We start from the raw sequence: 57,671 nt of genomic DNA, 5'->3' as shown, positions 1-57,671 counted from the left end.
TCGGAAATCGCCAAGGTGTTCGTGGTGATTTACCTCGCCGGCTACCTGGTGCGTCAGCAGAAGGAAGTGCGCGACAGCTGGATGGGCTTCTTCAAGCCCTTCATCGTGTTGCTGCCCATGGCCGGTCTGTTGCTGATGGAGCCTGACTTCGGCGCCACCGTCGTAATGATGGGCGCAGCGGCGGCCATGTTGTTCCTCGGCGGTGTGGGCCTGTTCCGCTTCGCGCTGATGGTGGCGTTGGCGGTGGGCGCGGTGTTCGTGCTGGTTCAAGCACAGCCGTACCGGATGGCGCGTCTGATTACCTTTACCGACCCATGGTCCGACCAGTTTGGTTCGGGTTACCAACTCACCCAGGCACTGATCGCGTTCGGTCGCGGCGAGTGGTTCGGGGTGGGCTTGGGCAACAGCGTACAAAAGCAGTTCTACCTGCCCGAAGCGCATACCGACTTCGTGTTCTCGGTATTGGCTGAAGAACTCGGCGTGGTCGGTTCGTTGCTGACCGTGGCGCTGTTCGTGTTCGTCTGTGTGCGCGGCATGTACATCGGCATGTGGGCAGAGCGCGCCAAACAATACTTCTCGGCTTACATGGCGTACGGCTTGTCGTTCCTGTGGATCGGCCAGTTCCTGATCAACATCGGGGTGAACGTCGGTTTGCTGCCTACCAAAGGCCTGACCTTGCCATTCCTCAGTTATGGCGGCAGTTCGTTGGTGATTTGCTGTGTGTGTATGGGTTTGTTGCTGCGCATCGAGTGGGAGAGTCGAACCCACCTGGGCAGCGAAGAGACCGACTTCAAAGAAAGCGACTTCGCAGAGGAGCCGAACCATGGGCGCTAATGTGCTGATCATGGCGGGCGGCACCGGCGGGCATGTGTTCCCGGCGCTGGCTTGCGCGCGTGAGTTTGAAGCGCGTGGCTACACCGTGCACTGGCTCGGAACACCGCGAGGCATCGAAAACGAATTGGTTGAACCGGCAGGCTTTACCCTGCACCGGATCAACGTCACGGGCCTGCGTGGCAAAGGCAAACTGTCGCTGCTCAAAGCACCGTTTGTGTTGCTCAAGGCCTTGTTTCAGGCACGCGCAATCATCCGCCAACTCAAGCCCGTGTGTGTACTCGGCTTTGGCGGCTATGTGACCGGGCCTGGCGGCCTGGCGGCCAAAACCTGCGGCGTGCCGGTGATCATTCACGAGCAGAACGCCGTGGCCGGTACCGCCAACCGTTTGTTGGTGCCGATGACGAGCCGTGTGTGTGAAGCCTTCCCGCAGACGTTTGCCGCCTCGGACAAGCTGCGCACTACCGGCAACCCGGTGCGCCCCGAGCTGTTCACCCTGGCGACCCGCGCTGCACTCGAAGGGCGCAAGGCGCGCTTGCTGGTGCTGGGCGGTAGCCTGGGCGCCGAGCCCCTGAACAAATTACTGCCTGAAGCTTTGGCCAACGTAGCGGCTGAGCTGCGCCCTGAAGTGTTTCATCAGGCGGGCAAACAACACGATGAAATCACCGCCCAGCGTTACACCGCGGCCGGTGTCGAGGCAGATGTTCAGCCCTTCATCAAAGACATGGCCCACGCCTATGGCTGGGCCGACCTGGTGGTTTGTCGCGCAGGCGCGCTGACCGTCAGTGAACTGGCTGCGGCCGGTCTGCCTTCGCTGCTGGTGCCGTTGCCCCACGCGATTGACGACCATCAGAGCCGTAATGCTGACTTTTTGGCACGGGAGGGCGCGGCCTTCCTGATGCCGCAAGCGACAACTGGCGCGGCCGAACTGGCGGCTCGCCTGACAGAGGTATTGATGCAACCGGAACGACTCAACAGCATGGCGGCCAACGCGCGTCGCCTGGCCAAACCTGATGCCACCCGTAACGTTGTCGACATCTGCCTGGAGGTGGCCAATGGTTGAGAATCAAAAAGCCATGCCGCAACCGGAAATGCGCCGTATCCGTCGTATCCACTTCGTCGGTATCGGCGGCGTGGGCATGTGCGGGATCGCTGAGGTATTGCTGAACCTGGGCTATCAGGTGTCGGGCTCTGACCTCAATGCATCGGCTGTCACCGAACGCCTTGAGTCGTTTGGCGCGCACATTTTTATCGGCCACCGCGCCGAGAACGCTGCCAACGCCGATGTGCTGGTGGTGTCCAGCGCTGTAAACACCTCCAACCCGGAAGTCGCCAGTGCGCTTGAGCGCCGCATTCCGGTGGTGCCGCGGGCCGAAATGCTGGCTGAGCTGATGCGCTATCGCCACGGCATCGCCGTTGCCGGCACGCACGGCAAAACCACCACCACCAGCCTGTTGGCCTCGGTGTTCGCGGCCGGTGGCCTGGACCCGACGTTCGTCATCGGTGGCCGTCTGAATGCAGCAGGCACCAATGCCCAGCTGGGCACCAGCCGTTACCTGATCGCTGAAGCTGACGAGAGCGATGCCAGCTTCCTGCACCTGCAGCCGCTGGTTGCGGTCGTCACCAACATCGACGCCGACCACATGGCGACCTACGAAGGTGACTTCAACAAACTGAAGAAAACCTTCGTCGAGTTCCTCCACAACCTGCCGTTCTACGGCTTGGCTGTGCTGTGCCTGGACGATCCGGTGGTGCGTGAAATCCTGCCGCTGGTCAAACGCCCGACCGTGACCTACGGCTTCAGCGAAGCCGCTGACGTGCGCGCAATCAATGTGCGCCAGCAGGGCATGCAAACCTTCTTCACCGTGCTGCGCCCAGACCGCGAGCCGCTGGATGTGTCGGTCAACATGCCGGGCAACCACAACGTACTGAACGCCTTGGCCACCATCTGCATCGCCTCCGATGAAGGCATCAGCGATGAAGCCATCGTTCAGGGCCTGTCGGGCTTCCAGGGCGTGGGTCGCCGCTTCCAGGTCTACGGCGAACTGCCGGTCGACGGCGGTAGCGTGATGCTGGTGGACGACTACGGTCACCACCCGACCGAAGTTGCTGCAGTGATTAAAGCCGTGCGCGGTGGTTGGCCTGAGCGCCGCTTGGTCATGGTCTATCAGCCGCACCGCTTTAGCCGTACCCGCGACCTGTACGACGATTTCGTGCAAGTGCTGGCCGACGCCAACGTGTTGCTGTTGATGGAAGTCTACCCGGCGGGCGAAGAGCCGATTCCGGGCGCGGACAGCCGCCAGCTGTGCCACAGCATCCGTCAGCGCGGCCAGTTGGACCCGATCTACATCGAGCGCGGCGTTGAGCTGGCGCCGATCGTCAAGCCGCTGCTGCGTGCAGGCGACATTCTGTTGTGCCAAGGGGCGGGCGATATCGGCCGTCTGGCACCGCAACTGATTAAAAGTCCGTTGTTCGCCGGTGCTGTGATCGCCGCCAACGAGGGGAAACTGAAATGACTGCTGCCTACGCCACGCTGTTTTCGACCATCGCCCCCGCCGATTTCGGCCGGGTAGCGGTGCTCTTTGGCGGCAAAAGTGCTGAACGTGAAGTGTCCCTGAAATCGGGTAATGCCGTTCTCAAGGCACTGCTGGATGCGGGTGTGAATGCCTTCGGTATTGATGTGGGCGATGACTTCATCAGCCGTATCACCGCTGAAAAAATCGACCGCGCCTTTATCATCCTCCACGGCCGTGGCGGTGAAGACGGCAGCATGCAAGGCCTGCTGGAATGCCTGGGCATCCCTTACACCGGCAGCGGCATTCTGGCGTCGGCGTTGGCCATGGACAAGCTGCGCACCAAGCAGGTGTGGCACAGCCTGGGGATTCCAACCCCGCGTCACGCCGTGTTGAGCAGCGAAGCCGATTGTATTTCTGCGGCGAAGGAACTGAGCTTCCCTTTGATCGTCAAACCGGCCCATGAAGGTTCAAGTATCGGTATGGCCAAAGTGAACAGTGCAGACGAATTGATCGTCGCCTGGACCGAGGCCAGTAAGTACGACTCGCAAGTGCTGGTTGAGCAATGGATCCACGGTCCGGAGTTCACCATCGCCACCCTGCGTGACCAAGTGTTGCCACCTATCGCACTGGGCACGCCGCATACGTTCTACGACTACGACGCCAAATACGTGTCTGAGGATACTCAGTACCGGATTCCGTGCGGCCTTGATAGCGACAAAGAGCAAGAGCTGATGGAACTCACGGCCAAAGCCTGTGAGGCGATCGGGATTGCCGGTTGGGGCCGTCTGGACGTGATGCAAGACGTCGATGGCCAGTTCTGGTTGCTTGAGGTCAACACCGCGCCGGGCATGACGGACCATAGCCTGGTGCCGATGGCAGCCAAGTCGGCGGGTCTGGATTTCCAACAACTGGTGCTGTCGATTCTGGCCGCCAGTGTTGAGCCACGAGGTTAAGACCATGCCAGGCGCATCGCTTCGTCATCAGCAACCTGTCCCCGGCCGCAAGCCGGTGCCACGGGGTGCCAGCCGGATGGTGGCTAAAGAGCCGATGTCGGTGCGTGTGCCAAAAGCCAATTTTGGCTTTTTGAAAGTGCTGTTTTGGCCTGTATTGCTGGTGGCCCTGGGGTTCGGTACGTACGAAGGCGCACAACGCCTGATGCCGTACGCGGACCGCCCGATCACCAACATCAATGTGCAGGGTGACTTGACCTACATCAGTCAGCAGGCCGTGCAACAGCGTATTGCTCCATATGTGGCCGCGAGTTTCTTTACGGTCGATCTGGAAGGCATGCGCACTGAGCTGGAACAAATGCCATGGATTGCTCACGCCGAAGTCCGTCGGGTGTGGCCGGACCAAGTGGTAATTCGCCTTGAAGAGCAACTGCCGGTTGCGCGCTGGGGCGATGAAGCATTGCTGAACAACCAGGGCCAGGCATTCACCCCGCGTGAGCTGGCCAACTACGAACATTTGCCGCAGCTGTTTGGCCCACAACGGGCCCAGCAGCAAGTGATGCAGCAGTATCAGGTGTTGAGCCAGATGCTGCGTCCGATGGGCTTTTCTATTGCCCGGCTGGAATTGCGTGAGCGCGGTAGCTGGTTCCTGACCACCGGAGCCGGCAGTGCAGGGCCTGGGATCGAGCTGCTGTTGGGGCGCGATCACTTGGTAGAAAAAATGCGTCGCTTCATAGCCATCTATGAAAAAACGCTGAAAGAACAGATTACAAACATTGCGCGCATTGATTTGCGTTATGCCAACGGATTGGCCGTCGGCTGGCGGGAACCTGTGGCACCCACGATAGCCCAACCCGCTGTCGCGAAGAATTAAGAAGAGGCAGGACCCATGGCAAATGTGCAAAGCGGCAAAATGATCGTTGGTCTCGATATCGGTACCTCCAAGGTGGTGGCGCTGGTAGGCGAGGTTGGTGAAGACGGCACGATCGAAATCGTCGGTATTGGCACGCATCCGTCCCGGGGCCTGAAGAAGGGCGTGGTGGTCAACATCGAGTCCACCGTGCAGTCGATCCAGCGCGCGATTGAAGAAGCGCAGCTGATGGCCGGTTGCCGGATCCACTCGGCGTTCGTCGGCGTTGCGGGTAACCATATCCGCAGCCTGAACTCCCACGGCATCGTTGCCATCCGTGATCGTGAAGTGAGCACGGCTGACCTTGAGCGCGTGCTTGACGCTGCCCAGGCAGTGGCCATTCCGGCAGACCAGCGTGTGTTGCACACCCTGGCGCAGGACTACGTGATCGACAACCAGGAGGGCGTTCGTGAGCCGCTGGGCATGTCGGGCGTACGTCTGGAAGCCAAAGTGCACGTGGTGACTTGCGCGGTAAATGCTGCGCAGAACATTGAGAAATGCGTGCGTCGCTGTGGCCTTGAGGTGGATGACATCATCCTCGAACAACTGGCGTCGGCTTACTCGGTATTGACCGATGACGAGAAAGAACTGGGCGTATGCCTGGTCGACATCGGCGGTGGCACCACGGATATCGCGATCTTCACTGAAGGCGCTATTCGTCACACCGCGGTGATCCCGATTGCGGGTGATCAGGTCACCAACGACATCGCGATGGCGTTGCGTACCCCGACCCAATACGCCGAAGAAATCAAAATCCGTTACGCCTGCGCACTGGCCAAACTGGCCAGCGCGGGTGAAACCATCAAAGTACCGAGCGTGGGCGACCGTCCTCCGCGCGAATTGTCCCGCCAGGCCCTGGCCGAAGTGGTTGAGCCGCGTTACGACGAATTGTTCACGTTGATCCAGGCAGAGCTGCGTCGCAGCGGCTACGAAGACCTGATCCCGGCCGGCATCGTGCTGACCGGTGGCACTTCGAAAATGGAAGGCGCTGTTGAGCTGGCTGAGGAAATCTTCCACATGCCGGTTCGTCTGGGCGTACCGCACAGCTTCAAAGGCTTGTCCGACGTTGTGCGCAATCCGATTTACTCCACCGCTGTGGGCTTGTTGCTGTACGGGCTGCAAAAGCAGTCGGACGGTATTTCCATATCGGGTATCAGCAACCGCGACAGCTACAGCAGTGAAGAACAAAAAGCCCCTGTGTTCGAGCGCCTCAAGCGCTGGGTTCAGGGCAACTTTTAAAGCTTGAGCAGTAAAAGATTCAAAAGCAGTAGAAGTAGGCGAAATAACTAGAGAATGTAAGGAGAGGGACCATGTTCGAACTCGTAGACAACATCCCGCAGAGCCCGGTAATCAAAGTTATCGGTGTTGGTGGTGGCGGTGGCAATGCTGTTAACCACATGGTTAAGAGCAACATCGAAGGCGTGGAATTCATCTGCGCCAACACTGACGCACAAGCGCTGAAGAACATTGGCGCGCGTACCATCCTGCAATTGGGCACCGGTGTGACCAAAGGCCTGGGTGCTGGCGCCAATCCTGAGGTCGGTCGTCAGGCCGCTCTGGAAGACCGCGAGCGCATCGCTGAAGTGTTGCAGGGCACCAACATGGTGTTCATCACCACGGGCATGGGCGGTGGTACCGGTACCGGTGCTGCGCCGATCATTGCCGAAGTGGCCAAGGAAATGGGCATCCTCACCGTTGCGGTGGTGACACGTCCGTTCCCGTTTGAAGGTCGCAAGCGCATGCAGATCGCTGACGAAGGTATTCGTCTGCTGTCCGAAAGCGTTGACTCGTTGATTACGATTCCGAACGAAAAACTGCTGACCATCCTCGGTAAAGACGCCAGCCTGCTGTCAGCTTTCGCCAAGGCCGATGACGTACTGGCCGGTGCCGTTCGCGGTATCTCCGACATCATCAAGCGTCCGGGCATGATCAACGTCGACTTTGCCGACGTGCGCACCGTGATGAGCGAAATGGGCATGGCAATGATGGGCACTGGCTGCGCCAGCGGTCCTAACCGTGCACGTGAAGCGACCGAAGCGGCCATCCGCAACCCGCTGCTCGAAGACGTGAACCTGGAAGGCGCTCGCGGCATCCTGGTAAACATCACTGCCGGTCCTGACTTGTCTCTGGGTGAATACTCCGACGTGGGCAGCATCATTGAAGCGTTCGCTTCGGAGCACGCAATGGTCAAGGTCGGTACGGTTATCGATCCGGACATGCGCGACGAACTGCACGTGACCGTGGTTGCTACCGGTCTGGGCGCGAAAATCGAGAAGCCGGTCAAGGTTATCGACAACACCGTTCAGGCATCGTACGCAACGGCTTCGGCCCAGCCAGCGCCTTCGCGTCAAGAACCGCGTGTCGAGCGTCAGGAGCTGCCAGCGGTTAACTACCGTGACCTGGACCGCCCAACCGTGATGCGTAATCAGGCTCAGCACGGCGCAACAGCCGCTGCCAAGCTGAATCCGCAAGATGATCTGGACTACCTGGACATCCCGGCATTCCTGCGTCGTCAGGCTGATTAATGAAATCAATCAGGGGGATTCAGGTGATTGGTGTTCAGCAAAGGCTCGGTCTGCTATTATCGCCAGCCTTTGTTGATACCAGTTCGCAATTTGCGCTGAAGCGGCCAATGCCATGATTAAACAACGCACCCTGAAAAATATTATCCGTGCCACAGGTGTCGGCCTGCACTCCGGTGAGAAGGTCTACCTGACCCTCAAGCCTGCGCCTGTGGACACCGGCATCGTGTTTTGTCGTGCAGACCTTGACCCTGTGGTGCAGATTCCTGCTCGCGCGGAAAACGTCGGCGAGACGACGATGTCGACCACGTTGGTCAACGGCGATGTAAAAGTAGACACGGTAGAGCATTTGCTCTCGGCCATGGCTGGCCTTGGGATCGATAACGCCTACGTCGAACTCTCCGCGTCTGAAGTCCCGATTATGGACGGTAGCGCCGGACCTTTCGTGTTTTTGATTCAATCTGCCGGCCTGGAAGAACAGGACGCGCCGAAGAAGTTCATCCGTATCCTGCGTGAAGTGACAGTGGAAGATGGCGACAAGCGCGCTACTTTCGTCCCTTTCGAAGGCTTCAAGGTGAGCTTCGAGATCGATTTCGATCACCCGGTTTTCCGTAACCGCACCCAAAGTGCAAGCGTGGATTTCTCAAGCACTTCGTTTGTAAAAGAAGTCAGCCGCGCGCGTACCTTTGGTTTCATGAGTGACATCGAGTACCTGCGCAAGCACAACCTCGCACTCGGCGGCAGCGTGGAAAACGCGATCGTAGTCGATTCCGATGGTGTACTGAACGAAGACGGCCTTCGCTACGAAGACGAATTCGTGAAGCACAAAATCCTCGACGCCATTGGCGATCTCTACCTGTTGGGCAATAGCCTGATTGGTGAGTTCAAGGGCTTCAAGTCTGGCCATGCCCTGAACAACCAGCTGCTTCGCAAGCTGATTGAACAGACCGATGCATGGGAAGTCGTGACCTTTGAAGACGCCAGCACTGCACCGATCTCGTACATGCGTCCGGTTGCGGCAGTTTAAGTAAAACTTCATTCTCTAGTTTTTGAAGGCCACCCTCGGGTGGTCTTTTTTTTACCCGATGTTTAACGTAAATCTGTAGGAGCGAGCTTGTCTCGCGATCTTTTGATCTTGGCTGGGGCAGCTTCGCCACCCATCGCAGCCTTCGTGCCTCGTCAGCGACTACGCCGGACGTAGCCTCGCAGGGAGGTGCACATTTGTAGGAGCGAGCTTGCTCGCGATCTTTTGATCTCGGGTGGGGCAGCTTCGCCACCCATCGCAGCCTTCGTGCCTCGGCAGCGACTACGCCGGACGTAGCCTCGCAAAGCTCGTCAACTGCTACGGGCGGTGCACATTTGTAGGAGCGATCTTTTGATCTTGGGTGGGACAGCTTCGCTACCCATCGCAGCCTTCGTGCCTCGGCAGCGGTTACAAGCCGGACGTAGCCTCGCAAAGCTCGTCAACTGCTACGGGCGGTGCACATCTGTAGGAGCGAGCTTGTCTCGCGATCTTTTGATCTTAAAGATCGCAACTGCCGTATACAAAGGTCATACCAACGGCGGCTTCACCGCATTCAACCCCGTCTCATTGATGTTCACGACCCGGTTACGCCCGGCTTTCTTGGCTTGATACAGCGCCTTGTCAGCGGCGCTCAACAACGCGTCCTGGGTTTCACCCGGCTTGGCATAACGGGTGCAGGAGCCCAGGCTGATGGTCAGCTTTTTATGCTCCGGCAACACCGGGGGCATTTGCTCGACGGCGAGGCGGATTTTCTCGCACAGCAGGCGCGTATTGGCGGCCTCTGTTTCGGTCAGTACCACCGCAAACTCTTCGCCCCCGTAACGGGCTGCCAAGTCCGAAGGGCGGCGAACATGGGTCTTGATGACGGCGGCGACCTGACGGATGGCTTCATCACCTGCCTGATGGCCGTAGAGATCATTGAAAGCCTTGAAGTGGTCGATATCGATCATCACCAGCGACAGCGGGCAGCCCGTGCGTTGCGCCCGGCGCCATTCCAGATCCAGGGCCCGATCCAGTGTGCGGCGGTTGGCCAGCCCGGTCAGCGGGTCGGTTGACGCCAAGGCGGCGAGATCACGCTCGGCATGAAGGCGCAAATTCAATTCGCGAATCAGCAACCAGGTCAGCCACAGCAGGCCCAGGCATAACAGCAGCGTGACGCTGCCGATCACTAATGCCGTGTGCTGCCAATTACTGAAAATGCTCGAGGCCGCTATCGCCACCACCACGATAATGGGCAGGTCGTGCACCTGAGCGAAGGTGTACAGGCGCTCGTGGTGATAAATGCCGGACATGGCGATAAAACTGCCAAAGCGCTCATTTAAGAACCGCCGGAAGTTGGGCGCCTGGCTGAGGTCTTGGCCGATTGAGATTTTACTGGTCGGCGGGTACTGCAACATCAGCGTGCCATCCGTGTCGAGCAGGCTGATATTGCCGCTGGGGCCAATGTCCAGGCCCCGGAACAGGTTTTGGAAGTACGATATTTTCAGTTTTCCGACAGCCACACCGGCGAAAGTCCCGTCCTCAGCCACCAGTCTGCGACTGAGATAGATGATCCATTCGGGGCTGTCTGAACTGGCGAGATAGGGGTGACTGATGAACAGCTCATCGCGGGTACTGTTTTGCTGCACGCTGAACCAAGGCTGTTGGGCGGCGTTCGGGGGTACGCTGACGACTGGTTTTGAGCGGGCAATCAGTTTGCCCTGAGCATCCAGTACAAAAAAACCGAAAGAAGAGGGCGCTTCGTTGGTTCTGTCGAAAAGCAAGGATTGCCGGGTCTGGGCAGGCAGCGTCGCCAAGGCTTGGGTGTGCAGCAGGTCGATGAGGTTGATCAGTGCGGAATCATAAATAGAGAAGGTGTTGCGAATGTCACGATTGATCAGTTGCACGATGTTCAGGGCGGAACGCCTGGCATCTTCTTCGGTGTTGCGGTATTCCCGGACCAGCAAATAGCTGACGATGCCGAGAATGACCAAGGCTGAAAATGTCGTTGCCCCGATCAGTGTGCGGCGGGTAATGACAGGAGTGCGCGCGGAATACTTAATGGCTTTACCCTCAAGGCTATAAATCGTGCCTGCTCCTAAGGTACAGCCCTTGAGGTTTAAGGCCAGCTAAAAAGCTGGCCTTAAGGTCACGATTTAGAAGATGTTCAGAGGATAGTCAACAATCACGCGGTATTCATCGACATTGTGATCGACTGTTTCATAGGCCGCGTTGCCACGGTTGGTTGCCCAGCGCAGGGTAAAGCCCAAGTCTTTGGCCTTGCCTTCCTGAACCACGTATTTGGCGCTCAGGTCACGTTCCCAGTGGAAGGCGTTTTTGCCGTTGGGGTTGTACCAGTTGCTGTAACCGATGCTGTTCGGGTCTGCCTTGGTCAGGTCCACTTCACCGCGTGAGTACGAGGCGCTGGTGGTCAGGCCAGGGATGCCGAGGCCTGCAAAGTCATACTCGTATTGCAGTTTCCACGAGCGTTCGTTCGGGCCGTTGAAGTCCGAATACTGCTGCGAGTTATCCAGGTAAATACTGTCGCCCTGGTTGATGTAGTCAAACGGCGTGTTGCCGTTGACGCGTTGGTACACCGCGGTGACTTTGTGCCCGTCCATCCCCACTGCAAAGTGCAGGCTGAAGGTGTTGTTGTTGATGGCACCCAGCAGCGCGTTGCCTGTGTCCTGCGTGTGGTAGTAGTGGAAGCCAGGGTTCAGGGTGATGCCGTTGCTCAGCGAATGGGTGTAGTCCAGGTCGTAGTAGTACTGGTTCCAGACGTTTTGCAACTGCGAGGCATACAGGTTGCTGGTAACTCCCGGGATGCCGCTGAACGCTACGCCAGCCCAAGTCAGGTGCTTGGTGGTCTGGTCATTCAGATTGCCGTAGGTGGTGGTCAGGCGGCGCATGCCGCTCTGGTTGTAGGGCTTGTCGTAGGTGACTTGACCGCCTTCCAGCATCCAGCCCGCAAAGCTGTGGTTGGTCAGGCTGATGCCCTGGAACGTCTGCGGCAACATGCGGGTTTCACCGCCTGCGATCACCGGGTTGGTGATGAACAGGTCACCGGCTTTCAGTTCGGTATCAAACGCACGAATTTTCAGCGCTGCACCGCCCGACGAGAAGTCGGTGGGCGCATTACCGTTGCCGCCACCAATCGGCAGGATACTGCTGCCGCTGGTACCACCACCGCCATCGAGCTTGAGGCCGAGCATGGCGTACGCATCCAGACCAAAACCGACCACGCCAGGGGTATAACCTGAAGCAAACTTGGCAATAAAGCCTTGGCCCCACTCCTTGCCGTCATGGGTGTCCGGGCTGTGGATGTCGTGGTTCATGTAGTAGTTGCGTAGATGCAAGTCGAGGGTCGAGCCGTCGATGAACCCCTCTTTTGAGGTGTCGTCATCTGCCTGTGCAATCAGAGGGATCGTTGCAGTCAGTGCGATGAATAGAGGACTGAGCTTTAGCGCTTGTTTCATCAGTCGGTTGCTCCTTTAAAGTGACGGCAGTTTTTATTTTCTTTGAAAATTCAGTTCTTATTTGTAGGCGCTTCACGGTCTATGCGCCTTTTTTTAAAACAAAAAAAAGCCGCTATCATAGCGGCTTTTGAAACAATCAGTCACATACGTGTCATCAGACTGACTGGGTCGGGAAATATTTGCACGTGAAATCAGCTGTCTTTTGGTTCATCTGCCGGGCTGACTTTGACCTGTGTTTGCTGGGATTTGACATCATTTTGATGGCTGGCTGCGAGTTCGGTTTGACGCTGTTCAAAGGCCGCTGCACGGGCCTCGTTCTTGGCGATGAACGCAGGGGATTCTTCTGCCATGGCCAGAGGCGACAACATCATAGAAGACAAAACGAAAACGCTAGCCATACCCATACTGGTGGACATTTCAGGACCTTCTTGCAGAGCAAGTGTTGTGTGATGGGCTAAATCTATAGTGCCGACGGGGATTGAAACAGCGTCATTCCGTACAAGGACTGTTGCGATTTAAGTAACAAACCGGCGTGAATTGACAGCCGGGCAACACCCGGCTGCCTCAAGACCTCATGGTGTTAAGTGGTCGGCATAAAGAATTGTTTGGTGGTGGATTCGCCCGCCACACCATAGCTGTTTGTGCCATATAGCTCGATGATGTACTCCTTGCGAGGCACGAGATTCGGGACCGAAGCTTTGGTGGTTGTGCCGCTCACTCGTACATGTTGCTTGGTGGTTGCGCCCGGCTCCCCAATGATTAAATTTATGATCTCTGAGGTATGTATGAACTCCCAGGTAAACGTTGCAATACCGAGTTGCGCGTAGGTAAACCCAATTGACTCTTTGGTCGGGCGATAAGAAAGCGTGTCCTTGTTGGAGGTGTCTCCGTAGTACGCGGCTGTTCTGGATCGGTTGCCACTGGTATCAACAGCATAAACATGCACTTGATAGTTGATATCTTTAGCCAGTGAGACAGTTAATTGAAAAGCGCCCAGGACGGGAGGATCCAGTACCTTGTAGAGTTGGTTGTTAATGATGACTTCGTAGTGTGATATTCCACGATTGTCCAAAGAGGCGTTCCAAAAAACGTTGAGTACACCTTCCCGGTAGCGATAGCGGCTCAGCAGGTTAGAAGGCACGGTTGGGTATTCCTGATCCCAGGCAGGGTCACCATGCAGATAGGTATAGTTGGAATTGTAGGCTCTTTCTCCCACGGTTCCGTAGGCATTAATGCCCCACACGAACACATGATATTTTTTGAGAGGGATTAAGTTGTTAAACGTGTAGGTGAGTTCGCTGCCTGAGTAAAACTCTTCTCGAAGCGGTAGTCCGATAATTTTGCCGTCCACACCACTTTCACCCCCTTGAACATCTTTGGAGTCGTAAAGGTGGATTTTGTATTTGACAATGTTGTGACTGCCCTTCCAGGTAGTAACGCCAGTTGTTAGTTCCTGGCGAAGCACTGTTTGCCCATTGATAGGTGTTGCTGCGTGGCTGCTGGTTTCTTTTGTACTGCCGGTATAGGTGATTGAAGTGGACGGGTTGCCATCTTGGTTTACGGCGAACAGCGTCAGGGTAAAGTCCAGCGAAAGGCTTACGGATATAGCGTTACCGCTATAGAAAGATTTGTAGGTTTTTTCGGTATCCGTCTTAATGGTCAATGTGTGGGTAAGGTTCATACCGCCACCGTCGAAATTAACCGTTAATTGCTGGGTGACCGAATTGTATGAGGTGGTCAGATTGGACGGCGGGGAGGGAGGCGTCACTCTGGGGTGATAGGCGTCAATGCGCTTGATGGCGTAATCGCTAGTCAGGCCGAAACTGTTCACTGCATGCGCGGTTATCCAGCAGGCGTCATAGTTGGGGAGGTTGGTAAACATAACGCCTAATGCCCAGCGAGAGGCAATATTCCATAGGATAGGCTCACCTACGGGCTTGCCGTCTACGATGTCCTTCTCTGCATAAATTTCAAAAATATAATGATCGGCGTTATAGATGGAATGCTTGATAAGCATTGAGCACGCATACTTGCCGTCACGCTTGGAATAAACAATGTCAGGGGGTAAAGGTTTATCACTCCCTGTTGGTGGATCAATCCCTTTAAGGGCTTTGACCAACGGTGTTGAACAGTTACCGGCCAAGTCGACGGCATACAGTTTTAATTCGTACTCTTGTCCTTCACGAACCTCGAACTCCAGCTGTTGACGCGGAGTGTGTTGACTGTTTACTTTGATTTTCTCACCATCATTGAGTGAATAGAGGTAGTGGTCGACACCAAAGTTGTCAATGGAGGCATTGAAAGTTATGAAATAGGTGCTCCACCCTCTATGCCAGAGTTCATCATGTACGGTGGGCTGAGACGGGGGGTCTTTATCGATCAGTTGACCAGCTTTATACAGACTGGCTCTAATGCAGTAAGGGACGATGGAAGAGTTTTCAATAAAATCCACATTAATAATATTGCTGTTAATTAATGCTTGGGCATCAGGTTCAAATTTTTTGTCGATGTAGTCGGAGATATCCATGGCGCCATAGAGTATTTTGTACCTGACGACTTGCAGTGACCAAAGATTGGATTTGCTGTACTCCCGAGTTTTCTGATCAATGAAAATATCAAGTTCTTGTTCTGAGGGAATGTCATAGCCTATCCATTCGTGGGTAATGTCATTCCAGACGTCGGAGTGTGATCCGAATTTATCCGATGCGATGATGATGTTGTGGCCTGCGTACTGGCTGCGAATATCCCCAATCGTTAAGTCGGAGGCTGCCCTGGGCACTATTTTTGTTGAGCTGCCAGTCCCTGAAAACCCTTGAGTCAGTTGTGTAAGCAAACGCTCATAGTCGCTGGGTCGAAAATTTTTAAATTCTTGGAACTGTAAAATAATGAGTTCGTGTTTTTTTGAGTTGTAGTCGTTTTTGAAAAAAGCATTGCAGTCCTTAATGAGCCCCAGTACAGATCGGTTAGATGAAAAGGGACCATGGAAAAAATCGAAGCCATATAACGTTCCATTGTAAACTCTTGCGTTGACGCGTAAATCGAACACGCGTGCGCCCTGCGCGATCTGGAAAGGAAAAGTATCATTTTGGCAAGTTAGCCAACCCTCTGCAGGACCTCCCATCCCTTTTTTATCCATCCCGGCATTATGTGTTGAGGGGAGGGTGAGTTGGTGTAGTTTTAATTTATCAAGTTTGATGCCGAGATCAGTCATCCAGGTGGATAAATTATAATCAGGTATTTCATTTAATGTTTTTTTCATGATGATAATAGCTCTTAATACGTGGGGCGAATTAAAAGCCTATCGGCAGGAATAGGTTTTTTCTACTGGTACTTCTGTTAGGTATTGAAGCTTTTTCCGATCTGGTAGTGTTTGTAGTTTGGTTTTCGTGATGTTAGTAGGTGTACTTTGAATGTAAATTCATACGGCGGCACCCGCACTAAAAGCATGGGCAACGTTAAGTGTATGTATAAGTCATTGTTTTACTGCTGATAAATAAGAGTCGCTGGAAAACTTCCTTACTTGACTGAACCAAAACGTTCAGTCATCCGGACAACGCATATTTTAAGTTTCATCATGTTGGCAAATACAGCCCAAAGGTATTTCGCCCCTCGCCAGTGCGCACAAACACTTCGCCGCCATGCATCTGCGCGATGGCTTTGACGATAGCCAGGCCCAGGCCGTGGTTGGCAACGCTGTTGTGGCGTGAAGCATCCACGCGATAGAAGCGCTCGAACAGGCGCGGCAAATGCTCGGCGGCAATGGGATCGCCCGGGTTGCTGATGCTGATGCTTGCCTGATGCGCGGTTTGCTCGATCTGTACATCAATGTGCTGCCCAGGTGCGGTGTGTTGCACGGCGTTGCTCAGCAAGTTGATCAGCGCCCGGCGCAGATGGGCTTTTTCGATGTTGACTTGGGCATCGCCGCTGACCCGCACTGCAACGTGGGCGTCTTCGAGAATGAACTCCAGATAGTCCAGCGTGGTTGCCACTTCATCTGCCAGCGAGGCGCGGGTCAGTTTGCTGGCTTTGCTGCCTTGGTCGGCACTGGCCAAAAACAACATGTCATTGATGATGCTGCGCAGACGCTCCAGTTCTTCGAGGTTGGATTGCAACACTTCAAAGTAATGCTCCGCCGACCGCCCGCGGGTCAGCGCCACCTGGGTCTGGCCAATCAGGTTGGTCAGCGGTGAACGCAGTTCATGCGCCACGTCGGCATTGAACGACTCAAGGCGGGTATACGCCTGTTCAACCCGGTCCAGGGTTGAGTTGAAGCCATTGACCAAGTGATCCAGCTCAGGTGGAAGCGGCGACAGATGCAAGCGCCCGGACAAACGCGGCGGCTCAAGTTTTTGGGCTTTTTCTGACAGGGTGATCAGCGGTTTCAGCCCGATGCGCGCCACCCAATAACCCAAGGCAGACGCCAGCAAAACGCCAATGATCGCCAGGCTGATCAGTGCCATCAGCAGGTGGTGCTGGGTTTGGCGAAAGGTCTCGGTGTCGATGCCGATCAAAAACCGCAGCGCCGGGCGTTGTTCCTTGGCCGGTATCTGGCTGATCAACACCTTGAACGGGTACGCCTGGCCGGGCAATTGCAGGTCGCGCACGCCCGTCGGGCCTTGGGCGAACGCGCGTATTTGCGCGTCAGGCGAGCCATATTCGTAGTGGGGGTCATTGCTAATGGCCCAAAAGCGGATGCGTTTGTCTTTTTCACTAAGCAAAGTGAATTTGGAGGTGATCTTGGCCCAGTGATCGGGGTTGCCGAAGCGATTGATCGACGATTCCAACACGCTGAACCGTGCGTCCAGTTCGGCTTCGGGCAGCATGCTGATGCCCTTGTCGACTTGCTGGTAAAGCGCTCCGCCGATCAACACAAACACCAGCAAGGCCACGAGCGTGAACAATACGCTCAGGCGCATCGCGATGGAGTTCAGGCGGTTAAACACCGCGACGCTCCAGCACATAGCCCATGCCGCGAATGGTGTGCAGCAATTTGTGTTCGAAAGGCCCGTCCAGCTTGGCCCGCAGGCGCTTGATTGCGACTTCGACGACGTTCGCGTCGCTGTCGAAGTTGATGTCCCAGACCATCTCGGCAATCGCCGTTTTAGAGAGGATTTCACCCTGACGCCGGGCCAGCACGCTGAGCAGCGCAAATTCTTTGGCCGTCAGGTCCAAGCGGCTTCCGGCGCGGCTGGCCTTGCGGCTGATCAGGTCGATCCACAAGTCATCGACCGTCACCTGCAACGGTTCATGGCCGCCGCTGCGTCGGGTCAAGGCTTGCAGCCGGGCGACCAGTTCCAGAAACGAAAACGGTTTGCCCAGATAATCATCAGCACCTTCGCGCAGGCCGCGCACCCGGTCTTCAACCCGCTCGCGTGCGGTCAGCATGATCACCGGCGTTTGTTTGCGCGCACGTAAGGCGCGCAACACGCCAAAGCCGTCGAGTTCGGGGAGCATCACGTCGAGCACAATCACCGCGTAATCGCTTTCTAGCGCCAGGTGCAAACCCTCGACGCCATCGCGTGCGACATCCACCGTGTAGCCTTGCTCTGTCAGCCCGCGATGCAGGTAGTCAGCGGTTTTTTCTTCGTCTTCAATAATTAGAACGCGCATAACCTGCCTCAGTGATCCGTCGCCAGTGAGCGGGCGGGTTGGGATCGATGGAACATCCGTTCGAGCCACAAGTATATGACGGGCGTGGTAAACAACGTCAGCGCCTGACTCACCAGCAGGCCGCCGACCACGGCAATCCCCAGCGGCTGGCGCAATTCAGCACCGGTGCCGTAGCCGAGCATCAGCGGCAAGGCGCCCAGCAGGGCGGCGAGGGTGGTCATGATGATCGGCCGGAAACGCGTCAGGCAGGCTTCATAGATTGCCTCTTCAGGGCTTAGCCCACGGGTGCGCTGGGCATCAAGGGCAAAGTCGATCATCAGAATGCCGTTTTTCTTGACGATCCCGATCAGCAGCACCAGCCCGATCAACGCCATGATCGAAAAGTCCTGGCCACATATCCACAGCATCAACAGCGCGCCCAGCCCTGCCGAGGGCAGCGTCGAGATGATCGTCAGCGGGTGCACGAAGCTTTCGTACAGCACCCCCAGAATGATGTACACCGCCACCAGCGCGGCCAGAATCAGCCACGGCTGGCTGGCCAGCGAGCTTTGGAAGGCTTGCGCAGCACCCTGGAAATTGCCGCTGATGGTGCTTGGCATGCCAATCTCGTTTTTCGCCTGATTGAGCATCAGCACCGCGTCACCCAAGGCCACGCCGGGGGCGAGGTTGAAGGACAGGTTGGCGGCCGGGAACATGCCGTCATGGCTGATCGACAGCGGGCCGCTGGTGGGCGCTTCGACCTTTGCCACCGCCGAAAGCGGGACCATTTCGCCGGTCAAGGGCGAGCGCAGGTAGAAGTAGTTGAGGCTTTCGGCCTTGCCACGCTGCTTGCTGTCGACCTCCAGGATTACGTTGTACTGATTGGTTTCAGTCTGGAACTCATTGATCTGGCGCTGACCAAACGCGTCGTAGAGGGCTTCGTCGACATCGGTGGCGGTGAGGCCGAAGCGCGCGGCGGCTTTGCGGTCGATGCTGATGTGGGTGATGCTGCCGCCCAGTTGCAGGTCATTGGACAGGTCGCGAAAAGCGGGGAGAGTGCGCAGTTTTTCGGTCAGGCGCTGGGTCCAGGTATTGAGCGTCGGCCCGTCGTTGCTTTTGAGCACGTACTGGTACTGGCTGCGGCTTGGCCCGGAACTGAGGTTGATGTCTTGCCCGGCGCGCAGGTACAGCACGATGCCCGGCACCTTGGCCAGTTGCGGGCGGATACGGTCGATAAATTCGCTGGCCGACACATCGCGCTCGCCGCGGTCTTTGAGGGCAATCCAGAAGCGCCCGTTGGCGATGGTCTGGTTGCTGCCGGTAACGCCCACCGAATGCGAAAACGCCTGCACCGCCGGGTCGGCGCCGACGATCTTGGCCAGCGCCAAATGCTTCTGGGTCATGTCCGAGAACGAAATATCCGAGGCGGCTTCGCTGGTGCCCAGCACAAAACCGGTGTCTTGCACCGGGAAGAAGCCCTTGGGGATCAGCACATAGCCGGCAATGGCCATCGCCAACGTCACGCCAAACACGCCCAGCATCAGCCGCTGGTGGGCCAGTGCGCGTTTCAGTCCGGCGTCATACAGGGCCAGCAACCGTTCGCCAAAGCCGGGTTTGGCGTCGGCGTGGTGCACCGGCGCGCGCATAAACAGCGCGGCAAGGGTGGGGGCGAGGGTCAGTGACACCAGCACGGAAATAACGATAGTTGAGGTGGCGGTCAGGGCGAACTCTTTAAACAGTCGCCCGACTACACCGCCCATAAACAGCAACGGAATAAACGCCGCCACCAGAGAGAAGCTGATCGATACCACGGTGAAACCAATCTCGCTGGAGCCCTTGATCGCCGCATCGCGCATGCTTTCGCCTGCTTCGAGATGGCGGTGGATGTTCTCTACCACCACAATCGCATCGTCGACCACAAAGCCTACGGCCACCACAATCGCCACCAGCGTCAGGTTATTCAGGCTGAACCCGAGCACGTACATCAAGGCAAAGCTGGCAATCAGCGACACCCCCAGCACGGCAGACACAATCAATGTGGCAGACCATTGGCGCAGGAACAGCGCCATGACGGCGACCACCAGCAGCACCGCGATCAGCAGGGTGATTTCCACTTCATGCAACGAGGCGCGGATGGTCTGGGTGCGGTCGCTCAGCACCGTGACCTCGACCGAGGCCGGTAGCATGGCTTGCAGACCGGGCAGTGCGGCCTGGATGCGGTCGACGGTTTCCACAATATTGGCCCCCGGCTGGCGTGAGATCACCAGGTTGACCCCCGGCCGGGGGCCCGACCAGGCTTGCACATAGTCATTCTCGGAGCCGTTGATCACCCGCGCCACGTCGCGCAACTGCACGGGTGCGCCGTCTTTGTATGACACGATCAACTGGCCGTACTCGTCGGCATCGAACAGTTGGTCGTTGGTCGCCAGGGTCGAGATGCTCGACGGACCGTACAGCGCGCCCTTGGCCAGATTGAGGCTGGTTTGCTGCAACGCCAGACGGATATCGGCGAGGGTCAGGCCAATGGCGGCCAATTTGTCAGCGCTGGCTTGTACCCGGATCGCCGGGCGTTGTTGGCCAGTGATGTTGATTTGCCCCACACCGTCGATTTGGCTGATTTGCCGGGCGAGCAGGGTTTCGACGTAATCGCTGAGTTCAGTGCCGGGCATTTGCAACGAGCTGATGCTGAGGATCAGCACCGGGCTGTCCGCCGGGTTGACCTTGCGCCAGGTGGGCAGCGTGGGCATGTCTTTGGGCAACTTGCCGGACGCGGTGTTGATCGCCGCCTGGACTTCCTGGGCGGCGGTGTCGATGCTCTTGTCGAGGGTAAATTGCAGGGTCAGGGTGGTTGACCCCAGCGCGCTGCTGGAGGTCATTTGGGTTACGCCGGGGATGGCGCTGAACTGCACCTCCAATGGCGTTGCGACCGATGAGGCCATGGTGTCCGGGCTGGCGCCGGGCAGTTGCGCCGACACTTGTATGGTCGGGAACTCCGCCTCGGGCAGCGGCGCAACGGGCAAGCGTGGAAAGGCAATCAGGCCCAACAGCACTAACGCAAAGGTCAGCAGCACCGTGGCAATCGGGTGGTCAACGCACCAGGCCGAGAGTGAGCGGCTGCCGGTCATGGTTGCACCGGCTGGGCGTGTTCGGTGTTAGCCAGGGCGGGCTCGCTCAGGGTTTCGATTTTTGATCCGGGTTTGAGCCGCGACTGGCCGTCGCTGACCAGCGTATCGCCCGGTTTGACGCCGCTGACGATGTTCAACGCCGTGTCCTGATAGAGGACCTGCACGGGCACGGTTTCGACCTGGTCGCCGTTGACCCGGTACACGAAATACGTGTCCAGCCCGCGTTGCACAACGGGCGGGGGGACGACCAGGGCATTTTGATCAAGCCCGGTTTGAATCTCGACATTCACCAGTTGCCCCGGCCAGAGCGCATGGGTGGGGTTATCGAACTGCGCCTTGACCTTGATGGTGCCGGTGGTGGCGGACACCTGATTATCGATCAGGCTCAAGCGGCCTTCGCCCAACGGCGTGCCGCTATGGTCCGCGTCGCCAATAAAGGCTTTGACCAGGGCCGGATCCTTGGCGTTGAGCAGCTTATGCAAGGTGGGCAGTAATTGTTGGGGCAGGGAAAACTCGACGGCGATCGGATCGAGTTGGGTCACGGAAAATAACCCCTGGGTATCGCTCACCCGCAGGAAGTTGCCCGGATCCACGGCGCGGATCCCCACACGGCCAGTGACCGGCGAGTGAATTTGCGTATACGACAGTTGCACCTGCGCCGCTTCAATTGCCGCCTGATTGCCTACTGCCGTGGCTTTGAGCTGATTGACCAGCGCCTGTTGCTGGTCGAGGGTTTGCTTGGACACGCCGTTGTCGACGCTCAACAACTGGTAGCGCTTGAGGTCGATCAACGCGCCTTGCAACTGCGCCTGATTTTGCTGCAGTTGGGCTTTGGCCTGGTCCAGGCTGGCCTTGATTGAGCGGTCATCCAGGGTCGCGAGCAAATCACCGGCCTGTACCGTTTGCCCTTCTTTAACCAGCAACTGGGTGAGGATGCCGTCAATCTGTGGGCGAATGACCACACTGTGGAGCGACAGCACGGCACCAATCCCGCTGACCGTGCGCGGTACGTCTTGCTGCACCACTTGAATGACCCGCACCGGCACGGCGGTAGATGCGACAGCGGTGTGCGAGGCCGGGCGTTTGAGCAGCCAGAGGCCTGCGCCGAGCAGAACAATTACTAGCGTGCCGAGGACTATTTTTTTAGTTTGAATGCGCATGCCAGGCCGTGTGCGTGGAAAGGGGGATGTCAGGGTTATAGCGGTTGAATCCGGTCAGCAGAGTGACTGCAAACTGACATTACGGACAGGAACATAAAAATAGTGTGATAACCGTCAAGAAAGAGCTGCCCACGTCGATAGTTTTGTAGAGGGTGCGCTCCAGCGTTCCCGCTCAGGGGGCGTGAACCATGAAGAAGATGGCGCTAAGTGTTGCCGCGTGTGCGTTGTTGCTGTTGGCTAACGAAGCTGAGGCGCAGTCGGTTGTCAGAAGCGGGGTGATTCACTTTCAGGGCTCTATTGTGGAGTCTTCCTACGAGATCGCCCCGGCCAGCGAGATGAGCACGGGTGCGTCCGTCAAGCTGATAGAGGTCGAGCCCGGTGTTGTCATTGCGGTGAATATGGCCTCGCGAGGCGCAGGTGGCAGCGAGCCGCTCTTTTCCACGGCCTTTGAAGCGCTTAAAAACGAGCCACTAGCCAGTGATAACGTCTCGGCCAGCAAGCGCGGCGTGCTGACTATTTCCTACCGGTGACTGCTCGGCGGGTTGATCGGGCAGGTATACTGCGCGTCTTGCGCCAACTGGCCGATCACTCCCCCGTACTCCGGAGCTTTCATGACAACTCCTGCACAACCGGCTGCTCCTGATGCCGTGAGCGCCGAACCCACTGAAAACGAAGCAACTGTGGATACCGCGCAAAAGCCGGTGATCCCTGCGTTCACGTTTCCGTTCAAGCCTGCTGAATTTGCCAAGAACAAAGCCAATTCCAAAGGCCAGACCCATTACAAAAAAGGTGAAGGCCACGGCCACACCAAAACCCCTGGCGCAGCCCCTCCCGGTACCCGTCGCTCCATGGGCAAACGCTGATTGATGATACAAAACGTGGCTTTGTGCCACTATTGGTCGGATAGGCCGTATTAATGCCTTTTGATATGCGCTAGATCAGTATTTGGTTAATTGGGGAGCATAAAGTCGACGCCCCGCCGACTCTTACTCCCTAATAACTGAGCGTGCTGTCATGAAAATCAATCTACCGATTACCGGCCGAGCTGTTGATTTCGCACCCGACGCCAACATCCTTTCTACCACTGACCTGAACAGTGCCATCACCTACGCCAACGATGACTTCATCAAGGTCAGCGGTTATTCGCTGAGCGAGTTGCTCGGCAACCCGCATAGCCTGCTGCGCCACCCCGATATGCCGTCTGCAGCCTTCAGCCACATGTGGCAGACCCTCAAGGCCGGGCGTTCGTGGATGGGTATGGTGAAAAACCGCTGCAAAAATGGTGACCATTATTGGGTCAGCGCTTACGTCACGCCGGTGATGAAAAACGGCGAAATCGTTGAGTATCAATCGGTGCGTACCTGCCCAAGCCCAGAGTGTGTGCAACTGGCCGAGGCCGATTACGCCGAGTTGCGCTCGGGGCGCACGCCGCTATGGCAGCGTCTGCCGCGGGTCAGGCTGGCGGGCAAGCTGGCGCTGTTTGTCAGCGCCGTGTTTGCCGGGGCGACGACGCTGGGCACTGTTTTGCTGCCGTCTATCGACTGGCAGGCCGGCGTGGTCATTTGGTTGACCGGCAGCCTGTTGAGCTCGGTGGCGATTGCCTGGCTGCTGCGCCCACTTAACGCCTTGACCCGCCGCGCTCAAGACGTCGGCCATAACCCGCTAAGCCAGCACATCTATACCGGGCGGCGGGATGAGATGGGGCAGATCGCATTTGCCCTGCAGATGCTCGAAGCGCAGACCGGCGCAATGGTGGGACGTATCGGTGATGCGTCGCAACGCCTGGCCGGGCATGCCAGTGAGCTGGTCCAGCACCTCGAAAGCAGCCACTCCAGCACCCTTAGTCAGCAACATGAAACCGATCAGGTGGCCACGGCGATTCATGAAATGAGCGCCAGCGTGGCGCAAGTCGCGAACAATGCCCAGCAAGCCTCGCAAGCGGCTGACCGGGTCGAAAACGAAACCCGTGAAGGGCATGAGTTGGTGATGCAGAGCCGCAGTTCGGTGCAGCACCTGGCAGGCGAACTGGTTCGGGCAACCGAGGTGATCCACCACCTGGAAGGCCACAGCAGCGACATTTCATCGGTGCTGGAGGTGATTCGCAGCATCGCTGAGCAAACCAATTTGCTGGCGCTGAATGCGGCGATTGAAGCCGCCCGGGCGGGTGATCAGGGGCGTGGCTTTGCCGTGGTGGCTGACGAAGTGCGCAGCCTGGCGCAGCGCACGCAGCACTCAACCAACGAAATCCAGCAGATGATCCTCACCTTGCAAGACGGCGCCCGGGCCGCCGTGCAGGTGATGCAGCAAAGCAGCCAGCATGCTGAAAACAGCGTCAGCCAGGCGCAGTTGGCCAGCAGCGCACTGGACGAGATCACTCAACAGGTGAAAAAAATCACCCAGATGAGCGTACAAATCGCCTTGGCGGTGGAAGAGCAAAGCGTGGTCAGCGAAGACATCAATCGCAACATTGCGGGTATTCGCAGTGCCGGGGATGTCACTGTGCTTGCCGGGCAGCACAGCCATCGCAGCTCCGGTGATGTGGCAGAGCTGGCTGTCAGCCTGCGTTCATTGGCGCAAGAATTCTGGCAGACGCGGCGTTAGCGCTTACAGCGCTTCGCGCCGGATGAGTTGCATGCCGAACTTGGCGTAAAGCTGACGGGCGGGGTGATTGTGTTCCATGACCTTGAGGTCGACACAGGCTTCACCGCGCTGCTGGAACGCACTGAACACCTGATTGAGCAGGGCGCCGCCCAAGCCTCGTCCTTGCAGGCGCGGGTGTACCACCAGGTCCTTGAGGTAAGCGCTGGTCCAGGCCAGGGCCACGCCGACCACCTGGCCGTCGAGCAGGCTGACAAAACACAGCTGCGGGTCGTATTCAGCGTCATGTTGCAGGTCGTGCTGCCAGCGCTCCAGCGGTTGCAGGTCACCCTGACCTGCGCCATAGCCCTGTTCCAGCAAGGCGTGCACGCGGGGCAGCAGCGCCGGGGTGAGGGCACTCAGTGCAATGCCCTGCGGCCACGGCACGGGTGTCAGAGACTGGCGCAGGTCTTTGCGCAGCAGCAAACAGTGGTCACTCATTGAACTCAGACGCCTTGCTCGGCCACGGTACGGGCGGCAAGGATCAGGCATTGCGTGAGTTCCGGCGAGGAGAATTTGGTCAGCACCGCATTGGCCCCGGCCAGACGGGCTTTTTCGCTGTTCATCGCACTGTCGAGCGAGGTGTGCAGCAGCACGTACAAATGCGCAAAGTCCGGCGTCTCGCGCACGGTCCGGGTGAAGGCGTAGCCGTCCATCTCGGACATTTCGATGTCAGACACCAGCACATTGATTTGCTCTGGCGTGCCGTGCAGTTCCAGCAAGCGCTCAATGGCCTCTTTCGCGCTGCGGGCCGTGTGGCAATGCAGACCGAGGTTGCGCAGGGTGATCACCGATTGTTGCAGCGCCACCTGGCTGTCATCGACCACCAGAATTCGCGCCTTGGCCAGCAATTGCGTGTCTTCCCGGCTGAGGGCTTCAGTGTTTGGCTCAATCCGGGCGGGCGTGATGCCATGAATCACTTTCTCAATGTCCAGCACCTGCACCAGCGCGCCGTCCACTTGCGTGACGCCGGTGATGTACGAGCGCTTGCCTGAACCGTAGGGCGGCGGGCGGATATCGGTGCTCAGGCAATGCACGATTTTGCTCACTGCCTGCACGTGCAAGCCCTGCTTGGAACGACTGACATCGGTCACGATCAGGCAGCCGCCGTCGGGATCGAGCAACGGTTGCTCGCCAATGGCGCGGCTCAGGTCAATGACCGACAGCGAGGCCCCGCGCAACACCGCAATGCCTTTCACATGGGGGTGCGACTCGGGCATTTTGGTCAGCGGCGGGCACGGAATGATTTCGCTGACCTTCAACAGATTGATCGCCATCAGCTTGCCGCTGCGCAACGTGAACAGCAGCAAAGACATCGAGTCGGCGCGGGCGTGGGTGGATGACATAAATACCTTCTGAGATAAGGGCAGCAATACAGGGTTATCGACCCGAGCGGCGAATCCTGTAGGAGGGCCGCCCCGTCTTCGACGCCGCGCTGTCGCGCAGCAAACAGGCCACCGAGTATCTTCAGCATCCCCCAATCGGTTCCCTCTCCTTCGGGAGAGGGCTAGGGTGAGGGGGCTTAGATCTAGATCAAAAGATCGCGAGCAAGCTCGCTCCTACAAAGCCTTTAAAATCAATCACTTATTTTATGTTTGATAAGAGGGGTCGCCCCGTCTTCGACGCCGCGCTGTCGCGCAGCAAACTGTTATGTGTCTACTCTTATATTTGCGTGAGGCAGAGACCGTAGCCAGCACTGGTGTGTTTGCACCCGAATAAGAGAGTGGTCCGTACGGTATCGGCGTGGAGTCATTGTCGGCACGGCTTGCCGTGACCACGTATAGGAGAGTGAACCCTTTCGCCACCGTACAACTCGCGCACCAATATTTTTAACTGAAAAAACAATGGGTTATTTCATGTTTGATAGGAGTTGACGAGGTACGAAGGCTGCGATCTTTGAGACGCAGATTAAAAAAATCGCAGTCTTCGGCAGCTCCGCCGGGCGTGTTGATAAGGTCTTATTTCAACCCCAAACGCTTGGCCATTCGGCCCAGGTTCGCCCGGTCCAGGCCCAGTTCGCGGGCGGCGCTGGCCCAGTTGTGTTGATGACGCTCAAGGCAAGCGCTGATCAACTGACGCTGGTAGTTCTCCGTGGCCTGGCGCAAGTCACCAATGACCGGCGGTAGCGGCTCTTGCTCTGCCACTGCAGGGCCGTCCTGCGGCGTCGGCAAGTCCAGGTCTGCGGCGGTCAGGGTCAAGATGCGCGGCCGGGTTTTGCAGTTGCCCAATGCCTTGAGGGTGCTGCGGCCGATCAAGTGTTCCAGTTCGCGCACATTGCCCGGCCATGAGTAATGCAGCAGCGCGGTCTGGGCATCCGGGCTCAGGCGCAAGCTGCCCAGGCCCATGCGCGAGCGGTTTTGCTCCAGAAAGAAGCCGCTCAGCAGCAACACATCGCGCCCGCGCTCGCGCAGGGCGGGCACGTTGAGCGGGTAGACGCTCAAACGGTGATAGAAGTCGGCGCGATAGCGACCGCTGCGCACTTCTTCTGCCAGGTCGCGATTGGTCGCGGCAATCAGGCGCACATCGACGTGGTGTTCCTGATCCGAGCCCAAGCGCTGCAATTGCCCGCTTTGCAGCACGCGCAGCAGTTTGGCTTGCACCGTCAGTGAGAGCTCGCCCACTTCGTCCAGAAACAACGTGCCGCCATTGGCCAGTTCAAACTTGCCACGGCGGTCGCTGGTGGCTCCGGTAAAGGCGCCGCGCACATGGCCGAACAGTTCGCTTTCGACCAGGGTGTCGGGCAGGGCGGCGCAGTTCAGGCTGATCATCGGCTTGTCGGCGCGCGGCGAGGCGGCATGAATGGCTTGGGCGACCAGCTCTTTGCCGACCCCGGTTTCGCCTGTGATCAACACCGTCAGGTCGCTGTTGCCGACCAAGGCAATTTCTTCGAGCAGGTGTTTATGGGCGGCGCTCTGGCCAATCAGCTCTTTATTGGGCAAAGGGTGAGCCTGGCGATACAACTCGGCTTTTTGCTGCTCATCGGCCACCCGCAGGGCCAGGCGCTCGATACGCTGGGCCACATTGACCGTGGCGGCAGCCAGGCTGGCAAAGGCTTGCAGGGCATCCAGCTCAATGGGTTCGAAGCGTTTTGGGTCCAGTGCATCGAGGGTCAGCAGGCCCCAGGGGCGTTCGTCGACGAACAAAGGGCAGCCCATGCAGTCGTGAATCTCCAGGTGCTCGGCCAGCCCGTCGACCAATCCGTCATACGGGTCGGGCAATTCGCAGTTGTTGGGAAAACGCGTAGGGCCGGGGCTGCTGAGCAGGATTTCAAAGCGCGGGTGCTCGCTGATTTTAAAGCGCCGCCCCAGCGTATCCAGGCTCAGGCCGTCTACCGCCAGTGGCACCAGCCATTCGCCGTCCAGGCGCAGCAGGGCCGCGGCGTCGCACGGCAGCACGGCGCGCATGGCTTGCAGCAAGCGCCGGTAACGTTCGCTTTCGGGCAGGTCGCGGGACAAGTCCGCTACCAGCGGGAGCAGGGCTGTGAGAAGCAATTTTGCAGTCATTTTGACCTCGTGTAGTCGAAGTGACTATAGATCAGCATGTGTCATAGTGACTACATTGTTTTTAAGTGTTTGATTTTAAAGGGTTTAAAGGTTGGCACGAAAACTGATGGTTAAACGGTAATCCATTTTTACCTACATGTTCAGGAGTCAACTTTATGCTTACTGCTCAAGACCGTGCCATCGTTAAGTCCACTGTGCCGCTGCTCGAAAGTGGTGGCGAGGCGTTGATGACACACTTCTATAACATGATGCTCACCGAATACCCGCAAGTGCGCCCGCTGTTCAATCAGGCTAACCAGGCCAGCGGCGACCAGCCACGTGCCTTGGCCAATGGCGTCTTGATGTACGCCCGGCACATTGACCAACTGGATCAGTTGGGTGACCTGGTGGCGCGAATCATCAACAAACACGTTGCGCTGCAAATTCTCCCGGAGCACTACCCGATTGTCGGCAGTTGCCTGCTGCGGGCCATTGAAGAAGTGCTGGGCAGCGACATTGCAACCCCACAGGTGCTGGCCGCCTGGGGCGCCGCTTACAACCAGCTGGCGGATATCTTGATTGGCGCAGAGGCTGCCATTTACGACGAAAAAGCCGCTGCACCGGGTGGCTGGCGTGGTGGCCGTGCTTTCAAACTGGCCGCCAAGCTTGAAGAAAGCGCAGAAATCACCTCGTTCTACTTCCGCCCGGTGGATGAGCAGCCGATTCTTGAGTTTGAACCTGGCCAGTACATCGGCCTCAAGCTCAACATCGATGGCCAGGAAGTGCGTCGCAACTATTCGCTGTCGGCGCTGGCCAAAGTGGGTCGCTACCGGATCAGCGTCAAGCGCGAGCCGGGCGGTGTGGTGTCGAACTATCTGCATGACCGGCTGCAAGTGGGCGACATCGTTGAGCTGTTTCCGCCTGCAGGTGAGTTCACCTTGGCTGCCAGCGAAAAACCTCTGGTGTTGATCAGCGGCGGGGTGGGCATCACGCCTACGTTGTCGATGCTGGAGGCGGCGCTGGCCACGCAACGGCCGATCCGCTTCATTCACTGTGCGCGAAATGCACAGGTGCATGCCTTCCGTGGCTGGATTGAAGAACTGGCTGCGCAGCATCCGCAATTGCAGCGCTTTTATTGCTACGAGCAAGCAGACCCCTTGGCTGACCACGTGGGGTTGCTGACGCAAGAGGTGCTGGGCGAATGGCTGGGCGAGGAGCGCGATGTCGATGCGTATTTTCTGGGGCCTAAAGGCTTTATGAGCGCCGTTAAGCGTCATTTGAAGGCGCTGGGCGTGCCTGAGCAGCAAAGCCGCTATGAGTTCTTTGGGCCGGCTGCGGCGCTGGAGTAAGCGCCAGGGTTGTATACGTCGCTGCCGGCGTTAAAGAGGGTTGTGGGGGGGCTTTGAGATAACGGCTTGCTCCGCAACCCTTCGCAGCCTTCGGCAGCGACTACGGATTTGTGTACGACGACTTAATCATCTATTAATCCTTCTGCGACACCTTGCCTACACAGTTCTCCTACATTCAGGTCGTTGTTCTGGGTGTAAACTGCGCGCCTTAGTGGCTGCGGCTTAACTCCAAAATAACCTGGCAAAGGGAAGCAGGATGACGGATGAAATGATACGACTGAGCCGCGAGAAGCGCTTTTTGGTCTTGCTCGGGGTTATCTGTCTGGCGCTGATTGGTGGCGCGTTGTATATGCAAATCGTGCTCGGTGAGGCGCCTTGCCCGCTGTGCATCCTGCAACGCTACGCTTTGCTGTTGATCGCGATCTTTGCCTTTATCGGCGCGGCGATGCCGACACGGCGCAGCCTGACCATTTTTGAAGTGCTGGTGGTGCTCAGCGCCATAGGCGGGGTGATCGCGGCCGGGCGGCACGTGTTTATCCTGGCCAACCCTGCGGTGAGCTGCGGCATTGACGTGCTGCAACCGATCGTAGACGGCCTGCCACTGGCGACGGTGTTCCCGCTGGGCTTTCAGGTTGAGGGCTTCTGCTCTACGCCATACCCGCCGGTGTTCGGCCTGTCGCTGGCGCAATGGGCGCTAGTGGCCTTTGTGCTGACCAGCGTGCTGGTGCCGTTGGGAATCTACCGGAACCGCAAAAAACACGGCTAAAACGCCACGTTTGGATTGATCCGCCCCGCACTTTTCCTGAGAATGCGGGGCGTTTTTTTGTCCGCGCAAAAATGTCAACAGGATGTGAATCGGCACACTAAAGTGATAGCTGACTTGTGCGACATATTGTCACGCTAAAAGTGTCGCAGAGAGCGATTCCTGTAGGACAGGTGAGCACGAATTACGTTCGGAGCGATTTATCCCCTGATCGTTTTTTTTGCAGATCAGATGATTGAAATTGCCCTTGGGCGTCTCCATGGGAATCGGCTGTAAGCCTCTTCACTTGGGCGTTTGGGGGGATTCACCCGCCCTGTGCGTGCGCCAAAAAGGGGCATATCAGCTGCGGGCTTTTGACGTGCTACATGCATTTTAAGGAGGCATATGCCGGTGTAATGGGCAACAATAGTGAGGGATTGTTACCGAAGTCGTGAAGAATTATTTCTGGATGAGACATGGTTTGTAGAGAGCTTCCTAACTACAATCGCCTGCACTGAACGTCCAGCCTGCTCACCTCCGAGCCCAAGCGGGTAGTCGGCGGTCGTCTGGGCAGTTCACAACAGGCGTCACATGCGACTCCCAGGTACTGGCAACCCTTCTAAGTTCCGCCACAAATGGAATTGTCTGTAGTAAGGCGATTGACCACGTATCGAATAAGAAATCACTGCTAACCCGGGATTGCGTATTCACCTGAAGGTGATGAGCAGGCATTTATTCAAGCCCGGAAAAGAGCCAACCCTTGGTAGGGTGAAGTGTTGGCGAAAAAAACCAACTGCATTGTGCAAGCTGTTTTAGAGGTCGTGAGATGACTAAAAAAAGGTACCCCAGACTCCTTGGCTTATTGCCACTTTTCGGCACGTTGCTGCTGGGAGGCTGCAATTGGACATTGCTCGATCCGGTGGGGCAGGTAGGGATCGAAGAGCGGAATCTGATCATCACTGCAACATTGCTGATGCTTCTGGTCGTGGTCCCGGTCATCTTGATGACCCTGATCTTCGCGTGGAAGTATCGCGCGTCGAACAAAAACGCCACATACGCTCCAAAATGGTCGCACTCCACCAAGATCGAAGTCGTGATCTGGACTGTGCCAATTCTCATCATCATCGCCCTGGGCGTGATTACGTATAAGTCGACCCACGCGCTGGACCCTTACCGTCCGCTTGAGTCCGACGTCAAGCCGGTCACCATTGAAGTGGTAGCACTGGACTGGAAATGGGTATTCATCTACCCGGAGCAAGGTATCGCTACCGTTAACAAGATCGTGTTCCCAGCCAACACGCCTGTTAACTTCCGCATTACCTCTGACTCTGTGATGAACTCGTTCTTCATTCCAGGTCTGGGTGGTCAGATCTACGCCATGGCGGGTATGACGACTAAGCTGCACTTGATTGCCAACAAAAACGCAGAGATGGATGGCATTTCGGCCAACTACAGCGGCGCTGGCTTCACTGGCATGAAATTCAAGGCGATCGCGACTTCCGAGGAAGATTTCAACGCCTGGGTAGCTGAAGTCAAAGCATCACCTAAACAGCTTGATAACGCTGAGTACGCGGCGTTGGAAAAACCAAGCGAGAACAACCCTGTAGAGCTCTACTCCACCGTTACTCCGAACCTGTTCCAGCTCATCATCGACAAGTATGAAGGGATGAACCCGGGCAAGTTCGTGAAGCACGAGAAGAAAGAAGAGTCCGGGACCCAAGGTTTGGACAACACCTCGAATTCAGCTGCCGGGGCAGAGGAGTAAACGATGTTTGGTAAATTAAGTCTGGACGCCATACCGTTCCACGAGCCGATAGTGATGGTTACCGTCGCTATGATTCTGCTCGGCGGATTGGCGCTCGTCGCTGCAATCACGTATTTCAAAAAGTGGAACTACCTGTGGTCCGAATGGCTAACGTCAGTCGACCACAAGAAAATTGGCGTGATGTACATCATCGTTGCCATGATCATGCTTCTGCGCGGCTTTGCCGACGCCGTCATGATGCGTACCCAGTTGGCCATGGCCACCGAGGGTTCACCTGGCTACTTGCCGCCTGAACACTATGACCAGATCTTCACCGCTCACGGTGTGATCATGATCATCTTCATGGCGATGCCATTCTTCACCGGCCTGATGAACCTTGCAGTGCCGCTGCAGATCGGCGCGCGTGACGTTGCCTACCCATTCCTGAACTCCCTGAGCTTCTGGCTGCTGGTATCCGGTGTGGTACTGGTCAACCTGTCGCTGGGCGTCGGCGAATTCGCCAAAACCGGTTGGGTTGCTTACCCGCCTCTGTCGGGCCTGCAGTACAGCCCTGGCGTGGGTGTGGACTACTACATCTGGGCGCTACAGTTATCAGGGCTAGGTACGACGTTAACCGGGGTGAACTTCCTGGCGACCGTGCTGAAAATGCGCGCTCCAGGCATGAAACTGATGGACATGCCGATCTTCACCTGGACCTGCACCTGGGCAAACGTTCTGATCGTGGCTTCGTTCCCGATCCTGACCGCTACCCTGGCACTGCTGACGCTTGACCGTTACCTGGATTTCCACATTTTCACCAACGAACTTGGTGGCAATCCAATGATGTACGTGAACCTGTTCTGGGCGTGGGGTCACCCTGAGGTATACATCCTCATTCTGCCGGCGTTCGGGATCTTCTCTGAAGTCATCTCGACCTTCACTGGCAAGCGTCTGTTCGGTCACCACTCGATGGTTTACGCCTCCGGTGCGATCTCGGTACTGGGCTTCATGGTTTGGCTGCACCACTTCTTCACCATGGGTTCGGGTGCCAGCGTCAACGCCTTCTTCGGTCTGGCGACGATGCTGATTTCCATCCCGACGGGTGTGAAGCTATTTAACTGGCTATTCACCATCTACCGCGGCCGTCTGCAGTTCACCAGCCAGGTCATGTGGACCTTGGGCTTCATGGTGACCTTCGCAATCGGTGGTATGACCGGCGTACTGCTGGCCATCCCGGGTGCTGACTTCGTTCTGCACAACAGCCTGTTTGTAATTGCTCACTTCCACAACGTGATCATCGGTGGTGCTGTATTCGGCTACATCGCTGGTTTCAGCTTCTACTTCCCTAAAGCGTTCGGCTTCAAACTGAACGAGAAGTGGGGCAAGGCTGCATTCTGGTTCTGGATCATCGGCTTCTTCATCGCCTTCATGCCGCTCTATGCACTGGGCTTCATGGGCATGACCCGTCGTCTGAACGCCACGACCAACCCTGAGTGGGTGCCTTACCTGTACGTTGCTGCGGTTGGTGCTGCCCTGATTGCTGTGGGTATCGCTTGCCAGTTGATCCAGCTGTACGTCTCGGTTCGTGACCGTAACAAACCAGAGAACGCCTGCGAATTCGGCGATCCATGGAATGGCCACACCCTGGAATGGTCGACTTCGTCGCCACCTCCGTTCTACAACTTCGCTGTTGTGCCAACCGTTCACGGCATTGACGCATTCACCGAAGCCAAAGAAGACGGTACTGCTTACAAGGCTCCGGCCAAGTACTCGCCGATCCACATGCCTAACAACACCGCTACCGGTGTGGTAATGGGCGCACTGCTGACCGTGTTCGGTTTCGCAATGATCTGGCACATCTGGTGGCTGGCTATCGCGAGCCTCGCTGGCACCGTTGTGTACTTCGTTATACACGCTGCCCGTGATGACCAAGGCTACATGGTGCCGGTGGAAACCATCGAGCGCATCGAAGCCGAGCAGCACAAGCGTCTGTTGGCCGCCAAAGTAATTCCGGCCGACCGTGTTGAAACCAAGTTGGGGCAGGCATAAACCATGTCGAACATAGCGACCAATGCTGGACACGCCCATGACCATGGGCACGATGACCACCATCACGACGCGGGCGAGACTACCGTATTCGGTTTCTGGCTCTACCTGATGACCGACTGCATCATCTTTGCATCGCTCTTCGCGGTATACGCAGTACTGGTAGGTAACGTAGCGGGTGGCCCGTCGGGCCACGACATCTTTGAACTGCCGTACGTGCTGGGTGAAACCGCACTGCTGTTGTTCAGTTCGATCACGTATGGCTTTGCCATGCTCGCGTTCTACAAAGGCAACAAAGGCGGCGTTCTGGGCTGGTTGGCCATTACCTTCCTGCTGGGTGCCGGCTTCATCGGCATGGAAATCAACGAATTCCACCTGTTGATCTCCGAAGGTTACGGTCCGCACCGTAGCGGCTTCTTGTCGGCGTTCTTCACCCTGGTCGGTACCCACGGTCTGCACGTGACCTGCGGTCTGATCTGGATGGCGATCATGATGTATCAGGTCAACCAACACGGCCTGACTTCGACCAACAAAACGCGTCTGAGCTGCCTGAGCTTGTTCTGGCACTTCCTGGACGTGGTGTGGATCTGCGTATTCACCGTTGTTTACCTGATGGGGACTCTGTAAATGGCTAACGCACATTCTGACGGCGCGAACCACGGCAGCGTGAAGTCCTACGCAACTGGCTTCATCTTGTCGGTGATCCTGACCGCAATTCCGTTTTGGCTGGTGATGAACCCGATCCTCGCCAAATCGACCACTCTGGCGATCGTTCTGTTGACCGCAGTGATCCAGGTTGTTGTTCACCTGGTGTACTTCCTGCACATGGACCGTTCCCCGGAGCAACGCAACAGCGTTGCAGCGCTGGTCTTCTCGGCGCTGGTTATTGTTCTGCTGGTGGGCTTGTCCCTGTGGATTATGTTCAGCATCCACGCTGAAATGATGGCGAAGTGAGGTAAACCCGATGTCCTTTAAGCACTTTATCCAAATCACCAAACCGGGGATCATTTTCGGTAACGTGCTTTCTGTGGCAGGTGGGTTCTTCCTGGCCTCGAAGGGGCATTTTGATCTTGCCCTGTTCCTGGCTGCGGTGATTGGCACCTCCTTGGTGGTGGCGTCCGGTTGCGTGTTTAACAACTGCATCGACCGTGACATCGACATCAAGATGGACCGCACCAAAAACCGCGTACTGGTGCAAGGCCTGATCTCGGCCAAGGTGGCGTTGCTTTACGCCACCTTGCTGGGGGTTGCAGGGCTTGTGCTGCTGTATCGCGTGGCCAACCCGCTGGCGGCCTTGTTCGCCGCGATTGGCTTCGTGATCTACGTCGGTTTGTACAGCCTGTACTTTAAGCGCAAGTCGGTACACGGCACGCTTATCGGCAGCCTGTCGGGTGCAATGCCACCGGTTATTGGTTACGTCGCCGTGAGCAATCACTTCGACATGGCCGCACTGACTTTGCTGGTGATGTTCAGCCTGTGGCAGATGCCGCATTCGTACGCTATCGCGATCTTCCGCTTCAATGATTACCTGGCCGCATCGATTCCGGTGTTGCCAGTGAAGCGCGGGATCAAAGTGGCCAAGAAGCACATCCTGCTATATATCCTCGCGTTCCTGATCGCGACCCTGATGCTCACCCTCGGCGGTTACGCCGGCATGAGCTACATGGCCGTGGCAGCCGCGATGGGCATGTACTGGCTGTACATGGCGTGGACCGGCTACAAAGCCGTCGACGACAAGGTCTGGGCACGCAAGCTGTTCGTGTTCTCGATCTTCACCATCACCGCCCTGAGCGTCATGATGTCCCTGGACTTCAAAGTGCCGACCGAGTTGCTACTGACTTACGCGCACTAAGCCACCAGGCTTAAAAAACCCCGCCTTCGAAAGAAGCGCGGGGTTTTTTTATGGCGGTTGAAAACCCATCAGTCATGGATGCAGGCATATGGCCGAGGGGCAAATCTTCGGAAAGCTACGCGTACTACAAACCAAACGGATCCTTCTGACAGGGTAGTTCCGCACCCCCTCGGCATACTGGCTGGGCACCGCTAACTGGCAATTTGACAGTTAGCGGGCACTCAACCTTCCTCCACCAGGATGCCGACATGACCCTATTACACAACAACGCTCACGCCTTGCCCGGTGCCTGCGTATGAAGCGCATGAACATCACCGTCGGGTCCAGGACCACGGTGGGCGGCGTGGTGGTGTCGGGCTGGGAACTGATGACAATCAACGATCAGATTCTGGCCCGCGAAGGTGACAGCATCGAGTGCCCGGTGTGCGGCAGCACAGGCGTTATCGTACTGTGCGGTCCGCGCCATGATGAATCACTGGGAGGGCGGCAAGCCGCGCTGGAAGGGGATTTGTGCCAGTGCCTGTGCCGTCCTGCGCCGCGCTTGATCCCTGATCAATACATCAGAGGCCAAGTGCTGGGAGATACCAGAGGGCCTCAGCAGAGTTACATGGAGTATTTGGCTCAGTGGCCCGAATCGCCGGCACCTAAAAAAACAGCGCCCGCCAGTGCTGAACCCGAGCTGGAAGAAGAGGACGAAGAAGAGGAACTGGAGTCCGGCATCACCTTGCATGTGGGTCTGTTCTTCGATGGCACCGGTAATAACCAGGGCAACAGTGAAGCGGCGAAAGGGTGCCTGGCCATTAGCTTGGGTATGGCTGAACAGGAAGGCGCGGATATACGTCAGCATTGCGCGAGCTTTGGCTTTGACGGTAAAGGAAACTCGCCGGATAACAGCTATAGCAACGATGTCACCAATGTGGCGCGGCTTTATGAGCTGTATCCGGATCATGCGGATACGCAATTGCTGCAGGAAGCGGAAGAGGCTTTTTTAAAGGTCTATCTCGAAGGTATCGGTACAGTCACCGGTCAGGCTGACTCGCTCTATAGCCAGGGCAGCGGTCAAGGCAGCTCAGGGGTTGTGGCGAGAGTTGAGCAAGCACCTGCCCTGATTTTGGAGCAGATTCGAAGTCTGCAAGACAACAATCCCGGCCTGACCATTTGGCGAATCGTCATTGATTTGTTTGGCTTCAGTCGCGGTGCCGCTGCCGCACGGCATTGCGCCAATGACCTGCTAAAGGGGCCGAAAAGCCTTATCGCCCAATCGATCCCTCCGGGAACGAAGGGCTTGTCTGATGGCTTTAGATGGCGCCACCGAACAGATTTCAACCTCAACTTTATCGGCCTGTTTGATACGGTGCCTGGGGTGGTTGCGCCCTTAAGCGGCGACTTTAGCCCGCATAACGCCAGTAACCCTGGCCTCAACCTGCACCTTGCTCCGGGCATTGCGCGTTATGTGGTGCAATTTGTGGCGCGCCACGAATATCGTCATAACTTCTCACTGGTTCGTACCGACAATGACATCGAGCTGCCCGGCGTACACTCCGATATTGGTGGCGGTTATTTGCCTTTGGCCACCGAAAAAGTGCTGCTGAGCAGACCCCAGAGCAGTCAGGTGCCTGTCGACATGCCAGAAACCTCCACGGTCGCTTATGACCGAGCCCGTCAGCTCATGGGGGTTATGCTGCCGGATCTTGAGCCCTATCTGCAGCGCTGGAGTGTCGACACATGGGCGGTGGTTCTGCCTTATAACAAACGCCGTGACATGTTTGCCGAGAAACGCGTGTATGCCGCCCTTCGCAGTGAGCGGCAAGTGCATGGTCAGTTGTCACTGATTTACTTGCGGGCCATGCGCGAGCTGGGAATACGAAACGGGGTTCCATTTGATGTTGTTCCAGACACTTCTGCGTTTGCCTTACCGGCAGACCTGCACACTATCGCTGTAAAGCTTCAGGCGTACGCCGTTGGCGACAGTTTTCCCGGACTGACACATGAAGAGGTGGCTTTACTACAGCGCAAATACGTCCACTTATCGGGCAATTGGAATGCCGCCTGGGGCAAGCACAACAGCGACATTGAGGTGCTGTTTATCAATCGGCCGGCTGCGGGCGGTAAACGTGCGGTACATCCCAATGAGTAAATTAAAACTATTGGTCGTATGCGGTGTACTTGGGTTGATGGTGGGCTGTGTCAAGGGCAACAACGGGTTGCCCTATGAGGGTTGGCGTCTTGGGCTGTTTGCCCCCAACTACATGCAAGTATGGATCGAAACCGCAGACGCGGTGGATGTGCGGGATCGTGTATTCAAGCGAGCTATGAGCGGAGGTGCCTCTATCCAGACCCCAAAAAACCTCAAGGGCAACCCACGCGGGTGGCCCAGCTACCCTGGTTGGGGCGCAGGTAAGTATGTTTATGGCGCTGCGGTACCGCGCTTGATCTATGTGCGCTGGCAATCACTGGTGGAGCCGCAAACTTACGAGGCTTATATAGTGATCCCTGAGGCCATTCAGCAGGCCATGGTCAAATCGGAGAAAGCCTTTTGTGAGTTCGATACCAAATGGATCACCGGTTACCGTAAAGGCGTGACCGTAGGGCTGGCTCCCGGCGGTATTGCCAAGGTGTGGATTACTGGCCCTTGCGTCAGCCCAATCGAAGTGGCCAGGGTTCAGGGAGAAGTCGTTAAAGAGGGGCCTGATGGCGGTCGATCTGGTGGCAATTATGCCTTGCCCTTAAAACCAGAAACAAAAGCCTACATCGAAAAATACGGGGTGCCGTATGGCTCTTGGTAAAGGGCCGCCGCACACGTGCGGAGCATCCCAATGACTACATTCAAGCTGCTATGGGTGTGCGTTGTGTTTGGGGTGATGGTGGGCTGTGCCAAGGGCAGTAATGGGTTGCCCTATGATGCATGGCGCTTAGGGCTTGGAGCCCCCGATTACATGGAAGTATGGATCGAAACCGCAGATGCAGTTGATGTGCGGGACCGTGAATTCAGGCGTGCCATGAGCGGAATAGCCGCTATCAATACACCTAAAAACCTCAAAGGTAATCCTCGTGGCTGGCCCGGCTACCCCGGTTGGGGCGCAGGTAAGTATATTTATGGCGCTGCGGTACCGCGCTTGATCTATGTGCGCTGGCAGTCGTTGGTGGAGCCGCAAACCTACGAGGCTTATATCGTGATCCCCACAGCCATTCAGCAGGCCATGGTCAGGCCTGAAAAAGCTTTTTGTGCCGCCGATGCCAAATGGATCACCGGTTACCGTAAAGGCGTGACGGTAGGGTTGGCTCCCGGCGGTATTGCCAAAGTGTGGATTTCAGGCCCTTGTGTCAGCCCAATCGAAGTGGCCAGGGTTCAGGGCGAAGTCGTTAAGGAAGGGCCTTCTGGCGGCCAGACTAATGGCAAATATGCCTTGCCGTTAGAACCAGAAACAAAAGCCTACATCGAAAAATACGGGGTGCCTTATGGCTCTTGGTAAAGAGCCACCGAGGCGATAACGCGGTATTCAGCAGCGGATGACTCACTACGCGCCACTGACCATGGCTTTAGCGTGTTAGTGCGCGACAGGGTTTGTGTCAGCTTTCAAGCCCGCCTTCCAGGGTGTGTATTCAATTCGGTGCACCAGGCTGGTCAAACCCGTGGCCTTGAAGCCCGGCATGGCGCTCATGTCGGTCTGTTTGCAGCGGGCGATCAGTGCGCGGAGTAAAACATCGTCCTGCTTGAACTCGGCCCGGCGCAGTACATGAGGGGCAAGGCTGGCCGCGCACTCCTGTACATGGCCACTGTTGTCGGTCATGACGATCAAGGTTGCAACACCGATGCTGTCGACAGGCAGCGGTGCGAACAGTTGCTGGTACAGAAAATCGTCTTGCGTCTTGGCTTGCACGGCCTCGTCGCGTTTGAGGCGTTGCTCGTCGCTCATCCCGGTCAGTGGGCCAACCGCTATCGGCGCAACCACTGTTGCCGTGCGCTTCTTTGGGTTGATTAATGACGATGGCAACTCGGGGAGTACGGCCGTCCAGCAGATTGGCAGCAGGTCTTTGGCCAGTTTTGCGTTGTAAGGGTAGAGTTTCGGGTCGAATTTGCGGTTGATCTGGGTGTCGCAACCGATCACCCGATTATGTTCATCCAGGGTGATTTTCAGATTAAAACTGCCAGTGCGGCCCTCGGTATTGGCCAGATTGCCTGCAGGGCGCAGCACCCTGGTCATCAGCACTTCGTACAGTGCGCGTTGCCGGGCCTGTTCATTTTCCTGCGTGGGAGTGAGCGTAGTCGCGCTGGTATCCGTGGCAGTGGACTGGCAGCCCGCCAGCAGCAGGCCAGCAAGCGTGAGGGGGAATGCGCGTTTGAACATGACGATCCTTGTGCGAGAGACAGGCCCGGTCGAGTGTTTGTCGACGTTTAGCGGGCCGCAGTCTATCTCAGTCAGGATGCTTCATGCACATGAGATCTATTCGTATTTGTTGGGGCGTGGCGCCATCGTCGTTTGAGGTCGAACGCGGGCCTGCAAGCCGGAGGCGCCTGAGCGCCTCCGGTTAATCGCAATGGATCAGAACAACCATTGAGCGCCGATGGAGTAGCCGGTCTGGCTGCCTTCATCGTTGCCCAGGCGGCCATTGATCTCGGCATACAGCCCCAGTTGCGGGGTGATGGCGAGTTGGCTGCCGAGCTGGGCACGGCCATAGCTCTTGTCGACGCTGCCCAGGTGCGCGCCGCGTGCCTGGCCGTCGGCGCGGCTGGTGAGGAGGATGTCATCCAGACGCCCGTCACCCATTTCCTTGACCCAGGCGATGTCGCCGTAAGGTTGCAGACTCATACCGGCTGGCAGGTCGAACGTGCCGCGGGCACGCCAACCGAGGCTGGCTTGCACAGAGTCGAAACTCTGCTCTTCGTAGCTCAGGGCGGTGCGCAGGTCTTGTTTCTCATGGAACGAGTCGATGCGGTAGTGGTTGTAATCCAGGCCTGCGAACGGGCCGCTTTTGAGCGCGCCGAAATCAAAGTCATAGCCGCCGATCACGCGGGCACCCAGGCTGAGTGCGTCCGTCTTGCCGGTCAGTTTCTGGCTCAGCAGCACAGGGCCGCCGTTGGCCTGAATCACCAGATTACGTTTGCTGTCGAACTGGGTAGTGCCAGCGCTCAAGTCTCCGGCCAGCCAGAGTGGGCCGCCATCGTTGAGCAAGGCGTAGACCGCTGCCTGCCAGCTTTCGCTGTCGAGTTTGCCGCCGCGTTCCAGTTTGTCTCGCCCGTTCAGGTAGCTCAGGCTGGCGCCTACGCTCAGGCTGGAAGTCAGTTGGTAGTCGCCCAGCGCATGCAAGCCAAGACGGCGACCTTCGTTGAACGGGCCGCTGTCTGCGCTATATTCGCCATCGATACCGATTTCGCCATCAAAACTGCCGACGTCGCGGCTGGCCGCTTGCAACGTCAACCAGCGGCGATCCAGCAGATTGACCTGGGCCTGATGCTGGCGTTGCAGGTTGTCTTGCTGAGCGCGTGCGACCGCGCCGCCCGAAGCGGTGGAAGCCATCAAGTCAGCGTTGGTCAACTCCAGCACCAGTCGGCTGAGCAGTCGCGAATAGTCGCGCAGGCGCTGGTCGATGCGTTCCTGGCCGAAGGCGTTGGTGAGCACGGCTTCGTTATCTTTCTTCGGGTCATGCCAGGTCGAACCGCCAGGAATGGCCGGGTTATCGGTCTGGGTGTAGCCATCCTGATCCCCCAGTTCCCAGTTGGTGGCTTCGACGTAGAGCACCGGGATATTCAGCTTTTCAAACGATTCGCCATCACTGCAGCAACCGGTGCCAGCCGGGTAGGCGGCATCGAGGCCAGGGTTGCTGAACAGGTTGATGTTGAGCTCTTTGGCGAGCTTGAACGCGTGCTCACGCAATGAGGCCAGGCCCGGATTGCTGACGCTGTTTTTACCCGAGTGGGCGTACATCATGTCGCCGGTAATCAGGCTGTCGAGGTTGATCATGGCCAGCATGTTCTCGCGCTGGCTGGCGCTCAAGCTGTTGACGAAGGCTTTGGAGCCTTGCAGGCCTTCTTCTTCCGCACCAAAACCAATCACTTGCAGGCCGTATTCGAGCGGTACGCCGTTGAGGTTACGAGCGATTTCGGTGAGCACGCTGGCGCCAGAACCGTTGTCATCCAGACCTTGCAGGGTCGGGCGGCCAAAGTACGTGTCGAAATGCGCACCGACCACCACGTATTGCGGCTTGCTACCCGCCGCGTAGGCCACCACGTTTTGCGAGCTGCGGCTGTTACCGGCCCCCCAGGAAAAATCCTGGCGGCTGATGCTGTAAGCATCGCCCATCTGGCTTTGCATCCAGTCGGCGGCACCGGCAAAGTTGGCCGTGCCCCGGTAGCGGCCGGGGTAGTCGTTAATCAGCTTATCGAGGGTAGTTGCAGCATGTTCGCCGTAGTTATAGGCATGGCCTTGGGTTGACAGCAGGGCGCCGGCAACGCTGACAGCGAGTGCGAGGGGTTTGATCACAACGTCTTCCTTGGAGTTATTAGAGGTTTAGCGATTTATCCTGTTGCAGGATGTGCGCCCTCTATTGGGCGTGTACGGCAGATTGACGCACTGTATTAATCCTTTGTCGCTCCTATATAAACGGGCGCACTTTTTTGCGCCCGAACACGATCATCCCGATCAGGGCGTGACTCAAAATCGGGCAGGATTATGCGGCAGTGATGCGAAAAGTAGCACTGTGCTATCGACTGTTCAGCTCATAAACGTCTGTAGGAGCGAGCTTGTCTCGCGATCTTTTGATCTTTAAAAGATCGCGAGACAAGCTCGCTCCTACAGCAGGATGCAGCCTATGGCATCAATGCAGTATCTGGCTCAAAAACAGCCGGGTTCGTTCATTTTGCGGGTTATCGAAGAAGGCATCAGGCGCTGCCTGCTCGACGATTTCACCTTTGTCCATGAAGATCACCCGGTCGGCCACGGTGCGGGCAAAGCCCATTTCATGGGTCACACAGAGCATGGTCATGCCGTCTTCGGCCAGGCCGATCATGGTGTCCAGAACCTCTTTGACCATTTCCGGGTCCAGTGCTGACGTCGGCTCATCGAACAGCATGATGGTCGGCTTCATGCACAAGGCGCGGGCGATGGCCACGCGCTGTTGTTGACCGCCGGACAACTGGCCGGGGTACTTGTGGGCCTGCTCCGGAATACGCACGCGCTCCAGATAATGCATGGCGATTTCTTCGGCTTGGCGCTTGGGCATCTTGCGTACCCACATCGGCGCCAGCGTGCAGTTTTGCAAAATGGTCAGGTGCGGGAAGAGGTTGAAGTGCTGGAACACCATGCCCACTTCACGGCGAATGGCCTCGATCTGTTTGAGATCGTTGGTCAACTCCACGCCATCGACCACGATGCGCCCTTGCTGGTGCTCTTCAAGGCGATTAAGGCAGCGGATGGTAGTAGATTTGCCCGAGCCCGACGGGCCGCACAGCACGATTCGCTCGCCTTGGTTGACGTTCAGGTTGATGTCTTTCAACACGTGAAACTGGGCGTACCACTTGTTGACGTCCTGCATCTGGATAATCCCGGCAGGGCTGACAGGGTGTTTGTTTGCTTGATTCATTGCAGAACTCCTAACGTTTATGACCGGTGTCGAGCTTGCGTTCCAAATGCATGGAGTAGCGCGACATGGCAAAACAGAACATCCAGAACACCAGGGCGGCAAACACATAGCCTTCAGTGGCCATGCCCAACCATTTAGGGTCGGCGGCGGCTTGTTTGACGCTGTTGAGCAGGTCAAACAGACCGATGATGATGACCAGGCTGGTGTCCTTGAACAGCGCAATAAAGGTGTTCACGATGCCCGGAATCACCAGCTTCAAGGCTTGCGGCAAAATCACCAGGCCCATGCTGCGCCAGTAACCCAGGCCCATCGCTGCGGCTGCTTCGTACTGGCCTTTGGGGATGGCTTGCAGACCGCCGCGCACCACTTCAGCCACGTAGGCTGACTGGAACAGAATCACGCCGATCAACGCCCTTAGCAGCTTGTCGAAGTTCATGCCTTCGGGCAGGAACAGCGGCAGCATCACTGACGACATAAACAGCACCGTGATCAATGGCACGCCGCGCCAGAACTCGATGAAGGTCACGCACACCACGCGAATCGCCGGCATGTTCGAACGGCGCCCCAACGCGAGCACGATGCCTAAGGGCAACGCGCCTGCAATGCCTACGGTGGCGATCACCAGTGTCAGCATCAGGCCGCCCCATTGGCTGGTCGTCACGCTGGTCAGGCCCCAATAGCCGCCATGCAGCAGGGTGAAGGCCAAAACCGGGTAAACCACCAGAAAGCCCAGCCCGTAAATGGCCTTGTGCGTGAAGCGAGAGATAAACAACGGCGCCGCGCCGATGACGGCCAGCCACACGGTCAGGTCAACGCGCCAGCGCAGGTCAGCGGGGTAGTAGCCATACATGAACTGCCCGAAGCGCTGCTGAATGAACACCCAGCACGCGCCTGACCCGGTGCAGTCGGCGCGGGTGCTGCCTGTCCAGTTCGCGTCAAGGATGGCCCACTGCACCAGCGGCGGCACTGTCAGGTACAGCAGGTAGAACGCCAGCAACGTCAGCAGGGTGTTGAAAGCACCGCTGAACAAGTGGGTGCGCATCCATGCGATGGGGCCGAACACTTTGTTCGGGGGCGGCAGGTCGGGCTTGAAATGATGAGTCGTCATGGCCGTCTCCTTAGCGTTCGATCAGCGCAATGCGCTTGTTGTAAACGTTCATCAGCAAAGAAATGCTGATGCTGATTGCCAGGTACACGCTCATGGTGATCGCAATGACTTCAATGGCCTGACCGGTCTGGTTGAGCACCGTTCCGGCAAATAACGAGACCATTTCCGGGTAGCCGATCCCGGCCGCCAATGACGAGTTTTTTGCCAGGTTGAGGTATTGGCTGGTCAGCGGCGGAATGATCACCCGCAGGGCTTGCGGGATGATGACCTTGCGCAGCGTCGGCCCCGGGCGCAGGCCCAGGGAGCGTGCGGCTTCGGTCTGGCCATGGCTGACGGAGGTGATGCCTGAGCGCACGATCTCGGCGATAAACGCTGCGGTGTACACCGTCAGGGCCAGGGTAAGCGCCAGCAGTTCTGGTATCAGCACCCAGCCACCGACAAAGTTAAAACCCTTGAGCTCGGGCATTTCCCACTGCAGCGGCGCGCCAAAAATCAGCGCGCATGCCCCGGGAATTACCAGCAGCAAGCCCAGCCCGGCCCAGAACTTATGAAACGGTTGGCCGGTGGCTTCAAAGTGTTGGTTGGCCCGGCGCACCATCAAGCCGACAGCAATGAGGGCAAGCAGCACGCTGCATGCAAAGGGCCAAAAGCCGTCAGCGGCCAGCGCCGCGGGCATGTTCAGACCCCGGCTGCTGACAAAGAAGGTGTCATTGAAGTGATGGCTATTGCGCGGCCCCGGCATGCTCAGGAACACCGCGAAGTACCAGAACAGGATTTGCAGCAGCGGCGGAATGTTACGGAACACTTCCACATACACCGTCGCCAGCTTGTTGATCATCCAGTTGGGGGACAAACGCGCCACGCCGATGATGAAACCGAGGAGGGTGGCCAGAACCACGCCAATTACCGTCACCAGCAGGGTGTTGAGCAAGCCGATGACAAAGACTCTGGCGTAGCTGTCCGATTCTTTGTAATCGATTAAATGCTGCGCGATACCGAAACCGGCACTGCGCTCAAGAAACTCGAAACCCGAGGTGATCCCTCGGTGTTGCAGGTTGGTCTGGGTGTTATTGAACAGGTACCAGCCCAGTGAAACGACCGCCACAATCGTAATGATCTGAAACAGCCACTCACGCACTTTGGGATCGCTGAAGCGCAGCTTCTGCTTGGGTGCGTCGATTAGGTTTTGCATGTAATGCCCCGGAAAAAACCAACAGAACATCGCCCGGCGATCAACCGCCGGGCGACAACGCATTCAACGATCAGCGCACAGGCGGTGCGTATTGAATGCCGCCGTTGTTCCACAGTGCGTTCAGCCCGCGGTCGATTTGCAGAGGGCTGCCTTTGCCCAGGTTTCGCTCAAAGACTTCGCCGTAGTTGCCGACTTGTTTGACGATTTGCACCACCCAGTCCTTGCGCAGCTTCAGGTCTTTGCCGTATTCGCCGTCGGCACCCAGCAGGCGGGCCACGTCGGGGTTCTTGCTGGTTTTGGCTTGAGCTTCCACGTTCTTCGACGTAATGCCCGCTTCTTCAGCGTTGAGCATGGCGTAGCCCACCCAGCGCACGATGGCCAGCCAGTCGTCGTCACCGTTGCGCACGATAGGGCCCAGCGGTTCTTTGGAAATGGTTTCTGGCAGGACAACGTAATCCTCAGGGTGGGCCAGTTTGCTGCGCTGTGCGTAGAGTTGGGACTTGTCGGAACTCAGTACGTCACAGCGGCCGGACTCCAGCGACTTGGCGCTTTCATCGGAGGTGTCGAAGGTGATCGGGCTGTACTTCAGCTTATTGGCGCGAAAGTAGTCGGACACGTTCAACTCGGTGGTGGTCCCGGCGAGGATGCACAGGGTTGCTCCGTCCAGCTCCTTGGCACTTTTTACACCGAGCTTTTTGTTGACCAAAAAACCAACGCCGTCGTAGTAGGCGATAAACCCGGGGAATTTCATGCCCATTCCTGCATCGCGGGAGCTGGTCATGGTGGTGTTGCGCGACAAGATGTCGATTTCGCCCGATTGCAGGGCAGTGAAACGCTCCTTGGCATTCAACTGGCTGAATTTAACCTTGCTGGCGTCACCAAACACGGCGGCAGCCACCGCGCGGCAGACGTCAGCGTCGATCCCCAGGATCTTGCCGTGGGCATCCGGTACCGAGAAGCCCGGTAAACCATCGGAGACACCGCATTGGATAAACCCTTTCTTCTGAATGGCGTCCAGTGTGGCGCCCGCCGAGGCGCCACTGGCAAGACCCATCAGGGACGTGGCGGCGAGTGTGAGCCCAGCAAGTTTCAATCTATTCATTCCAATGCCTCAAGTGATGTTTCATTGTTGTTATCGGATGCTTGAGTGTCTTCGCGTTCAAATAAGTGTTGAGCGAAGTAAGTGCCAGCCTCATTAAATGTGCGGCACTAAGTCAATGAAGGTTTAAATGGGCTAGCCAAGAGCGTTTTTTATAAACAGCCTTTAATAGTGTTTTTTATTCACAGGTACGCCAGAGAGCGTCAGTGCCCTTGCTTGAATAAGTTCTTGAACCAAAGAGGCCCACACTAAACCTTGTGTTGTGCCTCCGGCATAAGTTGCCCCGGCGGCAACACGATTAAATGCACACCAATGCACAATCGACAGGCCATCTTGAGTACCGGGCCGTGTGCATTCAATGATCTGTAAGTTGTCACTTTCGATCGCCTTGGCATAGGCGTTTGGGAAGTGCCGGGCAACAGCGGCCAGGCAGGCGGCGAGTATCTGTTGTTTATCCGCCGGGCTTGCATCGGGTGGTACCTGGCCGCCGGAGACAAGAATGTGGTCTGCGTCCAGGCGGCAATTCATGACGCCGATTGGCAACGCGTAGTGCAACTTGACCCCGCGCAGATCGGCGCCTTCGTTGCCGATAGCGATCAATTTGAAAAACCAGCCAGTGATCGGTAAGACGTCTGGTTGCTCAACGCCCATGGCGGTGATGACGAAGTGCTCTCTGCTCAGTTCGGTAATTTGCCCCCGACTCAGACGCTGGGGCCGGAACTGAACCCCGGCGCGCTGTAAAAGCGTCACCAACTCGGCCATCACCTCGACAAACGCCAGGTCGTAGCCCGATACCTCAATGGCGCGACTGATCCCGGGGATTGCATATCTGGCCTCAAATTGCTGCTGGCTGATCTCCACAAGGTCACCGCCCGGCCTGCCACTCGGCCAGGGGGAGTGTTCAATTGCGCGTTGCTCGCCAATCGCAGCGTCTACGCCTTCGTCGCCCTCCCGATAGGCCCGCACAATCCCCGCCTTGGCGAAGGGGCGCAGTGACGGGTTGTCGGCCAGGAGCTTTTCAAACAGCTCGATGCCTGCGCGATTGCACGCAATGGCCAAGTGTTGATTGGCGGGGAGCAGGTAGTCGTTATGCAGCGGCTTTGCCGCCGTCTCTGTTGCAGACAGATGGCGCATATTGACGTTCTTGTGACTGGCGCCATCGCTCTCCTGATCCCCGCCGTAGACCGTGACCTGATAATTCGCCAGGCGGCACATCACCGCCTGGAGCAGGCCATTGATGCCTCTGCCAATAATCGACACGCTGGGCGCACCGGCCTGTACCGGCTTGGTCGGGATCATCAGTGAGCGGGCACATTGGCGCCTGACAAGGCCGCGCAAGGCGGTGAGGCTCAGTTGCACGCAGACGGCATAGTCAAGGTCGCGATGGCAGGCTTCGGTGGTTGCCGCCTGCGTCGTCAGCGTCGCCGGCTGGCACCACGTTGAGGTGCTACAACCGAGCGCCAGGGTGCGCAGACGAAAGGCATCCAGTGTTGCGGGCCCGTAGTCGACGATCAACTGGATGCCTTGAGCCTTTGCCAGAGCCTGCAACGCCGCATCGCTGAACACCTCCGGTTTGGCGACACAGACCACGCGGGCCTGGGGGTTCAGGCTCTCAATGAGGGCGCGGTCAATGCGCTGTGTGGAGTCCTCATTCAGCGACAAACAGATCGCGACGGCGTTCGCCCCTTGCAGTGCTTCAAGCCAGTCAGCGACAAATGAGACCCGGTTGACCGGTGTTGGCGTTTGGCCTGGGCGCACTAACACCGTGATCCGGATGTCCGGGTTTTGCTCAAGCAACAGGTTAACCAGGGCTTTGCCGACATTGCCGTAGCCGAGCACGCAAACAGCCTGTGCTGTGCCGCCATCGGCCAGTGTCAGCCAGTGGGCGATATAGGCCGCTACATGCGGCGCGTTGACCCCCGGCGTATTGATCACCCGGACATGGTTGGGCGCACACAGGTCCAGTCGCACTTTATCCAGGCTCGAGCCTCTGCGAATCAGCACAAGATCGCCGAATGGGTGGCACGTTCGCCACAGGTCAATGACCTCGGCATCAATGCTTTGATCCCCGACAACGAGGGTTGACGGGCGCAGCAGTGCGATCTGTATCAGCAGTGTTTGTTTGGTTAATGTCGGGGGCAGAAAAATGACATTACTGGGCGCATCGGCTTTCCAGCCACTGGACACTGGTGCGATATGTAATATGTTTTCGGTAGTGGCAATCAGTGATGCAGCAACTGGCGGAACGCAAGAGAGCCTCATGGCGTTATCTCCAACACTTCTGTCCTGTTAATGCCTCACGCAGAGGCACTTAATAAAGTTGGCGTTGCAACAGTAAGCATGGGGTTTATATGAGGGGTGTTGAATACAGGGATTAACGTCAACGGACGTCGAGTGGACTATAACTAGCGTTCAAGGAAAGTTGGGCCGATAACAATATCTTGAACGTGATCATGATTAAGTCCCCTGTGATTTAAAAATGCGTCATCTAATTACCTCGGCAAAACTAGCAGTAACTAGCATCAAGGTCTGTAGGACGCTTCCTAAATTTCAGGATTACTTGATGTGGGTGTCGACTGCGACACCCACATGATCTCTATGGACGCCAGCCCAATTGGCTGGAGATTTGTTGCGAGGCTTCCATCAGTTGTTTGACGTAGTCCTGTTTCAGTTCTTCGCGAAAGCGAAAGCACGGAAAGGACACGCTCATGCCGCCGATCACATGGCCAAAGCGGTCCCTGATCGGCGCCGCCAGGCAGCGCATGTTGTCTTCGAATTCCTCATGGTCTTCGCCATAGCCTTGCTCACGCACCAACGCCAGTTCGTGCAGGTACTCATCAATGCTGGTGAGGGTATTGGCGGTTCGACGCTCAAAACTTTCTTCGCGCAGGTGCGCGAGCAACTCGTCTTCTTCCAGCCAGGCCATCAGCACTTTGCCAATCCCGGTGCAGTACAACGGGGCGCGGCGGCCGATGCGTGAGTACATGCGCAGGTTGTACTTGGAGTCGATCTTGTGCACGTAAACGATGCTGCCCTCGTCGAGGATGCCCAAGTGCACGGTCTCGCCGGTCAGCTCATTGATGCGCCGCATGCCCGGTTCGGCTTCGCGCACGATGTCCAGGTGGGGCAGGGCCTGGGCGCCCAGTTCGAACAGGCGAACGCTGAGGCGGTAGCGGTCTTCGGCATCCTGGACCACATAGCCACGGGCTTTGAGCGACTGCAAAAAGCGGTAAACCGTGCTTTTTGACATGTCCAGCTTTTGCGCGATTTCTGACACGCCGCTTTCTTCAGGGTGTTCGGCCAGGGTTTCAAGCACAGCCATGGTCCGCCCTACGGCCGACACCAGTTCATTGTTTTGGGTGGTGCTGTTGTCCATGGAGGCTCCAACACAATTAAAAAAAACAAGGATATACCCTGGCGAATCGAAACGCTGTTCCATTTTGCTTGACGGTGCTGGAATTAAGATTAGAATCGGCCACAAGCTAAAAAATGAAACGCCGTTTCGAAAACAATAATAGCGCTGCACAAGACCCTCTCTTACGGGTCTGCGTTGACGCAAAACACAAGGCGCGCAGTGATGACAGTAATGCTCGGGCATTGCCCACAGGCCGAACGATCCCGCCCCCTCAAGGTGGCGTTGATTGGCGAGTGCATGATTGAGATGCGCGGTGAGCCGGGGGCGACGTTCAGCCAGACATTTGGCGGCGACACGCTGAATGCAGCGGTCTACCTGGCCCGTGTCAGCCAGGGCAGCGCGATGGGTGTCGACTACATAACGGCTGTCGGTGCAGATGCTTTCAGCGTTGCCATGCGCCAGATGTGGCGCGATGAAGGCGTGGGTGACCAGCACGTTCGGGTGATCCCCGATGCGCTGCCGGGGTTGTACTTTATTCAGACCGACGACCAGGGCGAACGCCGTTTTGCCTACTGGCGTGGCGAAGCCGCCGCCCGCCGGGTGTTCGACGGGCCGCAAGCCGATGCCCTGCTCAGTGCGTTGGCCGATTATGACTATGTGTATGTCAGCGGCATCAGCCTGGCGATCCTCACGCCCGGTGGCCGCGAACGCTTGATGCAAGCCCTGAGCCTGGCCCGAGCGGCCGGTACGCGCATCGTCTTCGACAACAATTACCGCCCCCATTTATGGCCCGACGTACACGCTGCACGCCAGGCGTACAGCGACATGTTGCGCCTGACGGACCTGGCCCTGATCACCTGGGAAGACGACGCCGCGCTGTTCGGTTATGCCGATCACACAGAACTGTTTCGCGCCTATCAAGCCTTCGGCGTGGGCGAAGTCGCGCTTAAACGTGGCGCGGCCTCGTGTTTGATTCAGTGCGCGGCGGGGCACGTTGAAGTGCCCGCCGAACACGTACAGCACATCGTTGACACCACCGCGGCGGGCGACTCGTTTAGCGCGGCGTACCTTGCTTGCCGTTTGCAAGGTGGCGAACCCGCACTGGCGGCGCGCTGGGGCCATCTGCTGGCCGCGCAAGTGGTGCAACACCCCGGGGCGCTGATCCCGCGCGCGGCCATGCCGACACTGAGCATGCCCGCATTGTCTTCTGTGGCTGAGGCTTGAGCGTATGAAAATTGTTGAAGCGCGGGTGATTGTCACTTGCCCTGGGCGCAACCTGATCACCCTGAAAATTGTCACCGACTCCGGCCTGTATGGCATCGGCGACGCGACCTTGAACGGCCGCGAAATGGCCGTGGTGGCATACCTTGAAGAGCACGTTTTGCCTGCCTTGATCGGCCGCGATGCGCAGCGTATCGAAGACATCTGGCAGTACCTGTATCGCGGGGCCTACTGGCGCCGTGGCCCGGTGACCATGACCGCGATTGCCGCCGTTGACGTGGCGTTGTGGGACATCAAGGCCAAGGCCGCCAACATGCCGTTGTACCAGTTGCTGGGTGGCAAGAGCCGCGAGCGGGTCATGGTGTATGGGCATGCCACGGGCAAGGACATCGAGGGCTGCCTGGCCGAGGTCGCCCGCCATGTTGAGCTGGGCTACAAAGCCGTGCGCGTGCAGTGCGGGATTCCGGGTATTGCCACCACGTATGGCGTGGCCAAGCGCAGCGGCGAACGCTATGAACCGGCCGACAGCGACCTGCCCGCCGAGCATGTGTGGGACACCGCCAAATACCTCAATCATGTGCCCAAACTGTTCGCCGCCGTGCGCGAGCGTTTTGGCGATGACCTGCACATTCTGCATGACGTCCATCATCGGTTGACACCCATTGAAGCCGGGCGTCTGGGCAAGGCCGTCGAGCCGTTCAACCTGTTCTGGCTTGAGGACTGCACCCCGGCCGAGAACCAGGAGGCCTTCCGCCTGATCCGTCAGCACACCACCACACCGTTGGCGGTGGGCGAGGTGTTTAACTCGATTCACGACTGCCGCGAGCTGATTCAAGAGCAGTTGATCGACTACATCCGCGCCACGCTGGTGCATGCAGGCGGCATCAGCCATGTGCGGCGGATCGCTGATTTTGCCGCGCTGTACCAGGTGCGCACCGGGTTCCACGGCGCCACTGATTTGTCGCCGGTCACCATGGGCGCGGCGCTGCATTTCGACACGTGGGTGCCCAACTTTGGCATCCAGGAACACATGCCCCACGACCCGTTGACCGAGGCCGTGTTCCCCCACGCCTACCGCTTTGAAGATGGCCATTTCACCCCCGGCGACACCCCGGGCCATGGCGTGGATATCGACGAAACACTGGCCGCCCAATACCCCTACAAACGCGCCAGCCTGCCGGTCAACCGCCTCGAAGACGGCACGCTCTGGCACTGGTAACACACCGTTTAAAGCTTTTTGCGCGACTGTTTAATAACTATAAAAAATTGGGCGTCATGCCTTGGCAGGAGTTATCCGATGAAAGCGTTTCAAGTGAGAGCACCTTTTGAATTCGGCCTGGCTCAGGTTGAAGTCCCGCAGGTCGCCCGTAATGAAGTGAAGGTCGATGTGGCCTACGCCGGTATCTGCGGTTCGGATCTGCACATCATTCACGGGCAGAACGCCTTTGTGCGCTTTCCCCGCGTCACCGGCCATGAGTTTTCGGGCGTGGTGCGCGAAGTGGGCGAAGGCGTAGAGCACATCAAGGTCGGTGACCGCGTGTGCATCGATCCGGTGATCAGTTGCGGCACTTGCTACCCGTGCCGCATCAATCGGCCCAACGTGTGCACCCAGTTGCAAGTGATCGGCGTGCACCGAGACGGCGGTTTCAGCGAGCAAGTCAGCGTGCCAGCGAGCAATGTCCATCGCCTGCCGGATTCGATGTCCCTCAGCCACGCCGCCCTGGTCGAACCTTATTCCATTGCCCTCAACGTGCTGGACCGCATGCAGCCGCACCCCGGCGACAGCCTGCTGATTTACGGCGCTGGAGTGATCGGCCTGACCCTGGTGCAAATGGCCCGCGCATTGGGGCTGACCGACATTACCGTGACCGACGTCATTGATGAGCGCCTTGAAACTGCGCGCTCGCTGGGCGCTACCCGAACCCTTAATGGCAAGGACGTCGACGTTGAAGCGACCATGCGTGAACTGACCGAGGGCCAGGGCGTGCCGCTGATTGTCGATGCCGCCTGCATCCCGGCATTGATGCCGCAAATGGTGCGCCTGGCCTCGCCGGCGGGGCGGATTGGCCTGCTGGGTTTCAACGCCACGCCCACTGACCTGGTGCAGCTGGAAATGATCAAAAAAGAACTCACCCTGGTGGGTTCGCGCCTCAACAACCGCAAGTTCCCACGGGTGATCGAACTGATCGCCAGCGGCAAGTTGCAGGTTCAGGAAATGATCAGCCACCGCGTCGGCTTTGATGACATGCCCGAGGCGATCGCCCTGATCGAAAACCACCCCGAGCAGACTCGCAAAGTGCTGGTGCAGCTCAACACCGCTCATTCCTGAACACCTTAGCTCCATGTGCCCGCTGCTGGGCACCCTCACCGAATAAACATAAAAAGCGGGAGGTTCCAATGTTTGGTCAAGGTCGTACGTTAATCATCATCATGCTGTTCCTGGCAGGCGTCATTAACTACCTGGATCGCTCGGCATTGTCCGTGGCTGCCCCATTCATCCAAAAAGACTACGGTCTGACCACGGGTGAAATGGGCATGATTTTCAGTAGTTTTTTTGTCGGCTATGCCGCCTTCAACTTTATCGGCGGCTGGGCGGCCGACCGCTATGGCGCCAAAACCACGCTGCTGCTGGCGATGGTGCTGTGGTCGCTTTTCAGTGGTTTGACCGTGCTCACGGTCGGCTTCATGTCGCTGGTGTTTATCCGCATTCTGTTCGGCATGGGCGAAGGCCCGCTGAGCGTGACCACCAGCAAAATGGTCAACAACTGGTACACGCCCAAGCAACGGGCGCGGGCGTTGGGTTCCTCCATGTCGGGCACCCCGTTGGGGGGCGCGATTTCCGGGCCGGTGGTGGGTTTTATTGCCATCAGCTACGGCTGGAAGGTCTCGTTCATCATCATTATGTTGATCGGCCTGGTGTGGGCTGCGGTCTGGTACAAGTTCGTCAAGGACAAACCTACCGGCAAGGTTGCGCAAGAGATTGCCGAAGGTGAAGGCCAGAGCGACATGGCGGCGCTGCCGGTGCATCCGCTGCGCTACTACCTCAAGCAACCGACGGTGCTGTTCACCTCGCTGGCGTTCTTCTCGTACAACTACACGCTGTTTTTCTTCCTGACCTGGTTCCCCAGCTACCTGACGATGGCCCACGGCCTCAACGTTAAAGAGATGAGCATCGCCACGGTCATTCCCTGGGTGCTGGGCTTCCTCGGGCTGGCGCTGGGCGGGTTTATCTCCGACTTCGTGTTCAAAAAGACCGGGCGCATGATGTTCTCGCGCAAAGTGGTGCTGGTCACGTGCCTGCTGGCCTGTGCGGTGTGCATCGGTTTCGCCGGTATCGTCAAAACCCTGTACCCGGCGGTCGCGCTGGTGGCGTTGGCGGTGTTCTTTCTGTACCTCACCGGCGCCATTTACTGGGCGATCATCCAGGACACCGTGCCCGCCGCACGGGTGGGCGGGGTCAGTGGCTTCATGCATTTTCTGGCCAACACCTCGGGCATCATCGGCCCGACCCTGACCGGCTTTCTGGTGCAGTTCACTGGCTCGTTCACCAGTGCCTTCTTGCTGGCGGGGCTGCTGACCATTATCGGTGCGGTGTGTGTGGCGCGTTATGTCCGCCCGCTACCCGTCACCGACGCTGCCGCGCCGCCAACGGACACGGTTGTGCCGCGCCCAGCGCTGTCGCAGCCCTGAGCCCCGAGGAGAGTCGCGATGCCTGTTGTTCAGCGTGTGCCTTCGGTCGCGGCCGAGGCCGAAGTCGGGATTGTGCATTTGGGCCTGGGAGCGTTTCACCGCGCTCATCAGGCGGTGTATGTGCAGCGTCATCTCAATCGCCACGGTCACAGCGACTGGGGCGTGTGCAGTGCCAACCTGCGCTCCAACCGGGCGCTGGTTGAGCAATTGCGCGAACAGCGCAACCGCTATGCGGTGGCGGAGTACCAGGACCGCGAACAGGTGACCCTGCGCGACATCACGGTGGTGCGTGAGGCGCTGTTTGTCGGGGATGGCGGGCAGGAACTGGAACAACTGTTGCAGCGCATGGCCGACCCGAACACCCGGATCGTCACGCTCACCGTGACCGAAAAAGGCTATTACCTGAGCCCGGCCAGCGGCCAGTTGCAGGTGCAAGACCCGGCGATCATTCACGACCTTGAACACCCGCAAACGCCGCGCACTGCGCCGGGGATTGTGCTCGAAGCCCTGCGCCGACGGTACGAGGCGGGCGTCCCGGCCTTCACCGTGTTGTGTTGCGACAACATGCCCGACAACGGCCAGCGCACCCGCCAGGCCGTGAGCGGTCTGGCGGCTGCACACAACCGTGAGCTGGCGCAGTGGATTGGACAGCAGGTGGCGTTTCCGGGTTGCATGGTCGATCGCATCGTGCCCGCCATGGACGCCCAGGCCTTCACCCGGCTGGCCCAAGAGCTCGATTGCCATGACCCGGCGGCCGTGGTGTGTGAGCGCTTTAGTCAGTGGGTGATCGAGGACCACTTCCCCCAGGGGCGCCCGGACTGGGAGGTCGAGGGCGTACAGATGGTGGCCGATGTACGGCCTTTCGAAACCATGAAGCTGCGCATGCTCAATGGTAGCCATTCGTTGATGGCTTACATCGGGCTGCTGGCGGGGCATGAATCGGTGTTCGAGGCCATCAGTGACCCGGATCTGCTGCGCTTTATCCGCCGCTACATGAATGAAGAAGCGGAGCCGACTCTGGACATGCCCATCGGCATTGATGTGTCGGGTTATGCCCGCGATTTGTGCGCACGCTTTGCCAACGACAGCCTGCAACACCGCCTGCGGCAGATCGCCATGGACGGTTCGCAAAAACTGCCGCAACGCTGGTTGCAAGGCGCCTGGCAGTTGCTCGATGCAGGGCAGCCCATCGACTGCATCGCCCTCGGCGTCGCGGCCTGGATTCACTACTGCACGCAGCCTGTGGCGGGCGGCGTGATGCACAGTGTTGACGACCCGTTGAGCGCCACGTTCGCCGATCTGGCCGGGCGTTTTGACGGCGCGGCGCGGGTCGATGCTTTTCTCGATCTGGAGCAAGTCTTCCCGGTCGAGCTGTCTTCGCGAGGCGCTTTTCGCGAGGCCGTACAGCGGGCTTACAACGCCCTGGAACACACCGGTATGCCTAACCATTTAAAAACTTTTGCAGCACACAACGAATAACAAGGGAGACACACATGGAACAGACATGGCGTTGGTTCGGCCCCAAAGACCCTATCTCACTGGCCGATGTGCGACAGACCGGTGCGACCGGCATTGTCACCGCCCTGCATGAAATTCCTAACGGCCAAGTGTGGCCGGTGGAAGCCATTGCAGCGCGTAAAAAAATGATCGAAGACGCCGGTTTAACCTGGTCGGTGGTCGAGAGCATTCCGGTGCACGAAGACATCAAGCGCGGTTGCGGGCGCCGTGACGAATACATCGCCAACTACCAGCAAAGCGTGCGCAACCTGGCGGCCTGCGGCATCGATATCGTCTGCTACAACTTTATGCCGGTATTGGACTGGACCCGCACAGACCTTGCCTGGGAACTGGAAGACGGCGGTTGGGCGCTGCGTTTTGATCAGACCGCCTTTGCCGCTTTCGACCTGTTCATTCTTCAGCGTCCGGACGCGCAGGCCGAGTACAGCGCCGACGATATTCAACAGGCCAAAGCCTACTTCGACGCGCTGACACCGGCGCGCAGCGAGGCCTTGGTCAACACCCTGATCGCCGGGCTGCCGGGGGCAGAAGAGCACTACACGCTGGACAGTTTTCGAGCGTTGCTGCGCACCTATGACGACATCGATGAAGCCAAACTGCGCGAGCATTTGGGGCACTTCTTGCGGGCAGTGATCCCGGTGGCTGAAGAAGTGGGCGTGCGCATGGCCATCCACCCGGACGATCCACCGCGGGCGCTGCTCGGCTTGCCGCGCATTCTCTCGACGGCCCAGGACGCGCAATGGTTGCTCGACGCGGCGCCAAGCCCGGCCAATGGGTTGACCTTCTGCACCGGCTCTTATGGTGTGCGCGAAGACAACGACCTGGTGGCGATGGCCAAGCAATTTGCGCCGTTCATTTACTTCACCCACCTGCGCTCAACCCGCCGCGAGGCTGACCCGCGCAGCTTCCACGAAGCCCACCATTTGGGCGGCGACGTCGACATGGTTGGCGTGATTGGCGCGCTGGTTGAAGA

Annotated in this window: 45 protein-coding genes and 2 pseudogenes (1 of these 47 running past the window's edge); 28 read left to right on the top strand and 19 right to left on the bottom strand. The window is 57.8% G+C overall.

Annotated features, from left to right (window positions below; genetic code table 11):
- From ftsW to lpxC, 8 genes are all read left to right on the top strand, one after another.
- A protein-coding gene (ftsW, locus tag GHO41_RS00900; RefSeq protein ID WP_048367186.1) for a putative lipid II flippase FtsW crosses the window boundary here: on the top strand, positions 1-834 show its 3' portion. It extends 381 nt beyond the left edge of the window; the window shows 834 of its 1,215 coding nt (coding positions 382-1,215); its start codon lies beyond the left edge, outside the window; the stop codon is at positions 832-834.
- Positions 824-1,894 carry an undecaprenyldiphospho-muramoylpentapeptide beta-N-acetylglucosaminyltransferase gene (gene murG / locus GHO41_RS00895; protein ID WP_153432658.1) on the top strand — a complete coding sequence of 357 codons (1,071 nt, stop codon included), beginning with the start codon at positions 824-826 and terminating at the stop codon, positions 1,892-1,894. Before ftsW ends, murG begins: the two co-directional genes overlap by 11 nt.
- On the top strand, positions 1,887-3,347 hold the full coding sequence (gene murC / locus GHO41_RS00890) for a UDP-N-acetylmuramate--L-alanine ligase (RefSeq protein WP_048367183.1): 1,461 nt from the start codon (positions 1,887-1,889) through the stop codon (positions 3,345-3,347). Before murG ends, murC begins: the two co-directional genes overlap by 8 nt.
- Positions 3,344-4,300 carry a D-alanine--D-alanine ligase gene (locus GHO41_RS00885; protein ID WP_153432656.1) on the top strand — a complete coding sequence of 319 codons (957 nt, stop codon included), beginning with the start codon at positions 3,344-3,346 and terminating at the stop codon, positions 4,298-4,300. The genes murC and GHO41_RS00885 overlap by 4 nt, the downstream gene beginning before the upstream one ends.
- A 4-nt stretch (positions 4,301-4,304) precedes the next feature.
- A complete protein-coding gene (locus tag GHO41_RS00880) occupies positions 4,305-5,171 on the top strand; it encodes a cell division protein FtsQ/DivIB (protein ID WP_048367179.1) in 867 nt (288 codons plus the stop codon).
- A gap of 15 nt (positions 5,172-5,186) precedes the next feature.
- Positions 5,187-6,446: a cell division protein FtsA gene (ftsA, locus tag GHO41_RS00875; protein WP_048367176.1), complete on the top strand. Its 1,260-nt coding sequence runs from the start codon at positions 5,187-5,189 to the stop codon at positions 6,444-6,446.
- A gap of 71 nt (positions 6,447-6,517) precedes the next feature.
- Positions 6,518-7,732: a cell division protein FtsZ gene (ftsZ, locus tag GHO41_RS00870; protein WP_048367173.1), complete on the top strand. Its 1,215-nt coding sequence runs from the start codon at positions 6,518-6,520 to the stop codon at positions 7,730-7,732.
- 112 nt (positions 7,733-7,844) lie between these two features.
- Positions 7,845-8,756 carry a UDP-3-O-acyl-N-acetylglucosamine deacetylase gene (gene lpxC, locus GHO41_RS00865; protein WP_048367172.1) on the top strand — a complete coding sequence of 304 codons (912 nt, stop codon included), beginning with the start codon at positions 7,845-7,847 and terminating at the stop codon, positions 8,754-8,756.
- Between the two features lie 524 nt (positions 8,757-9,280).
- Here lpxC and GHO41_RS00860 read toward each other — a convergent pair.
- The 8 genes from GHO41_RS00860 to GHO41_RS00825 form a co-directional block, all read right to left on the bottom strand.
- Complete coding sequence (locus GHO41_RS00860) at positions 9,281-10,726, bottom strand: sensor domain-containing diguanylate cyclase (protein WP_256678654.1); 1,446 nt, start codon at positions 10,724-10,726, stop codon at positions 9,281-9,283.
- A gap of 162 nt (positions 10,727-10,888) precedes the next feature.
- Positions 10,889-12,208 (bottom strand): OprD family porin, encoded by a 1,320-nt coding sequence (locus tag GHO41_RS00855; protein WP_153330969.1) that lies wholly within the window; start codon positions 12,206-12,208, stop codon positions 10,889-10,891.
- Positions 12,209-12,399: 191 nt separating this feature from the next.
- On the bottom strand, positions 12,400-12,624 hold the full coding sequence (locus GHO41_RS00850; RefSeq protein WP_048367167.1) for a hypothetical protein: 225 nt from the start codon (positions 12,622-12,624) through the stop codon (positions 12,400-12,402).
- A gap of 164 nt (positions 12,625-12,788) precedes the next feature.
- Positions 12,789-15,467, bottom strand: a complete 2,679-nt coding sequence (locus tag GHO41_RS00845; RefSeq protein ID WP_153432653.1) for a hypothetical protein — start codon at positions 15,465-15,467, stop codon at positions 12,789-12,791.
- A gap of 313 nt (positions 15,468-15,780) precedes the next feature.
- Positions 15,781-17,169, bottom strand: a complete 1,389-nt coding sequence (locus GHO41_RS00840; RefSeq protein WP_153432652.1) for a heavy metal sensor histidine kinase — start codon at positions 17,167-17,169, stop codon at positions 15,781-15,783.
- Entirely contained in the window at positions 17,144-17,818 is a 675-nt protein-coding gene (locus GHO41_RS00835) for a heavy metal response regulator transcription factor (RefSeq protein ID WP_153432650.1), read from the bottom strand. Before GHO41_RS00835 ends, GHO41_RS00840 begins: the two co-directional genes overlap by 26 nt.
- 8 nt (positions 17,819-17,826) lie before the next feature.
- Positions 17,827-20,922 carry a multidrug efflux RND transporter permease subunit gene (locus GHO41_RS00830; RefSeq protein WP_153432648.1) on the bottom strand — a complete coding sequence of 1,032 codons (3,096 nt, stop codon included), beginning with the start codon at positions 20,920-20,922 and terminating at the stop codon, positions 17,827-17,829.
- Positions 20,919-22,082, bottom strand: coding sequence for an efflux RND transporter periplasmic adaptor subunit (locus GHO41_RS00825; RefSeq protein WP_153432646.1), 1,164 nt, complete (start codon positions 22,080-22,082; stop codon positions 20,919-20,921). The genes GHO41_RS00830 and GHO41_RS00825 overlap by 4 nt, the downstream gene beginning before the upstream one ends.
- A gap of 188 nt (positions 22,083-22,270) precedes the next feature.
- Here GHO41_RS00825 and GHO41_RS00820 point away from each other — a divergent pair, with 188 nt between their 5' ends.
- From GHO41_RS00820 to GHO41_RS30630, 4 genes and pseudogenes are all read left to right on the top strand, one after another.
- Complete coding sequence (locus GHO41_RS00820) at positions 22,271-22,612, top strand: hypothetical protein (protein WP_048390211.1); 342 nt, start codon at positions 22,271-22,273, stop codon at positions 22,610-22,612.
- Positions 22,613-22,693: 81 nt separating this feature from the next.
- Entirely contained in the window at positions 22,694-22,945 is a 252-nt protein-coding gene (locus GHO41_RS00815) for a hypothetical protein (protein ID WP_048367159.1), read from the top strand.
- Between the two features lie 151 nt (positions 22,946-23,096).
- Positions 23,097-23,378: pseudogene (locus GHO41_RS30635) on the top strand (PAS domain-containing protein); the annotation flags it as partial.
- Positions 23,379-23,687: 309 nt separating this feature from the next.
- Positions 23,688-24,683, top strand: a pseudogene (locus GHO41_RS30630) (methyl-accepting chemotaxis protein); the annotation flags it as partial.
- Positions 24,684-24,686: 3 nt separating this feature from the next.
- Here GHO41_RS30630 and GHO41_RS00805 read toward each other — a convergent pair.
- From GHO41_RS00805 to norR, 3 genes are all read right to left on the bottom strand, one after another.
- On the bottom strand, positions 24,687-25,160 hold the full coding sequence (locus GHO41_RS00805; protein ID WP_153432644.1) for a GNAT family N-acetyltransferase: 474 nt from the start codon (positions 25,158-25,160) through the stop codon (positions 24,687-24,689).
- 5 nt (positions 25,161-25,165) lie between these two features.
- Positions 25,166-26,065: a chemotaxis protein gene (locus GHO41_RS00800; protein ID WP_153432642.1), complete on the bottom strand. Its 900-nt coding sequence runs from the start codon at positions 26,063-26,065 to the stop codon at positions 25,166-25,168.
- Between the two features lie 612 nt (positions 26,066-26,677).
- Positions 26,678-28,222 carry a nitric oxide reductase transcriptional regulator NorR gene (gene norR / locus GHO41_RS00795; RefSeq protein ID WP_153432641.1) on the bottom strand — a complete coding sequence of 515 codons (1,545 nt, stop codon included), beginning with the start codon at positions 28,220-28,222 and terminating at the stop codon, positions 26,678-26,680.
- A 155-nt stretch (positions 28,223-28,377) separates the two neighbouring features.
- On the opposite strand from norR, the gene hmpA reads away from it, so the two are divergent.
- The 10 genes from hmpA to GHO41_RS00740 all read left to right on the top strand — a co-directional run bounded on the left by hmpA (position 28,378) and on the right by GHO41_RS00740 (position 39,407).
- Positions 28,378-29,550, top strand: coding sequence for an NO-inducible flavohemoprotein (hmpA, locus tag GHO41_RS00790; RefSeq protein WP_153432639.1), 1,173 nt, complete (start codon positions 28,378-28,380; stop codon positions 29,548-29,550).
- Positions 29,551-29,806: 256 nt separating this feature from the next.
- Positions 29,807-30,316 (top strand): disulfide bond formation protein B, encoded by a 510-nt coding sequence (locus tag GHO41_RS00785; protein ID WP_048367150.1) that lies wholly within the window; start codon positions 29,807-29,809, stop codon positions 30,314-30,316.
- 802 nt (positions 30,317-31,118) lie between these two features.
- Positions 31,119-32,057 (top strand): ubiquinol oxidase subunit II, encoded by a 939-nt coding sequence (gene cyoA, locus GHO41_RS00775; RefSeq protein WP_048367149.1) that lies wholly within the window; start codon positions 31,119-31,121, stop codon positions 32,055-32,057.
- Positions 32,058-32,060: 3 nt separating this feature from the next.
- Positions 32,061-34,085, top strand: coding sequence for a cytochrome o ubiquinol oxidase subunit I (gene cyoB / locus GHO41_RS00770; protein WP_048367148.1), 2,025 nt, complete (start codon positions 32,061-32,063; stop codon positions 34,083-34,085).
- A 3-nt stretch (positions 34,086-34,088) separates the two neighbouring features.
- Positions 34,089-34,709 (top strand): cytochrome o ubiquinol oxidase subunit III, encoded by a 621-nt coding sequence (locus GHO41_RS00765; protein WP_048367147.1) that lies wholly within the window; start codon positions 34,089-34,091, stop codon positions 34,707-34,709.
- Complete coding sequence (gene cyoD, locus GHO41_RS00760; protein WP_019408632.1) at positions 34,710-35,036, top strand: cytochrome o ubiquinol oxidase subunit IV; 327 nt, start codon at positions 34,710-34,712, stop codon at positions 35,034-35,036.
- Between the two features lie 10 nt (positions 35,037-35,046).
- Positions 35,047-35,934 (top strand): heme o synthase, encoded by an 888-nt coding sequence (gene cyoE / locus GHO41_RS00755; RefSeq protein ID WP_048367145.1) that lies wholly within the window; start codon positions 35,047-35,049, stop codon positions 35,932-35,934.
- 295 nt (positions 35,935-36,229) lie between these two features.
- On the top strand, positions 36,230-38,071 hold the full coding sequence (locus GHO41_RS00750) for a phospholipase effector Tle1 domain-containing protein (protein WP_153432637.1): 1,842 nt from the start codon (positions 36,230-36,232) through the stop codon (positions 38,069-38,071).
- Complete coding sequence (locus GHO41_RS00745) at positions 38,064-38,720, top strand: DUF2931 family protein (protein ID WP_153432636.1); 657 nt, start codon at positions 38,064-38,066, stop codon at positions 38,718-38,720. Before GHO41_RS00750 ends, GHO41_RS00745 begins: the two co-directional genes overlap by 8 nt.
- A gap of 30 nt (positions 38,721-38,750) precedes the next feature.
- A complete protein-coding gene (locus tag GHO41_RS00740) occupies positions 38,751-39,407 on the top strand; it encodes a DUF2931 family protein (RefSeq protein WP_153432634.1) in 657 nt (218 codons plus the stop codon).
- Between the two features lie 75 nt (positions 39,408-39,482).
- Here GHO41_RS00740 and GHO41_RS00735 read toward each other — a convergent pair whose 3' ends face one another.
- From GHO41_RS00735 to kdgR, 8 genes are all read right to left on the bottom strand, one after another.
- Positions 39,483-40,283 (bottom strand): hypothetical protein, encoded by an 801-nt coding sequence (locus GHO41_RS00735; protein WP_153432633.1) that lies wholly within the window; start codon positions 40,281-40,283, stop codon positions 39,483-39,485.
- 195 nt (positions 40,284-40,478) lie between these two features.
- Entirely contained in the window at positions 40,479-42,416 is a 1,938-nt protein-coding gene (locus GHO41_RS00730) for an autotransporter domain-containing protein (RefSeq protein WP_371928788.1), read from the bottom strand.
- Between the two features lie 334 nt (positions 42,417-42,750).
- Complete coding sequence (locus GHO41_RS00725) at positions 42,751-43,515, bottom strand: amino acid ABC transporter ATP-binding protein (protein WP_153432631.1); 765 nt, start codon at positions 43,513-43,515, stop codon at positions 42,751-42,753.
- A gap of 10 nt (positions 43,516-43,525) precedes the next feature.
- Positions 43,526-44,623, bottom strand: coding sequence for an amino acid ABC transporter permease (locus GHO41_RS00720; protein WP_153432629.1), 1,098 nt, complete (start codon positions 44,621-44,623; stop codon positions 43,526-43,528).
- A gap of 10 nt (positions 44,624-44,633) precedes the next feature.
- Complete coding sequence (locus GHO41_RS00715; RefSeq protein ID WP_153389561.1) at positions 44,634-45,815, bottom strand: amino acid ABC transporter permease; 1,182 nt, start codon at positions 45,813-45,815, stop codon at positions 44,634-44,636.
- Between the two features lie 70 nt (positions 45,816-45,885).
- Positions 45,886-46,869 (bottom strand): amino acid ABC transporter substrate-binding protein, encoded by a 984-nt coding sequence (locus GHO41_RS00710; RefSeq protein ID WP_228392755.1) that lies wholly within the window; start codon positions 46,867-46,869, stop codon positions 45,886-45,888.
- A gap of 210 nt (positions 46,870-47,079) precedes the next feature.
- Positions 47,080-49,176 carry an FAD-dependent oxidoreductase gene (locus GHO41_RS00705; RefSeq protein WP_153432627.1) on the bottom strand — a complete coding sequence of 699 codons (2,097 nt, stop codon included), beginning with the start codon at positions 49,174-49,176 and terminating at the stop codon, positions 47,080-47,082.
- A 334-nt stretch (positions 49,177-49,510) separates the two neighbouring features.
- Positions 49,511-50,290 carry a DNA-binding transcriptional regulator KdgR gene (gene kdgR, locus GHO41_RS00700; RefSeq protein WP_048367132.1) on the bottom strand — a complete coding sequence of 260 codons (780 nt, stop codon included), beginning with the start codon at positions 50,288-50,290 and terminating at the stop codon, positions 49,511-49,513.
- A 201-nt stretch (positions 50,291-50,491) separates the two neighbouring features.
- Between kdgR and GHO41_RS00695 the strand changes: the two genes are divergently transcribed.
- From GHO41_RS00695 to uxuA, 6 genes are all read left to right on the top strand, one after another.
- A complete protein-coding gene (locus tag GHO41_RS00695; protein ID WP_153432625.1) occupies positions 50,492-51,493 on the top strand; it encodes a sugar kinase in 1,002 nt (333 codons plus the stop codon).
- 4 nt (positions 51,494-51,497) lie between these two features.
- On the top strand, positions 51,498-52,709 hold the full coding sequence (gene manD / locus GHO41_RS00690; RefSeq protein WP_048367130.1) for a D-mannonate dehydratase ManD: 1,212 nt from the start codon (positions 51,498-51,500) through the stop codon (positions 52,707-52,709).
- A gap of 78 nt (positions 52,710-52,787) precedes the next feature.
- Positions 52,788-53,819, top strand: a complete 1,032-nt coding sequence (locus tag GHO41_RS00685) for a Zn-dependent oxidoreductase (RefSeq protein WP_153432623.1) — start codon at positions 52,788-52,790, stop codon at positions 53,817-53,819.
- A gap of 68 nt (positions 53,820-53,887) precedes the next feature.
- Entirely contained in the window at positions 53,888-55,180 is a 1,293-nt protein-coding gene (locus GHO41_RS00680; RefSeq protein WP_048390173.1) for an MFS transporter, read from the top strand.
- A gap of 18 nt (positions 55,181-55,198) precedes the next feature.
- Positions 55,199-56,659: a mannitol dehydrogenase family protein gene (locus GHO41_RS00675; protein ID WP_153432621.1), complete on the top strand. Its 1,461-nt coding sequence runs from the start codon at positions 55,199-55,201 to the stop codon at positions 56,657-56,659.
- A gap of 14 nt (positions 56,660-56,673) precedes the next feature.
- On the top strand, positions 56,674-57,671 hold a 998-nt coding region (gene uxuA, locus GHO41_RS00670; RefSeq protein WP_153432619.1), incomplete at its 3' end, for a mannonate dehydratase.

This window comes from Pseudomonas sp. FSL R10-0399, assembly GCF_009600165.1.
GTDB lineage: Bacteria > Pseudomonadota > Gammaproteobacteria > Pseudomonadales > Pseudomonadaceae > Aquipseudomonas > Aquipseudomonas helleri.
Note: the sequence above shows the minus strand (reverse complement) of the source record. Positions and strands in the feature narration are given on the sequence as shown.

What these genes read in the sequence shown, in the direction of transcription:
- GHO41_RS00785 (WP_048367150.1), top strand. Translation starts at nt 29,807, where the DNA reads ATGACGGATGAAATGATACGACTGAGCCGCGAGAAGCGCTTTTTGGTC.
- GHO41_RS00820 (WP_048390211.1), top strand. Translation starts at nt 22,271, where the DNA reads ATGAAGAAGATGGCGCTAAGTGTTGCCGCGTGTGCGTTGTTGCTGTTG.
- cyoA (WP_048367149.1), top strand. Translation starts at nt 31,119, where the DNA reads ATGACTAAAAAAAGGTACCCCAGACTCCTTGGCTTATTGCCACTTTTC.
- GHO41_RS00885 (WP_153432656.1), top strand. Translation starts at nt 3,344, where the DNA reads ATGACTGCTGCCTACGCCACGCTGTTTTCGACCATCGCCCCCGCCGAT.
- GHO41_RS00800 (WP_153432642.1), bottom strand. Translation starts at nt 26,065, where the DNA reads ATGTCATCCACCCACGCCCGCGCCGACTCGATGTCTTTGCTGCTGTTC.
- GHO41_RS00805 (WP_153432644.1), bottom strand. Translation starts at nt 25,160, where the DNA reads ATGAGTGACCACTGTTTGCTGCTGCGCAAAGACCTGCGCCAGTCTCTG.
- GHO41_RS00675 (WP_153432621.1), top strand. Translation starts at nt 55,199, where the DNA reads ATGCCTGTTGTTCAGCGTGTGCCTTCGGTCGCGGCCGAGGCCGAAGTC.
- kdgR (WP_048367132.1), bottom strand. Translation starts at nt 50,290, where the DNA reads ATGGACAACAGCACCACCCAAAACAATGAACTGGTGTCGGCCGTAGGG.
- GHO41_RS00845 (WP_153432653.1), bottom strand. Translation starts at nt 15,467, where the DNA reads ATGAAAAAAACATTAAATGAAATACCTGATTATAATTTATCCACCTGG.
- GHO41_RS00825 (WP_153432646.1), bottom strand. Translation starts at nt 22,082, where the DNA reads ATGCGCATTCAAACTAAAAAAATAGTCCTCGGCACGCTAGTAATTGTT.
- ftsZ (WP_048367173.1), top strand. Translation starts at nt 6,518, where the DNA reads ATGTTCGAACTCGTAGACAACATCCCGCAGAGCCCGGTAATCAAAGTT.
- GHO41_RS00830 (WP_153432648.1), bottom strand. Translation starts at nt 20,922, where the DNA reads ATGACCGGCAGCCGCTCACTCTCGGCCTGGTGCGTTGACCACCCGATT.
- GHO41_RS00695 (WP_153432625.1), top strand. Translation starts at nt 50,492, where the DNA reads ATGACAGTAATGCTCGGGCATTGCCCACAGGCCGAACGATCCCGCCCC.
- ftsA (WP_048367176.1), top strand. Translation starts at nt 5,187, where the DNA reads ATGGCAAATGTGCAAAGCGGCAAAATGATCGTTGGTCTCGATATCGGT.
- GHO41_RS00745 (WP_153432636.1), top strand. Translation starts at nt 38,064, where the DNA reads ATGAGTAAATTAAAACTATTGGTCGTATGCGGTGTACTTGGGTTGATG.
- cyoD (WP_019408632.1), top strand. Translation starts at nt 34,710, where the DNA reads ATGGCTAACGCACATTCTGACGGCGCGAACCACGGCAGCGTGAAGTCC.
- GHO41_RS00880 (WP_048367179.1), top strand. Translation starts at nt 4,305, where the DNA reads ATGCCAGGCGCATCGCTTCGTCATCAGCAACCTGTCCCCGGCCGCAAG.
- GHO41_RS00715 (WP_153389561.1), bottom strand. Translation starts at nt 45,815, where the DNA reads ATGCAAAACCTAATCGACGCACCCAAGCAGAAGCTGCGCTTCAGCGAT.
- GHO41_RS00855 (WP_153330969.1), bottom strand. Translation starts at nt 12,208, where the DNA reads ATGAAACAAGCGCTAAAGCTCAGTCCTCTATTCATCGCACTGACTGCA.
- GHO41_RS00735 (WP_153432633.1), bottom strand. Translation starts at nt 40,283, where the DNA reads ATGTTCAAACGCGCATTCCCCCTCACGCTTGCTGGCCTGCTGCTGGCG.
- manD (WP_048367130.1), top strand. Translation starts at nt 51,498, where the DNA reads ATGAAAATTGTTGAAGCGCGGGTGATTGTCACTTGCCCTGGGCGCAAC.
- GHO41_RS00840 (WP_153432652.1), bottom strand. Translation starts at nt 17,169, where the DNA reads ATGTGCTGGAGCGTCGCGGTGTTTAACCGCCTGAACTCCATCGCGATG.
- GHO41_RS00740 (WP_153432634.1), top strand. Translation starts at nt 38,751, where the DNA reads ATGACTACATTCAAGCTGCTATGGGTGTGCGTTGTGTTTGGGGTGATG.
- GHO41_RS00815 (WP_048367159.1), top strand. Translation starts at nt 22,694, where the DNA reads ATGACAACTCCTGCACAACCGGCTGCTCCTGATGCCGTGAGCGCCGAA.
- hmpA (WP_153432639.1), top strand. Translation starts at nt 28,378, where the DNA reads ATGCTTACTGCTCAAGACCGTGCCATCGTTAAGTCCACTGTGCCGCTG.
- murG (WP_153432658.1), top strand. Translation starts at nt 824, where the DNA reads ATGGGCGCTAATGTGCTGATCATGGCGGGCGGCACCGGCGGGCATGTG.
- GHO41_RS00725 (WP_153432631.1), bottom strand. Translation starts at nt 43,515, where the DNA reads ATGAATCAAGCAAACAAACACCCTGTCAGCCCTGCCGGGATTATCCAG.
- GHO41_RS00835 (WP_153432650.1), bottom strand. Translation starts at nt 17,818, where the DNA reads ATGCGCGTTCTAATTATTGAAGACGAAGAAAAAACCGCTGACTACCTG.
- cyoE (WP_048367145.1), top strand. Translation starts at nt 35,047, where the DNA reads ATGTCCTTTAAGCACTTTATCCAAATCACCAAACCGGGGATCATTTTC.
- GHO41_RS00705 (WP_153432627.1), bottom strand. Translation starts at nt 49,176, where the DNA reads ATGAGGCTCTCTTGCGTTCCGCCAGTTGCTGCATCACTGATTGCCACT.
- GHO41_RS00685 (WP_153432623.1), top strand. Translation starts at nt 52,788, where the DNA reads ATGAAAGCGTTTCAAGTGAGAGCACCTTTTGAATTCGGCCTGGCTCAG.
- cyoB (WP_048367148.1), top strand. Translation starts at nt 32,061, where the DNA reads ATGTTTGGTAAATTAAGTCTGGACGCCATACCGTTCCACGAGCCGATA.
- murC (WP_048367183.1), top strand. Translation starts at nt 1,887, where the DNA reads ATGGTTGAGAATCAAAAAGCCATGCCGCAACCGGAAATGCGCCGTATC.
- norR (WP_153432641.1), bottom strand. Translation starts at nt 28,222, where the DNA reads ATGACTGCAAAATTGCTTCTCACAGCCCTGCTCCCGCTGGTAGCGGAC.
- GHO41_RS00710 (WP_228392755.1), bottom strand. Translation starts at nt 46,869, where the DNA reads ATGGGTCTTGCCAGTGGCGCCTCGGCGGGCGCCACACTGGACGCCATT.
- GHO41_RS00720 (WP_153432629.1), bottom strand. Translation starts at nt 44,623, where the DNA reads ATGACGACTCATCATTTCAAGCCCGACCTGCCGCCCCCGAACAAAGTG.
- GHO41_RS00680 (WP_048390173.1), top strand. Translation starts at nt 53,888, where the DNA reads ATGTTTGGTCAAGGTCGTACGTTAATCATCATCATGCTGTTCCTGGCA.
- GHO41_RS00750 (WP_153432637.1), top strand. Translation starts at nt 36,230, where the DNA reads ATGAAGCGCATGAACATCACCGTCGGGTCCAGGACCACGGTGGGCGGC.
- GHO41_RS00765 (WP_048367147.1), top strand. Translation starts at nt 34,089, where the DNA reads ATGTCGAACATAGCGACCAATGCTGGACACGCCCATGACCATGGGCAC.
- GHO41_RS00850 (WP_048367167.1), bottom strand. Translation starts at nt 12,624, where the DNA reads ATGTCCACCAGTATGGGTATGGCTAGCGTTTTCGTTTTGTCTTCTATG.
- lpxC (WP_048367172.1), top strand. Translation starts at nt 7,845, where the DNA reads ATGATTAAACAACGCACCCTGAAAAATATTATCCGTGCCACAGGTGTC.